The organism is Ligilactobacillus animalis (genome assembly GCF_009933595.1).
Classification (GTDB): Bacteria; Bacillota; Bacilli; order Lactobacillales; family Lactobacillaceae; genus Ligilactobacillus; species Ligilactobacillus animalis.
In genome coordinates, this window is record NZ_CP047141.1 from 1,633,015 (window position 1) to 1,690,685 (window position 57,671).

Here is a 57,671-nt window from a genome sequence, read left to right on the forward strand (position 1 = left end):
TTGTAGCCTCTTATAGGTCAAATTTATACTTGAAGCTGGTGGTATCTTACCTTTGTAATTCAAAAAGATAAGTCGATCAGGATTATGCAAACCACGCTTGAACATTTCTCTTCGTTGATATCTGACCCATGTAGTTATTTTATTCATTACATCACGTGACACAGGGACTTTACGAACACCATTCTTAGTCTTAGGTTGTTTAAGGAATTTGTGATAGCTATCCCATGATTCATCAATACGAAGTGTACAATTTATTTCGTCGATATCATCTTCTTTTAGTGCTAAACATTCACCTACACGCATAGCTGTTTGAGATATGACAAACAAAACAAAGCAATTTACATCTAACAAATTGTAGTCCCTATCTAAGAGATATTTTTGAAGTTTCCTAAAATCCTTAACCGCCATAAACTTACGCTCATTTCCCTTGGTCAAGCTAGGGTCGGCAATAATGTTTATACTCCCAGCACTTGGATTACGTGGGATTATACCATCATTGAATGCATCTCTTAGGCAAGATCTTATCCTAGTTAAGTCTTTACGGGCTGTTTCATGACTGCGATTTAGCTGATTAAAGTAAGTCTGAATATCATCACGAGTAAGGTTCCTAAGCTTTATCTGACCTAAATCTTTTCTTTTTATCCTATTATAAGATGATTGATAATTATCGACCGTATTAGCTGAAACAACTGGTGCCTTATACATTGTTATCCAATGCTTATAGTAATCAGCAAATGTCATATCTGTCTTAGGTGATACACTACCTTGAAGATAGTTATGCTCCATTTCGACCAACCAATCTTGAGCATCACTTTTCTTCTGGAATGTCTTTTGTTTACGATAGCGCTTCTTACCAGCTCCTTTGGTAAACTCTGCAAAATAGCCGTTGGTTCGTTTAACTATCCTACTCATCAGCTTCAACAACCTTCTTCTTGCGTCTTGATTTTGGTGGATTCTCCCAATCAAAAGTCCACGGTACCAATGTCCAATGATCACCTTGTAAGGCTAACGGATGTTTAGGTTTATGTTGTCCATCTGCTAATTCTACAATCTTATCCAATTGACCTTCATCACTACACATCCGACCATACATTGCCAATCGGTCACTAGCAATTTGATATCTATTCGTGAGTGAGCCAACAGAAACAATGACTTTTTCAACTTCCTTAGTCACTTTAAGTAATTCTGTCATTGAATCGATCTCATAAGCATCCGCTAAAGTCCGTTCATTAGCTGTGTTACGTGAAATAGGCTTTGTGAACAAATTGCCAATAATAACAGCCCCATAATCATCCATACGATACACTTCATTTTTAATGAGCATTGTTGTTAGATCTTCTTCAACAATCCCAAGTTTGCTAGGATAATTAGCTAATACTAAAACTGCTGGCTTATTTTTATCCCAAGTATATTTAGTCCAGTATGTGCTGTCATCCTTAACTCTCTTTTCAATCAAAATCTCTGTTGTAACAGTTGTTGTCTTTACTTTCTTTTCTGCCATATTAGGCACCTCCATATTTTAATTATCAAAAGAACCTTAGAAGCCGTAACTCCTAAGGTTCCTTCATTATTAAAATATATACTTGCAGTTTGTTTAGATACGGCGAACAATAAGTTGAAATATCCCCCCTAAGTCCCCTAATCACCCAAAATACTTCACAGAAGTTCCAGTACTTTTCGTCTTTCAGCTACCTTATCTTCAGAGACCAAGCCCAAATAGTAACTTTCTGTGATTCGAACGCTAGAGTGCCCTAATAATCGAGAAACTGTGACGATATTTACACCTTTGTTCAACAAATGTGATGCAATCGTATGTCGTAAATTATGCAGTGAATACTGTGGTGAAAATCCTAATTTCTTTTGCAACTTTTTAAAAGCAGATGTCAATGAGACTACACTTCCTACCGAGCCATCTTTCCTTGTCATCACTTGCATGTTTGAATCTAGCGACAGGTTGTTCAAGTCGGCCCAGTATTTTATTTTATCAACTAGCCAGTCAGGGATAGGAACTACCCTGTGACTTGCTTTAGTCTTAGGTGCTACTAGCTCACCATCCCATGAATGATTTACTGTCAGAATACACTCAGAAAAATCAATATCCTTATAGCGCAAAGCCAGTATTTCGCCACCACGTAGACCAGTACTGATCGCTATACTTAAGCCTAGCATATTGCGAGTATGCCAATCATTCTTCTTAATAGCAAATCTTATTAAATATTCTTTGATAACGTTAAACTCAGACAACGGTAATACCTTATCATCAACATTCTTGTAATAACTGTCATCGTTCCCTGTAATCACCACATCATCTGCAGGATTTACTTTTGCGGTCACAACTGAGATACGCATAGCATAGCGCAACATTGAGCGAATATGACTCAAGTCTTTACGCAAAGTTTCATGACTGTATCTTTTTGATAACATATTGAATACACCTTGCAACTGTTGGTGTGTTAGAGTGCTGACTTTAATTCGGGAAAGATATGGACTTAAACGATTTTTAGTAGCTGAATATGATTTTAAAGTGTTTTTGGCTAACCCTTTCTTTTTATTAGCGACCCATAAATCATAAAAGCTCATAACTGTCATTTTTCTTTGGTAAAGCAAGGCTTTTGAACCTCCTAAAATGGCTGACTGTTGTGTTAACCATTCATTTGCTTCACGTCTAGTCACGAAAGTTTTATTTTGTCGTATCCGATTTTTACCACTACCAATGGATAGTTGTACGGTATAACCAGCGCTTGTTTTCTTAACTACTGACATAATGAAACCTCCCATTTTATATGGAAAAGAGCCCCGCAAGGCTCTTTTCCGTCATATTCTCAAACTACGTATTCAAACCAGTTTTCAGCACGTTTTTTGACATACTCAAGTAACTGACTTTGAAGTAATCTGACCTGTTGTGATTCACCCACGAACAACCTAGGTAGCTGTGGATCATTCAACAGTTCTTCCACTATCGAACGTCTAACACCTAATAATTTAGATGCTTCATTGATAGTTAAGATCTTGTCATTTATCAAATTTTCTTCACTCCCTTACTCAAAATTAAATCATTGACATACTCAATGCTTGATTTTGAAAATGAGCAATCCCGACCATAAAGATTTCTGAATTGTTTCTTGAATTCTGGCCAAAAGCTTTTAGGCTTATTGAATCCCTTGGAATCTTCATCAGTTTCATCCAAAAAATCGAGAAACGCATTTAAAATTTCTGTCTTAGGCGTCCTAGAGCCATTCTTACGTTGACATTTTTGTCGTAGAAACATGTAAACGGGGCCCCTAGCTTTATCAAAGTACTCATCAGTCTCCCTTTGAAGTGAGCCAGTTATAACTTGTGAAAGATCATAGTTATATTTAGATTTAAGCTCTCTCAAATACTCAATAGCTCTAAAGGCGATCTGATCCTTTTCAGATTCCAACTTCCCATTCAAATCTTTATCGGCACCCTTACCGACAAATGTATTTGGAAAGTTAAGTAGGACCACCCGTCGACTAAAGCCGATCGTATTTTCTGGTATCGGTAATTTGTTAAAGGATAGGGTCACTTTTAAAGTAAATATCGTTTGAACCATTATCTTGTTCTTACGATTTACGGACATCTCATTACCCTCAACAATATTTTTGATACCTGCAAAATCACTGATGTTATCCCCGCTTTCTTCTAAAATCCAAGCAAAACGTCCTATCATATTCTCTTTGCCAAATTCACCATTGAAATGGTTTAATGAATTATGAGATACATTGCTCGAACCTAGAAGTCTCGTGATGACATGGATCAATGTAGACTTACCACTTGCTCCAGAGCTGTACATAAAAACAAGCTTATTGACTGCTCTATCTACCTGAAGCTGTACCGCCAACCAATACCAAACAAATTTGATTTTATCTTGATCGTCATTAAAGGTCGTCTTTAAAAATCTATCAAAGTTAGGTGTGCTACCTTGTTTAGGTGAAACATCTGACTTTCTAGTTGATAGGTACTTAGGATCAAATGGTACCAGCTTCAAACTTTTTAAGTCTAAGGCTTGATCCCTAAAAACAACAACTTGCTTATTTACATCAGTATCTTTGTACTGTGCAACTTTTCTTTTCAATAAGCGCACTGTTTCTTGTTCGAAGTTATGAGACCATGGAGTGTCAAACACCCCTAACACCCGAACAATGATTTTACGTAACCTATAGCCAACCTCAGCATCAACGAAAACACCTTCAGACCACTCATAAATATGCAGATTATCATTGATGTTACATAACGTTAATGCTGTCACCAAAAAATCCACCATTGTTTCGTGAGTCGGTTTCTTCCCAACGACTTTTTGAATGTAGTTCACAACGTGTCCTTCATCAGGCAACTGTGCAGAATCTATCGATTCCCCAAGATGTTGTTGAATATGAGCAATAATGCAAGCATTAAACCCATCCACTCCGCTGTCTACATAAGGAGACATAACCTTTTTTAATTCATCAAATTCAGTCATTGGTTCCACCCACCTCATCTGCTTTACTGCCTTGCGTGCGCATCTCTTCAAACAAATTGCTTTGAATTTTTGATGCATTAGCAAATGGATTATTGGAAGTATCGGGCGTCTCACTTACGTTCTTCTTTGGAACGGGTGTGCTAGCCAAAGCTTCCAACTCCTTTTCTATGTCATCTTCAAGTAATTCATCAGTAGGATCTTGCTGAAGTGAACTGGAAGCACTGTCTCCGACTTGCGCTTCTCCATTATCTGTACTAGCACTAGTCGTTTGTTTTTGGATTGAATTCCCAGCATTTACCAAGGATGGTCCTGTTGATTGGCCAGTGTTTACACCAACTTGTTGAGTAAATTGATTCATTGCATTAGTGATGATATTCGTCGTTTTTGCCGAAATCACACTCGGATCATCAAGAACAATATCTTTTAACGAAGCAAATCCAGATTCATTCACCGAGACTCTTGCCCAAAATACCAGACCAATTATATCGGACCCATCGATATTTGGATCAGCTTGCCCAGCATACTTTTCAGCACTGATCTTGACAACAATATTCTCCAAGTCTTTTTGCGAGAATATGCACACTGGCTTGTCAAAAGTCTTTCCACTTGAGCATAATTCCAGTTCTACTGATAAGAAGACATTGCCATTCTTAGATTCCTTCCAAGAAGCACTCTTAACTTTAACGTCAATATACTTGCCGTTATAATCTTCAAACGATACTTTGTTGCCGGTTAACTGACTTAATTTCATGATTCTTCACCGCTCCTTTTAATTTTTAAAAAATTTTTGGTCACATAGGTAGGTAGTTCTTGCTCAACCACTTGTGAAGCAGTCTCTGTTAGTACCCTATTGACACTTTCATCATCCAAAGTTCGTGGTAGCTCTAAGATCACTTCATCATGTCTTGGTATCAACACCCTAACACCTGAGGAACACAACTTGATCAACAATCTTTTCAAAATAACAGCACCTAATCCTTGAATTGGAAGATTACGCAACTGTGCCGTTGAAAATTCACGAAACACAGGTGCATTACCGTAAGGTGTTACACGAATGAATGGATTACTTGCATATGAATCTAAGCCCTCACTAAGCTCTGGATAAGCAGTACGTATCTTCTGTTGGATATTGACATCGGCAAATTCATCAGTAAATTTACGCAAATTTTCTTTAAGGGTAAACTCACTAGCTCCATACAGATACGGTGTCAGTAAGGATTTCCCCAGCTTATGGCATTTGTCTATGGATTCACTGCTTAAAAACTGTTGTCCTAAGACTGCATAAACATCTTTTCCAGCAGTCAATTCTTGTTGCATCACCCTACACCCTGTAAGTGCACTAGTAATTCGCATCTCTTGTTGACAAAAGTCCAAACGCCAAATGTTATACCCCTCACTAGGTTGTAAGAAGTCATACATCACCTTTGGCAATGACATAAGCGGAAGATCACGACAGCTCATTCGGCCCGAAACAGCAGAAAAACTCCGGTATTTTCCTGTAATTGGAGCAACAGAATCCAACACATTGCGCCCAAGTACCGCTTTTCCAAGTATCTTACATTGCATTCCCCAAAAATTCTGCTTATTGAACAGTTCACGTGCTAAAAGTTGATTCTCACTGATCAACGCCCCCTTACCAGATAATTCCTTGTGAGAAATTCCCGTTTTGATGCACAATTGTTCTACAAGCGAAGGCGTTTCATTGTCAAGAGCTGTATCAATGTTAAAATACAGCTCTAGATCTTTGATACGCTCCCGAAGCTCTTGTTGTGATTCGTACCATCCCTTGATATCAAACAAAATTTCGACATCATTTAATTGGTCGATCACTGGAAGCATTTCTAACTCAAGTTCAGCTAACTGCTGAAGCGCTGACACCTGACTAATGACTCGCTGAGTTTGACTATAGACATCAGCTTCCCTCAAATTTTTCTGGGGAAAAGCGCATAGGTTGCACAAATCCACATCTGGAATTCTTTTTAAAGCATTCAACATTTTTACCCCCATCCTGTAATACGAGCACTTTACTTAGTATCCTTGTTCTTATCAGAATTCAATGTAACTCTATCTGACACCTAAAGCATAACCCAATAACCAAATTCAGAAAATGGAATTAATTAAAGCCTAAAAATAAAGCTTTCTTTATTTTTTTCATCATATATGATATAAATACACTGATGAAAATTGTTTTCAAGAATTTATAGCTAAAATAGGAGTAAAAAAAATGCAGAAAAAATCGACTACTTTTTCTAAATCCGACATCCTGCTTAATGCAAAGAAGATCTTTTTAACCAATTATCGTAACCATTTTCCAAAATCTCGCTTTAAAAATTGGACTCTGGACTTTGATGGCTTTCTTTCCGATGATCCAGCCTATAAGACTTTGAACAACACCTACAATCTTGTATCAAAAAACCATCATTCCTTAAAATTCAATGCTCTTGAATTTTCTCTATCTTCTGAAAAATACCGTATAACTGGAGAAACATCCACTCTCAATCAATACCAGTTCGCACTGTTTGAATACGTTGTTATTCCTGAAATAATCGTCTTCCATCTACTTAAGCCAAAATACAATTCGCAAAAACAAACTTTTACTGTCATTAACAAAGATATAATCGACTACTTCAAGGATGATGTAATGCCACGTGTAAAAGATACTTTTTACGCTTCTGATTTGATGACTTATATACTATTACGTGAAACAGCAAAAAAGCTTTCGATAGATCAAATCAACCAAATAAATGAAGATATAGTGGAATATTTTGAATTAAAACACACCAAAAAATATAATCGCCTCATGAAGAATTTAATTAATAATTCCTACCAATACTTCATTATTACTGCTACTTCTGAGTCCCATCTAAAATTAAGATTTCCTTTTAGGGAAATCGCAGAGCGCACAAGTGGTTTTTCGCAATTTTCCAAATTAATCGACGTTCATAGCTCATATTATGATCCTATATGGTCTTTTTTTCTCTACAAATCTATTTCTAACACTAACTGGTCACTCACCGAGTTATTTGAAAAATTTTCAACTTTGTATGTTAAGACTGCTCAATTTCTCAAAGAAACAAAGTATATGACTTCTACAATAGATAGCTTTACCTACTATAAAAATAACAAGAGACTATCTTATGACGCTCTAAAATATGTGGATGAAAGATTTAGGGAATCACCAATAATAGTACCACCAACTTATAAAAATAAACTTGCGTCTCTTAATAGTACAGTAGATCATCTTGATTTTACTAACTTTTATATAAACCACAACACTACCAATAACACCTTTCCGCTGGAATGGTTTTTGGCATCAGAGACAGTTAGGCTGTACAACTCTATAACAATACTCTAAAAAAATGACCCATAACCATTGAAATAACCCTGAGTTAGCCTCACAGCCAACTCAGGGTTTTGTTTGGGTCATTTTTTCCATTACTTATTAGTCATCTCCTAATTCTCGGATAATTTCCATACCAATCTGAACTCCTGCTTCGATCAAAATTCTGATCCATGTATCCATATGTTACACTCTCCATTCTTTTATTGTTCCGTCAGAGCCAATAAATCCAATGCCCCAGACATCTTTATTTTGATTGTTTGCAATAATAAAGCCTGTTACATCTTTAACAGCAAAACTCGTTACACTGACACAATGCTCGTTGTTTGGTACTAGATTCTGAACTGCTTCATCTAGTTCACAACGCTCTAACAACACTGTCTCGTACACTGTTCTATTTTCATCAATCGTTATGCGCATGATCGTTTCAAGCTCTAAGATCAATTCTCTTTTCGCCAATTCATATCCTACCAAGACTCACTCCACCCCAATCATTTGCTAGCAAGCTTCTAATGTCATCACCGTAAATAATGCTATCCAACAATACTATCTCCATCATCTCCCCTGCTTTCTTCAATTTTTGTGTGATCTTTAAATCATTTTCTGATGGTGTTGTGTCACCTGATGGATGATTATGGACCACGATAAATCGGATTGAATTAGCTAATAATAGCGTCTTAAAAATTTCCCTAACTAAAACTGTAGATTGGTTGAGTGTTCCAATTGATATTATGCTAATAACAGTCGGTTTATTCTTTGTATCCAATCCAATAACTAACATCATCTCTCGGTCTGCTTCTTTTAAAAATGGTTCTACTAAATTTGCTGTGTCATACGGTGTTGAAATAGCACTTGCGCTTAGTTGTTCCCAACCTTCTATCTTAATACGTTCCTGCTTCAATCTTATGAACTTGACAACTTCTTTCTCCAAATTTGGCCCTCTCCTTTATTTAGAAATCAATGCAAAATAAAAAGAGCAAGCCACATTATAGTAGCTTGCTCATAATTAAAATATATATTTGAAAATTACTTTGATTACGTCTTAGAACTAAATACTTTTATTTCTCAACTCATTCTTAGTTTTGCGATAATACCGTTTACTACGTCATTAATTGTTTCAAGATCAGCAGTAAACCATTCGCGAGGATGGATGATCTTACCATTTGGTGCCTTGATATCGATATCAAGCTGATAATTAGATAGTGCATGATGAATAGCCGTTTCAAGGGCTTCTGAACTTATATTAATGACCTGGATCTCTTCACATATTTTTACTGGACCATATAGATATGTGGACTCATTCTCAGCGTTGGCGATTCTTTTTTTCACTGAACCGTTTGTAACCCCTACCTTATAAAGAGGATAATCCTCTTGAATCCTCTTGATCTCAGGATTATTACTCTCAGATTTAAGAACATAGATATAACCGGTTACTTGGTCGTCACTAGTTAGTTCTAGATTAGAATCTTCTGGTTCCGTAACTATCTTCCCGTATCCATGACGTTTTTTACTTCCATATAATGACGCGATCAAGCCATTTCTTAATGGTGTATTCTCAGTTCCATTTTCATAAATAACGTGGACCCGAGCATCAATAGTATTACTGCCCCGGGTATTGCTTTCGAACTCTGAACCAATAGATTCAATGTACAATAACTGCCCATTTAACACATAAAATCCATGTAATTCGATCTGATTACTCTTAAAGTCCACCAAACTTCTTACACCTGATGCTAATTCGGCTTGTACCTTTTTAAAGAGAGGTTCATATTGGGCAAAGTTCTCCATCCGTTTACGCTTAGACTTATTTTCTGGTCTATTTTCCTGTTCACGCTTAAACTCATTTAGTTTCTGAGTATCAAATAGTTTACTGTTGATTGTATTATCTGTGTTACCAAATAGTGCTGAGTCATCACTTAAGATATCCTCTAGTGAAGCAAAGTCTTGTTTTTCAGTTTTAACTTGATTTTTTAATGATATGTTGTCATCGCCAGCTTTTAGCAGGCCTAATTCATCATATGGTTCAAGTAGTTCTCTCATATCTTCACGACTACGGTATCCCTTCAAACGACTAGCAAATCGTCTTTCTCTCAAACGTGCCATATCATGAGTTTTCTCGGGTTCTTTACCATCATGTTTTTTAATCCATTCAGTAATTTCTTTAAAATTTTCAACATCAGGATCATAACTAGTTTTCGGCTTAATAATAGGCTTTTTTACTAATAATTCCTGAGAATCAGGGTCATTAAAGATATCCTCTAAAGAATGAATAGATCGATTTTTATCCATTAGCCTGTGACCTCCTTACTCTAAGCTCTTCAATCTTAGCTAATGCATACGCCATTCTAACTTCTTCTTCATTATTGGACTCTTTACTTGGATGTCTACCGTTTTCGATAACAAACACCTTAGCATTCTTATATAGTTGAACTAGTTCATCATCTGTAAAATCGTACTTATGCGCGTCAATTGATCGTTCGATAATTCGCAGAGTATTACTATCGATGTCTTGTGACATTACGTCATAAGCTCTTTGGAACGGATTGATAGACTCGATCAAGTTGATATCTAACTGGTCAACATTGATGAACTTATCAGCCATTCGCAAGAATTGATTAGAGTTTCCTTTATCATCTTGTGTAGTTTCTACCTTAGCATGGCGCAAAATAGTATCAGCAATTGCATATTGACTGACTTGTTCAATTTCATCGTTACTTAGATCAGGGTAACGAGTCATAACTACCTTGGGTACCAATTCTTTGTTCATTACTTCTGCATTTACATTGGCCATAATACCCTTCTTAACTGATTCATCTTGTAAAATAGCTGCTTTTAAGTCGGGTAGATCATTCTCAATGATGCTTTGGACCCGTTTTGTTGACGGTTCCTTTAGACCTTTGATCAAGATATCAGTTTCACCGGTTGGCTTTTGATCCTTATGCTTTCGTCGTTTGAGATGGATCTCTGGTGCTAATACTTGTTCCATCAGTAAAGAAACTGTGATAGCTTTTAAGATCTGATTAACTGCATATTGAACTTCTCCATCATTAGCATCAGGTTGTTCAATCATATTAGTAAACTGAGCATGATTTTTATTAGAGCTGTCTCGGGTAACACGCCCAATAATCTGAACTATCTCAGTTAAAGAACGACGATAGCCAATTGTTAATGCTTGTTCAGCCCAAGGCCAATCAAATCCTTCCTTAGCCATATTTAAGGCCACAATAATATCCAAGTCTTCAGAACCATTTAGTGTCCGTAAATATTCTGCGATCTTTTCTCGGCCATCTTCATTAACTAGGTCAGCAACCTTTAACATTTTCCCATCTTTATTTTTAATGTAGTAAACACCAGTTTTTGTATCCTGATGGTCAACATCCCCGATTGCATCAAATATACGATCAACCTCATCATATTTATCCTTAGTTGACTCACTAGAGTTAACACTTGGAATATGAATAATTGTCTTTTTAGACGTATCTAAGGCTTCATCCAAGGCATCTGTATAACGCCCCTGGTAGAACTTATAGTCTATTCCAAAGGATTTTAGATACTGATAACCATCCAACTGTTCGTAGTAAGTATAGGCGACCTTATCGAACTGCTGCTCATCCATTGGAGATAAGATCGGAGCAGAATCTCCACGGAAGTATGAACCGGTCATTGCTAAAACATGAGCTTCCGAATTATGCATAATATTTCGTAAAGCATCACCTAATACTGAACTATCATCCGACGATACGTGATGAAATTCATCGATTGCGATCATTACATTATCAAACTCACTATCATCTTCTATTTCCTGATAGGCAAAACGCAACGTGGCGTGAGTACATATTAAGATACGACCATCGTCAGCACGTAAAAATTCTTTAAGTCGTTTAACTTTGCTTTCCGATCCACCGTTTGTTGTTAAGTCATACTTAGAATTGATTTTCCAGTCTTCATAAAAGCCATATTTAACTAAATCAGTATCTTTGAATGAACTACCGATTGATCTTTCGGGAACCGCAACAATAACTTTTTTTATTCCTTGATTAGCCAATTTATCTAAAGCTACAAACATCAATGCTCTCGACTTACCAGATGCTGGTGGAGCCTTAACTAAAATATACTTAGATTTACGGTGTTGATAAACCCTTGCTTGCATTTCTCGCATTCCAAGTTCGTTAGTATTAGTACTTTTACCTGTTTGGTGGTAGTTTACTTCGACGATATTTTTATTTTTCATTATTTTCCTCACTAACTTTTTTACTGTACATATCTAGTAACAGAGACAACCGTTCATTATCATCCCTAAACGGGCGATCACGATAGGCACGATCAACTACCTCATCTAATTCTCGGTGAGTGGCTAACAATCGGGGATTCATTGGTTTGGGATTCTTCTCAGCAAGTGGCGAACCATATAAGTCTGCTAGGGTCCCCCCCTCCTCATCACGAATATCAAGAATTTTCCAAACAAGTTCCTCTATTTCATTCTTTCGACGTGTAGATAAATTAGGAACTGGAAAAGTATTATATATAAAATCTGATGAATATCTATAGTCATTCTTTAAGCGCCCGCCAATATTTCTCATCCAAGTCATATGCATTACCGATTCTAGTAAGCCAAACAAGTATAATGGAGCATTATAAATAGCTGTAGCAGTATCGGAAACGATCACATTAGCATCTAAAATACTTAATGGCATGTATGGTCTATTTTTAGAACTAACTCTTGGAATCAAAATAGTATTACCACTATAATCATCAGGCCGAGAAATAAATTCAAACCTCCAGGGATGGGAGGCAAGTTTGTTTGTAGACTTCTTCTTACTATTAAGTCTCATTTTCTTGACGATAGATATCCTCTCTTTAACAAAGTCAGTATCTTTAATCTTTTCATATTCTGATTTTGTTAGCCATAAAACGAACCTTTCATCACCATTTAATGAATCTTTGGATCCAACAAATTTATGGATAAAGGGCCTTACTTCCTCAGGAACCTTACTCAAATCATCTCTATTTATTATTAGCCCTCCACCATCTGTAGGCATATTTCCTCTATACATTGTTGGTAAATCAAATAAACTCTTTTTACTTTTACTGACAATTACGGTACTCTTCGAATCTGTTAAATAAGGACTAATATTTTTAACTTTCCTATAAGAACTTCCACTAAAAAGATATTTTTTATCATGAACAAGTGACTTACTAGATAAACCAATAATTACTACTATTACTGCTGCAGTTCCTTTTGCATTATTATTCCAAGTAAACGATTGGTAAGCAAAATCAATCGTCACTTTATTTAAAATCATGGGCCACAAAATAGGGACTTGTTCCCCTTGACAAATTGAATTTGTGGATACAAAAGCATATTTTACTAAAGAATTAGAACAAAATTCTGCTCCCTTAATAAACCACCCACTAACATAATCTAATTTTTTATATCCATTAACAGAATACAATTCAGCAATTGCTTTTAAATCTTGCTTTTGCTCTTGATTTTGTAGGCTGGAGCCCAAATAGGGTGGATTACCAAACAAATACACTTCATCGTCTTTTTCATGTGGTAATACGTCATTCCAATTAATTCGCAAAGCATTTTCACATACGATTGCCCCTGCATGTTGTAAAGGTAACGTTGGACGAACTGCATTATCAATTTCTTTTTCTAGAAGTTTGTTCATTTGGTGTTCTGCAATCCATAAAGAGAGCCTTGTCACATCACAGGCAAAATCATCAATTTCAATTCCATAAAACTGATCAAGTGTAACTGATGGTACATACATAGTTGCAATTCCCATCCCATTTAATTCTCCTAAAATGTCGATTTCCAACTGTCGTAACTCTTTATAAGTAATTATCAAGAAATTACCAGATCCACACGCTGGATCCATAAACTTAATTTTCCCAATCCGATCATATAGAGTATTAAGTTTCTTTTGATTACCTTTAGCGCTTTTAAATTCTCGTCGTAAGTTATCCAGGAATAGTGGTTTAATAACTTTCATAATGTTTGGTACCGACGTATAGTGCATTCCTAAATGGCTACGGCTGTCTTCACTAGCCACCGCCTGAATCATCGATCCCAAAATATCAGGGTTAATCTGATCCCATTCTAATTTTTCGCCAGCATCAATAATTAATTTCCGAGAAAGAGTAGTAAACTTAAGTGACTCATGTTGTTCCTTAAAAAGGTCACCGTTAACATATGGAAAATCATCCAACCAGCTTGGCGTATCACTAGGACGGTTATCTTTGTTTACATCTAAGATACCAAACAGATCCTGAAAAAATTTATCCAAATTCGATCCATCTTCTTTAGTTAATGCTTTGATCCGATTAGTGAAGACATTTTTCTGAAAGATATCAGTATCTTCAGCAAATAAGCAGAATAATATCCGAATTAGAAATAAGTTTAATCCATGACGACTTACATCTGGGTTATCTTTGATCACCACATCATAGAGTTTAGCAAACCGTTCGGCAGCCCGAATATCAGCTGGATTTTCTTTATCAAAATCAGTCTTTTCAATTCCGTTCCAAGCTAAAAAGAATTCAAACTTTTGTGGTAACCGCTCAAATTCGACATCAAGGGTGTCACCTGTCTTAGTATCTTCAGCAAGGACACTTTCAAAATCTGTCACCATAATATAACGAGGTTTTGCATTTAACTCATTAACTTTTTGTTTAAGCTCTACAAACCTTTGCATTAATTGACCATCATTTACAACCTGATGATAGTATAGACGGTTTTTGAGATAAACCGCTCCTGATTCTTTAGCAAGATTATTTGTTCCTTTACGTAATTTTGTTATCGTTGCTTTAGGGAAGTCGTAGATAGACAGGAAATCATAAATGAATTCATCGTGGTTATCGTGATGAATAATATCCGTAATTCTATCTTCAATTTCAGTGATTATCATTTTAGCACTCCAGTCAACATTATTATTTTTCTATAATTCTATTATATAGGAAACAAATATCTAGTAAAATTTTGAATTTTTAATTCATATTATGTGACTAATCTACTTTAAGGTATATAAAGAGTGAAGCGGCTAGGTAGTTTGGGTAGTTAGGGTGGTTTGGGTACTTCCTTCAATTTATTTCCCGAGACATACCTATCTCTAATATTTGACACAAGTCGTCATTTATTCGTCATGAATCGTCACGATATGTAAAAAAAGCGTGGTCTCACTTAGGAGATCACGCTTTTATTGAAAGGCTTTATCTTAAAGCTTTTCTTTGGAGACAATGTTCAAGTTGTCATCCAATTCATAAACAACTGGTTGACCTGTTGCCATTTCAACGTCCATGATGTCTTCATCAGAGATGTTTTCAATGTATTTTGTCAAGGCACGTAATGAGTTACCGTGTGCGGCAACGATAACGTTCTTGCCATCTAACAAGTCTGGAGCGATGTTGTCTTCCCAGAATGGGATAACACGTTCCAAAGTAACCTTCAAGTTTTCACCGCCAGGGATGATACGTGGGTCTAATTCTGCGTAACGACGATCGTTTGCTGCAGAACCTTCATCGTTTGCATCCAATAATGGAGGCAATACGTCGTAAGAACGACGCCAGATGTGAACTTGTTCGTCACCGTATTTTTCAGCTGCATCAGCTTTATTCTTGCCTTGTAATGCACCGTAGTGACGTTCGTTTAAGCGCCATGATTTTGTTTCAGGGATCCATAATTGGCCTGATTCTTCAAGTGCGAAGTGCAAAGTCTTGATGGCACGTGTTAAAACAGATGTGTAAGCTTGATCAAATTCGATACCAGCTTCTTTTAACTTGCGGCCAGCTTCCTTAGCTTCACGTTCGCCTTGTTCACTCAAGTTGACGTCAACCCAACCTGTGAAAAGGTTCTCTAAGTTCCATTCACTTTGTCCGTGACGGATAAATACTAATTTTGCCATTTAGTAAAAACCTCTTTCTTATGTTTATGATACAAAGATATTTTACACTGAAATGCAAAAAATTGATAGTGCTTTAGTGAATTTAGCTTTGATTTTCATCTAAAGCTTTCAGCAAAGCAGTCACGGCACGTTCGATATTTTCAGGTGTCGTGGCTAAATTGATCCGAATATGTCCCGCACCCGAAGCGCCGAACCAATCGCCAAAATCGACTGCTAAACCAGCCTTATTTTTTACAAAGAACTCTAATTTAGCTGGATCCACGACTGCACTAAGATCGATCCACATTAGATATGTTCCTTCTAACGGTGAAATGACGATCTGTGGATAAGCTTTAGTTAGATTTTCCTTTACATAGTCATAGTTAGCTTGGATCGTTTCCAATAGACCTTCGAGCCACGAAGTACCATGTTCATAGGCAGCAGCTGCAGCCACCTTGCCTAAAATACTACCGGCTGGGGCAGCTAAACGCTCAACTAACTTGTCATAGCGCTGACGCATCTGCGGATTAGGGATGATCACATGACTATTTTGCAGAGCTGCCATGTTAAAGGTCTTCGATGGCGCATCGACAACGACTAAATTATCGCGATACTTGCCTTCGCTGACTTCTAAAGCTGAGATAAATGGTTTATCTGTCAACAAAAGGTCATGGTGGATCTCATCTGCGATCACGAGCACTTGCTTTTGACGACATAATTCGAGTAGCTCGGCTAGTTCTGTTTCAGACCAGACACGGCCGACTGGATTATGCGGTGAACATAAGATCAATAACTTCACTTGCTCTTCCGTGATCTTTTCTTCGATATCGGCTAGATCCATCGAGTAGATCCCAGCTTCATTCTTGAGATCGGAAACGACTAATTTACGCTCATTATTTTCAATGACCTTCATAAATGGATAATACACTGGTTGCAAGACCAAAACAGCATCATCTTTTTGCGTCAACAAGTTGACTAACGTGCTCAAAGATTGCACGACCCCTGTGCCAAAACGCATCCATTCGCGATGTAATTCGATCCCATAGCGTTCTTTTTGCCATTTAAAATAAGCTTCAAAATACGCATCCGGTGTTAGTGAATAGCCAAACGCACCGTGCGCGATCCGTTTTGTCATCGCTTCAAGTGCTTCTTTTGGTGCTTTAAATTCAGTATCAGCGACCCAAAGTGGCAATAGATCTTCTGCATCGAAAGTTTCTTTTAAATTATCCCACTTGACCGAATCAGTATTTTTGCGGGCAACAGCATATTCTGCCAAAAATTCCTGCTTATTCATTTTTACGCTCCAACTTTCTAACTTTCTTCAAACGTTCACCCTTGGCATGGACCGGCTTTACGCCTAAAACGTCTAACATAAAGGTAAAGATCGGAATACCCACGATCAAGCCCCAAACACCAAAGAGATGTTCTGCAACAAATAAGACGACAAAGGTGTAAAACATCGGTAATTCCGTGCGGCTAGCCATGAATTTTGGATTTAAGATATAGGCTTCCAAAGCATGAACAACGACTAGCATAATAACAATATAAAAGACATAGCGCAACCCACCGACCGAATAGCCGATAAACATCATCGGGATCGCGGAAATGATCACCCCAGCTACAGGGACTAAACTCAACACAAAGACCATGATCCCTAAACTGAGCAATTGAGGCATGTTCATGATCGCCAAACAGATCGTGGTGATCACCGTATTGACGACGGCGATCACAAATTGAGCTTCAAGTACGACCCCAAAAGTATTCACAAAGATCTTGGCAAAATGATAAATATCTTCGAATAACCACGCAAATGGGCCACTCAAAAAGCCTTTAGAAAAACGATAGAGATCGTCTTTTTCAATCGTAAAAAAGAAACTCAACAGTAACGACATCACAAACGTAAAGCCGATCGAGCCCAAACTCTTAAGATAGCCTAGCGCGATCCCAAAGCCACCCTTGAACTGTTGCATGATATCTATCTTACCAAAGTAGCGGTCGATATAGTGTATCAGATCCTGCGCTCCATGCGGTGGATGCTGATAAAAACTCAATAATGAATTGATCATCGCTTCGGTTTGGACAGCGAGTTTAGGTACATAGATCGTCACTGCCAGATAGATAAAACCGATGAACAATAGATAGGTCACGATCACGATCAATTGCGATGGGATCTTCACATACCGCCGAATATAATTGGTCAGCTGTACCACTAAAAATGTGAAGATAAACGTCAGCAAAATGATGCTGATCAAGCTACGTAAAGCATACAAAACACCAATGATGCCTAGTAAGACGACGAATCGTCTCAAGGAGACATTATTGATAAACTTTTTCCAAAGATCCATAAACTTTCCCCTTACTTAAAGATAATAATTTAAGTATACCATTAATAATTGATAAGTGTAGTAAGTCGAATATCACAAAAAAGACCGTGCTTCTATAAAACACGGCCCTAAAACAGTTACTTGATCTTATCGTATGCAAATTGGATGTGATATGAACGCTTACCGTTCTTCGGTAAGATGATATCACCAAAGTTTTCTTGATTGATCGCATCTGGTAAGGTCTGAGCTTCAAGCGCTAAACCTTCGCCTGGGATCGCTGGTTTACCTTGATCACGTGTGAACTTGATCTCAGTATCTAAGGCTGGCATATTGTACATTACCAAGCCGTTGCGATCGGAATCGATCGTGATCTGGCGGCCGCTATCTTCATCACGTAAAACAGCGATCGGTTCTGTCCCTTTACCCGGCTGGTTGACCACAAAAGCATCATCAAAGCCGTCAGCTTCGTCAGCGGCTACTTTAACATTGCGGAACTCTCTAAAATCAAGTGGTGTATCTTCGACATCTTTGACCCGGCCAGTCGGAATATTATTTTCGTCCGTCTCTAACGTTGCACTGCTATTGATCTTAAGTGAGTGGCTGGAAAGGTCTTGGTGGTCACTCAAATTGAAGTATACATGGTTGGTCGGGTTGAACAAACTATCTTTTGAGCCACCCAATGCACTAAAGGCGATCGTCACTTTGTTATTGTTATTTAAAGTATAGATGATCGTTGCCAAAATATTTCCTGGGAAACCATCCATCTTCTCGGTGATCTTCTTTTGGAAGATAACACTCACACTATTTTTATTGCGTGAAGTGGTATAGTTCCAGTTATAAGTGCTAAATCCATTTGCGCCCCCATGTAACGTATTACCGTTCTCATTTTGTGGCAATTGAATCTGCTCACCGTTTAATTCACACTTACCATGCGCGATCCGGCCAGCTACTCGACCGATCACCTTACAGATATTTTGAGCGTTGGCATAGTAATCCTTTGTATGATCAAAACTCAATAATAAGTTCTTCTTCCCCGCACCACTTGGAACGTTAAAAGCTTGCCAGATTGCTCCCATCGTCAAGCATGAGATCTCGACTCCGTTATCGTTGACCAAAGTGATCTGAGTCACTGTATGTCCATCAAAGGTATCAAGCTCTTTTCTAAAGATATCCATCAAAAATCTCCTCCAAATCTCACTTATAAATGCGTTATTTAACTACTCTTATTTTACCGCATTTACACTTTTATTTAAAGCGCTTGCACAGATGCTTAGCGACTTTTTAAAACTTCAAAAATTGGTATAGTTTGCAGATTTTTCCTTAAAATAATCTTAAGTATTAAAGATAAGTCCTTAGACCCCCACTATTTAAGGCACTCAAATAATGATTTCTGCTGATTTACTTATCAACAAATGTAAAACGCTTGCAAAAAATTTTGATCCATAGTATGGTATAGACGTTAATACAACCAAAGATTTTTCTAGGAGGGGCTTTTTATGGCTGAAACAGTAGTTGAAAAAATTGAATCACGACAGAACCACAGTAAAGCATGGCGTTTATCCGATAAGGAAAGTGGTTGCTTTTTAGATGTGACCTTTAATATTGATCTTGAAAAAACGATGAAAGAGCAACGCAACTTCTCCTTCTCTCGCTTTGTCTCGGAACAATTGAACGAGCTTTCAAAAATGGTCCCTTCACTCACAAGCAATTATAGTTTAGCGATCGATCGCGCAGCTGTTGGTCCGGCTTACTTGCCATTGGATAACGCCAAGGCAAAACCACTCTTGACCCAACTCGCCTAGATCGTATCAGGAAATGGCAGCTGGCATTTCCTTTTTTTGTGGATAAATGCAACGCAATGCAAAATGCGCACTTGAGCTATGTAGCCGTAACGTGCAATTCAGAGCAGAGACTAGTAAATAAGAGCCACCGACATCGTAATGCAAAATACACATTACAATGTCGGCGGCTCTTATTTATACGTTTCTAAGCACTCTGAATTGCACTTCTTATTTGTCATCATAACCGTTTGGATGACTTGAATGCCATGCCCAAGCTGTTTCGATGATGCGTTCGATGTTATCGAATTGTGGCTTCCAACCCAAGATCTCACGGGCTTTGTCGGAACTTGCAATCAAGGAATCCGGATCACCGCCACGTCTTGGAGCGATCTCAGCTGGGATCTCTTTGCCCGTTACCTTGCGAGCTGCTTCAACGATCTCAAGGTTGGAGAAACCTGTCGAAGAACCTAGGTTGAAGGCATTGGACTCATTGCCCTTGCGTAAGTAATCTACCGCTAAAATATGAGCATCCGCCAAGTCGAATGGGTGCACATAATCACGCACGTTGGTCCCATCTGGTGTGTTATAATCATCACCAAAGATCTGTAACTTATCCCGCTTGCCTTGAGCTACTTGTAAAACGATCGGTATCAAGTGCGTTTCTGGACCGTGATCTTCACCGATCGAACCATCTGGCTTAGCCCCCGCCACGTTGAAGTAACGCAATGCGACAAATTTTGTCCCGTAGGCTTCATCTGCCCAACGCATGATCTTTTCCATCATCAACTTACTTTCACCGTAAGGATTGATCGGATCTTGTGGATCACTTTCCATGATCGGCATTTTTTCAGGAATACCATAAGTTGCTGCGGTGGATGAGAAGACGATATTTTTGATATCAAATTCATTCATAACTTCCAACAACTTGATCATCCCAGCCGTGTTGTTATCAAAATACTTCAATGGCTTTTTCATCGATTCTGCGACCAATGAGTAAGCTGCAAAGTGGATCACTGCATCGATCTCAGGATTTTCTGTAAATACTTTACGCATGAAATCTTGATCTGCAAGATCGCCTTGATAAAACTTAGCCTTATCATTGATCGCAGCCCGGTGACCCGTCACTAAGCTGTCAACTACTACAACATCTTGGCCTTGGTCTACTAAGCGGTCAACTGTGTGTGAACCGATATAGCCAGCGCCACCTAAAACTAAAACTGACATTTTATTTCCTCCCAGCAGATGAGTTTCAATTCTCTCAAAAATATTCTACCATTTATTTGCCAAAATAGTTAGTAAAATTTTAGTAAAACTCATAATATTTTTTATTTCTTGTTGTTTTAGTCTTCTTGTGGTTAACTAGAATTTAATAAGAACTAGTGAAAGGGTGAGAACTACGGCCGAACTTATTTATAAACAGATCATCTCTGATCTCAAACAAAAGATCTTTGATCATGAATTCCCCGATATGAAACTACCCGATGAACGTACGCTTGCCAGTCAATATGATGTTAGTCGTAGCTCGATCAAGCGCGCGTTGAATCGCATGGCAAATGATGGGATCATCTTCAAAAAAAGAGGCTCGGGAACTTTTATCAATCCCCTATACCTCAAAAATGAATCGGTCTTCAACTACGAAGAAGGTTCTAACTTAGGGGTCACCGATAACTTCCAAATGGACGGAAAAAAACCTAAGATCAAAGTCTTGAGCTTTGACGTCGAACGTCCCAGTGAAGAATTGCAACGCGATCTCTTCTTAGATCCAGAAGATTTTGTCTACAAGATCGTGCGCTTGCGTCTCTTTGATGACCAACCATTTATGATCGAAACAGGCTATATTCCGATCAAGATCGTGCCTAAACTAGATCAACAAACGATCAAAGGCTCGATCTTTAACTACATGCAAGATAAGCACAATCAGTCAGTCACTAAATCATTTCTCTCAGTCTTTGCCGAGCCATCAACGCCTAACGATCGTGAATTATTAGGCTTAAATGAACACGAACCGACTGGGATCATGGAAGGTGTCTTTTTCTTAGATAACGGGACACCGTTTGAATATTCACACATGCGTTTCCACTACAAATATTTGAAATTCAATACCTTTGTCAGTGTTGCGCAATAAGCATAATATTTTACAGCTCACATAAACATTGCTATACTGTGAGCGATATAAGCTGGGGTGCCGTTTGGCTGAGAAATACCCATATCACCTGATCTGGTTAATACCAGCGGAGGGAGCTTAGCATTTTTTCGTGCGCCCAGACCACCACACCCCTGCTTATATAATCTAAGCAGGGGGTTTTTGTATGCAAACATACGATCCAAATTCAACAAAACAACATTGGCAAACCAAAGATATCATCTTTCTTGCCCTTTTAGCTGCCTTTTTTGGTTTGATCTATCAAGGTGCAAGCTATCTATACTACGCTTTAGCGGCAACTTTCCTTAAACCTTACGCCAATGATCTGATGCTTGGGATCTGGCTGATGGCTGGTCCACTGGCAGCGATCTTATTGAAACGTCGAGGGGCGGCTTTTTTAGGCGAATTTCTCGCTGCGACCGCTGAGATGTTGCTCTTTTCCAGCTGGGGTGCGGCTAACTTGATCACGGGTGCTTTACAAGGGGCTGCCAGTGAACTAGGCTTTTTGACTTATGGTTATAAAAATTTTGGCAAAAAAGCACTGACGTTATCTGTGATCTTTTCAGCCATTGTGACCTTTGCTTGGGATTATTTCCAAAGTGGTTACCAGGCCTACCCACTTTCGATGTTATTGACTTTATTTGGTATCCGGCTATTATCTTTAGCCTTTTTTGATGGTGTACTCATCTACCAGATCGCAAAACTCGTCTCGAAAGTTAAGGTGCACATCTGATGGTCAAATTAGAACTTAGAGAACTGACTTTTAGCTATGCCCCCGGGCGACCACCGCTCTTTGAAAAGCTGGATTTTTACGTTGAGCCCCAAACTTGTAGCTTATTAGCTACTCCTTCGGGCAGTGGTAAATCGACCTTTTTTAAATTGCTTTGTGGACTGTATCCTCAATTTGGCGGACAGATCACCCATGGCGGTATCTTTTTAGAAGATCAGCCCCTCGAACAGATCGTGCCCTTTGAGCGTGCTAAACGGATCGGGATGCTATTTCAAGATCCTGACAAACGCTTTTGTATGGCGACTTTAGACCAACAATTGACCTTTGTCCTTGAAAATTTACAGCTCCCAGCTAAACAGATCACTGCCCAAAAGCAACGTATCTTGCAAGAACTAGAACTGACTTCGCTCAAAGATCGCCAACTCTCTACGCTGTCAGGTGGACAAAAGCAACAAGCGGCCCTCGCCTGTGTACTGGCGACCGAAAGTGAGATCATCTTACTCGATGAACCCTTTGCTAACGTTGATCCGACTAGTAAAGCCAAACTGTTAAAGCTATTATTGAAATTAAAAAATCAAGGCAAGACTTTTATCATCGCTGATCATGATCCCAGTGGCTACCAAGACTTGCTCGACTTTGCCTATCGCTTCAATGCCGAGCACAGTCGTCTCATCAAGTTCGACTTGTCCAAATTGACGTCAGCCACTCCGGCTCCCCTAGATCGGCACCCATTAAAACCCGGGAAATTAACTTGGAAACAGCTCAGTTTAACTCGCGGGGAAAATTTATTGTTGAAACCACATGATCTTACCCTTCCCCAAGGGCAACTCGGGCTGTTGGGCGGAGCAAATGGTGTGGGGAAATCGACTTTATTGCAAGCGCTTTGTACCCTTATCCCCTATCAAGGAAAATTGAGCTATGCTGGGCAACGTCCACCGCATTTTTTCAAACAGCGTTGGGCCAAAACAGTCGGCCTCATGCTCCAAGAAGCGACGGCGCAATTTAGTTGTGCGACCGTCCAAGAAGAACTCGCACTTGTCAGCCGCAATACTTTAGCGCCCCACTATTGGACTAAAGAACGGCTTGCACATGCCAAACAGGTCCTGGGGCTGGATGAACTTGAGCCCCGCTCTGTTTACCAACTCTCCGGCGGGCAGCAACAAAAACTCCAATTTTTAAGTGTTTTAGCAATGGGACAACCGGTCTTACTTTTAGACGAGCCCTTCGCCAATCTCGACCAAGCTAGTATCCAGACTTGCTTGACTTTGCTCAAAGACAGTTGCCAAGCTGAACAGACCGCTGTCTTATTGACCTCGCATCAACGCGTAGGGATCACTGAACATTTGGATTACGAACTTATTTTTGAAGATCAAACGTTAAAGCTAGGGGGAAACGAAAATTGACAAAATTTCGCTTAAATCCTACGATCCAAGTCATCCTCATGCTTGGTCTAGGGCTATTGCTCGCTTTTGCCCATGTTTTATGGCTAAATATCGCTCTTTGTGCTCTGTGCTTGCTTTACCTGGCTAGTCAACGCGTGTCTTACAAAAAGCTCGGGCTCATCTTATTGGTCAGCTTGCCCCTTGCCTTTGGAACATGGTGGTCCTTTATCGCCTTTAGTCAAACAAATGCTTGGGCCAATGCAGCCCTGTACACCAGCCGGCTCTTTTGTTATTTATTGCTAGGCTGTTGTCTGCTTTTGACCACGAGTTTAGAGAAGATCTTATTTAGCTTAGTCTTACATCTCAAGCTCTCTCAGACCTTTGTTTATGGCTTTTTAGCCGCTGCTAATATGGTCAGCGCTTTACAAAAGCAACTCCGCTTGATGCGTTATGCTGCTTTGAACAAGCAACACCCGTATCACTTCTATACCCCCGCACTCTATCTAAAGTTGATCGTGACCTCTCTTCAATGGTCCGATGCTTTAGCACAAGCAATACGAGTCCAAGGTTTTTTAGAGGGCTATCCGCGAACTTTTAGCTTTCAAGACCACCTGCCTAAGTGGCAATGGGGTCTAGCGGTGATACTTATCACTTTATACGGTGTTTTAGCCTTTTTAAATTAAATCCAAGTGAGTTTGTGAGGTAATTACTTTAAACAATGGGAGCACTTTGATGCAACAAACGCATCAGGGTGCTCCCATTGTTATTTACTAGACGTTATTGCCCTATGATAGCTCACCACTTCACAAACTAAAACGTTTACATTGGGTGCTAGTTAGCTTATGATAGTAATGGATTTAACTATATGAAAGGGGTTTACCTCACCATGGAAAAAACATTGATCATCAACTCTGGTAGTTCTAGTTTAAAATTCAAATTATTTGCGATCCCCACCGAAGATGTCTTAGCCAGTGGGCTGATCGACCGGATCGGGATCGAAGGCTCGAGCGTGACCGTCAAATACAACGGTCAAAAATATCACCAAGAACTGCCGATCCCAGATCATGCTTTTGCCGTTGATCTCTTGTTGAAACTTTTAGTCGAACTCCATTTGCTCAAAGACCTAAACGAGATCACCGCCGTTGGTCATCGGGTCGTAGCTGGGGGCGAATACTTCGACCATTCCGTCGTTATCGACGATGATGTGATCAAAAAGATCGATGAGATCAGTGACCTAGCTAGTTTACACAATCCGGCTAATCTTTTGGGTATCAAAGTCTTCAAAAAATTTTTGCCAAATGCTTTAGCTGTTGCTTCCTTTGATACCGCCTATCACCATTCGATCCCAGAAAAAAATTATCTCTACAGCGTGCCGTACGAATGGTACGAAAAATACGGTGTCCGGCGCTACGGAGCCCACGGGATCAGTCACCGTTATGTCGCTCGCCAAGCCGCAGCTTTGATGCACAAATCGCTTAAAGACCTCAAGTTGATCACTTGTCATTTGGGAGCTGGTTCTTCTCTATGTGCTGTCAAAGATGGCAAGTCTTTTGATACAACGATGGGCTTTACCCCACTGACTGGGGTCACAATGGCGACTCGTTCGGGTGACGTCGATGTCGAACTAGTGACTTACATGATGAAAAAGTTAAACATCACCGACCCAGAAGAAATGATCTCGATCTTGACCAGACAGTCTGGACTTTTAGGGATCTCGGGCGTCTCATCTGATATGCGTGACGTCATCGCTGCCAAAGATGCAGGCAACAAACGCGCACAGATCGCCGTTACGCTCTTTGTCAAAAATATCGTCCGCTATATCGGGCAATACTACGCCGAAATGAAAGGCCTAGATGGGATCGTCTTTACCGCTGGGATCGGAGAAAATTCCGATGTGATCAGAAAATTAGTCTGTGACGAACTCGAATTCATGGGCGTCAAACTAGATGACACGCTCAATTCTAAGGGTGAAGAAGGCTTTATCACTAAACCTGATTCTAAGATCGCTGCTTTGTTAGTTCCGACTGATGAAGAATTGATGATCTCACGTGATATCGAAGTGATCAAGCTCCAAGAACAAAAAGAAATTCCGAGCGAAAAGCCTTTATTATAGGCGTTTGTTCCGTAAAATTTATTTTTGGTACGTTCCAATATTCAAAATGGTTGACATCTCCCAAGAAAACGTTATTATAGAAGTGTAGAAAGAAATTAACAAAGGAGATTTCGCCATGACTGTAGATTACTCATCTAAAGAATATTTAAACAAACTTGATGCTTACTGGCGTGCCGCCAACTATGTTTCCGTGGGACAACTTTACTTAAAGGACAACCCATTATTACGTCGCCCACTTGAAGCATCTGACGTGAAAGTCAAACCGATCGGCCACTGGGGTACGATCGCTGGGCAAAACTTTATCTATGCTCACTTGAACCGTGTTATCAACAAATACGACCTTGATATGTTCTATGTCGAAGGTCCAGGTCACGGTGGTCAAGTTATGGTCTCCAACTCATATCTTGATGGTAGTTATACTGAACTTTTCCCAGAGATCACGCAAGATGTTGAAGGGATGAAGAAACTCTTCAAACGCTTCTCATTCCCAGGTGGGATCGCTTCTCACGCTGCCCCTGAAACACCAGGCTCGATCCATGAAGGTGGCGAATTGGGTTACTCGATCTCCCACGCAACTGGGGCTGTCTTAGATAACCCTGATCTGATCGTGGCTGCTGTTGTTGGTGACGGTGAAGCTGAAACTGGTCCATTAGCTGCATCTTGGATGTCAAACAAGTTCATCAACCCTATAAATGACGGGGCTGTGTTACCGATCTTAGACTTAAACGGCTTTAAGATCTCTAACCCAACGATCTTGTCACGTGAATCAAACGAAAACTTACGTAAATACTTCGAAGGTCTTGGCTGGGATCCGATCTTTGTTGAAGGGACTGACCCTGAAAAGATGCACCCAGAAATGGCTGCTGGCTTAGATAAAGCTATCGAAAAGATCAAAGCTATCCAAGAAAATGCACGTAAGAACAATGACAATTCATTACCTGTATGGCCAATGATCGTCTTCCGTGCACCTAAGGGCTGGACTGGTCCAAAGGAATGGGATGGAAAACCGATCGAAAGCTCATTTAGAGCTCACCAAATTCCGATCCCAGTTGACCAAAATGACATGCAACATGCTGATGCTTTGGTCGAATGGTTGGAAAGCTACCGCCCAGAAGAATTATTTGACGAAAAAGGTGCTTTGATCCCTGAATTGGCTGAATTGACACCTAAGGGCAACAAACGTATGGCAATGAACCCACATACAAATCCTGGTTCATTGATCCGTGACTTAGCTTTACCTGATTTCCGCAACTATGCTGTGGATACAACAACACCAGGTAAGAACAAAGAACAAGATATGACTGTTTTAGGTCGTTACCTTGAAGATGTTGTTAAATTAAACGATGCTAACAAGAACTTCCGCATCTTCGGACCTGACGAAACAATGTCTAACCGTTTAGCACCACTCTTCAAAGAAACAAACCGTCAATGGATGTTGGATATCAAAGAACCTAACGATGAATTCATGGCACCACAAGGCCGGATCATCGACTCACAATTATCTGAACACCAAGATGAAGGCTTCTTAGAAGGTTACGTCTTGACTGGTCGCCACGGTTTCTTCGCCTCATACGAAGCTTTCTTACGTGTCGTTGACTCCATGTTGACTCAACACTTCAAGTGGTTACGTAAAGCTAAGGAAATTCCTTGGAGAACAGAAGTACCTTCCTTAAACGTGGTGGCTACTTCAACGGTATTCCAACAAGACCACAATGGTTATACTCACCAAGATCCAGGTCTTTTAGGTCACTTAGCTGATAAGAAACCTGAATTTATCCGTGAATACTTGCCAGCTGATGCAAACTCCTTGTTGGCTGTCTTTGACAAAGTCTTAAATGACCGCGACAAGATCAACTTGATCGTTTCATCTAAGCACCCACGTGAACAATTCTACTCAGCTGCTGAAGCTAAAGAATTAGTCGACAAGGGTCTTAAGATCATCGATTGGGCTTCAACAGATCAAAACGCTGAACCAGATATCGTCTTTGCAGCTGCAGGTACAGAACCTAACTTGGAAACTTTAGCTGCGATCTCGATCTTGCATGAAAAATTGCCTGACTTAAAGATCCGCTTCATCAATGTGGTCGACTTGTTGAAACTCAGAAGTCCTAAAGTTGACCCTCGTGGTTTGAGCGATGATGAATTTGACATGTACTTCACTAAAGACAAACCAGTTGTCTTTGCCTTCCACGGTTTTGAAGGCTTGATCCGTGACATCTTCTTTGATCGCCACAACCACAACATCAAGATCCACGGTTACCGTGAAAATGGTGATATCACAACCCCATTTGACATGCGTGTCCTAAACCAAATGGATCGTTTCGACTTAGTGAAATCAGCTGTCTTGAGCTTGCCTAACCCAGACAAGTACGGCGAATTAGTTGCTGAAATGGATAGCATCATCGCAAAACATCACCAATACATTCGTGATGAAGGTACTGACCTACCTGAAGTCGAAGCTTGGGAATGGAAACCATTGAACAAGTAATTTTGATACTAAACGAAAAAGTCCTGTTTTTCAGGGCTTTTTTGTTTACTTTCAAATCGATCTTGCACTAGAATTTAAGCAGAAATGGGGGAATTTATCATGACAACTATCTATTGTGTGCGGCACGGGCAAAGTGAGGCTAATTTAGCGCAGATCATGCAGGGTAGCAAGATCGACACGCCACTGACTAAACTCGGTCAACAACAAGCTTTAGCCGCTAAAGCCAAGCTAGCTAATGTAAGTTTTGATGCCGTCTATGCCAGTCCGCTTAAACGGGCCGTCCAAACCGCTAACCTCATCAGCTCAACTACACCAACTTTAGATGAACGACTAGTCGAGTTTGACTATGGGACTTGGGACGGCCAGCTTTTGACCGATCTCTATGCCCAATATCCAATGTATTTTGATGAGCATCATAACTTGTTACCTAATTCATGGGAAGTTTCAGGGGGACCGACATATGCGCAAGTCACTGCCAAACTGGAAAGTTTTTTAGCTGAAGTTACTAAAAAGCATCCCGACCAAACACTTTTAGTCGTCAGTCACGGGTTTACGCTCAAATTACTGGCAGCGTTACTTTTAGATATCGGGAATTTACAAAATCTAAGCGAACCCGCCAATGCTTCGCTCACTAAATTATTGGTAACACCTGATACCCAGACCCTCGTCTATTACGGAAAGTAGGTGCAAGACTATGCAACGCTTTAAAGCTTTAGTTCAAGCACAAACTACCTTACTGACGGTCTTGCCTCTGCTCTTAGGAACGATCATGGCTGCTTATTACTACCATCATGTAAATCTCGGTGAGACTTTTTTGTTGATTTTTTCGGCGATCTGCTTTCATTTAGCGGTCAATGGGCATAATCAATTAAGTGACTATCGCCGTTACCAAAACTCGACCGCCGCGCAAAATAGCACTAATAATATCATCAAATGTTTCGATATTTCTATCCCGTGGGCTTACAGCGTATTAGCTATTCTACTGTTGCTCTTTGCCGGTAGTGGCCTTTATCTCGCTTATCTGAGTGGCTGGCCTCTATTGCTCTTAGGAAGTTTAAGTTTTTTAGTCGGCTATTGTTATTCCGGTGGTCCTTATCCCATGTCACAGATTCCCTTAGGCGAGTTGGCTTCAGGGCTAGCAATGGGTTTAAACATTACTTTGATCGGAGTCTACATCAATATCTATAACGCTCCGACCTACAATAATTGGTTTTGGCTAACCGGTAGTATCGTCACCTTACCGGCTGTCTTTACGATCGCTAACATCATGCTGGCCAATAACATCTGCGATAAAGATGAAGACGTTGTGATCGGGCGTAAGACACTTGCCTATTATCTAGGCACCAAGCACAGTTTGACTTTACTACAAGCTAATTATGTTTTGAGCTATCTGGGACTGATCTTAAGTGCCGTGCTCGGCTATCTACCATGGCTTGTACTCTTGTCCTTACTCACCGTCAAAAGCGACTATCAGCTCGTCCAAGGCTTCGTCAAAGCCCCCGATAAAGTCACAACGTTCCCACGTAATGTCTTACTGTTTCATAAGATCGTCGGCCTCGAAGTTATCTTAGGCTTACTTGGTTTGTTACTGTGATCAACATAATGATATCAATACGGCTCTGAGCTAAATCGAAACGTGTTCGACAAGTAAATAGGCAAGTGGTCTACCACGCTGAAACATAGTAGACCACTTGCCTATTTATATGATTTTTAGAGCATTATCTCATATTCCTATATCTTAACTTTATTCAATAACAATGAACTACCAACAACTGAGATCGAGCTAAAGGCCATCGCTAAGCCGGCTAATTCTGGGCTGAGCGTCAAGCCCCAAGCCACGAAAACACCAGCTGCGATCGGGATCCCGACCACATTGTAGATCAAGGCCCAAAACAAATTCAATTTGATCCGTTGGAAAGTTTTTTGACTCAATTTCAGAGCTTTAACGACACCCATGAGGTCATTTTGGACTAAAACGATCCCGCCGGCTTCGATCGCAATATCAGAACCAGCTCCCATTGCGATCCCAACATCGGCCGTCGTCAAAGCGGGTGCATCATTGATCCCATCCCCGACAAAGGCGGTTTTTCCTTGCTTTTGTTCTTGTTCGATGTAGTTTGCCTTTTCTTGCGGTAAGACCCCAGCAATAACCTCATCGATCCCAACTTCTTTAGCGATCGCTTGGGCTGCTCGTTCATTATCACCTGTCAGCATTACTGTCTTTAAGCCTTGAGCTTGTAATAAGGCTAAAGCTTGCTTAGAAGTCGGTTTCGGGGCATCTTGAATAGCGATCATCCCAATAACTTTACCCGCTAGACCGACCAGTGAAACGGTCTTACCTTGAGCTTGTAAGTCATGGAGCGTTTGCTGTTGCTCGGTGGTCAATTCATCATCACCCAAAAGCCGTTCATTTCCGATAAAGGCTACTTGATCTTCAAATTTGGCAGTTACGCCCATCCCTTTTTGGGCTTTAAAGTCAGTCACCGGACTTAGCTTTAGCTGTTCTTGTTCCGCTTGTTTTAAGATCGCTTGGGCTAATGGATGTTCCGAATCCGCTTCCAGGCTAGCTGCCACCGTTAAAACTAAGCCACCGTCTTCGCCGACGACATCAGTTACGACTGGCTTACCTTCAGTGATCGTCCCCGTTTTATCTAGGACGATCGTTTTTAATTGGTCAACTAACTCTAAAACTTCACCATTTTTGATCAAAACACCCATTTTAGCACTCCGACCCGTTCCGACCATCAAAGCTGTCGGTGTCGCTAATCCCAGCGCACACGGGCAAGCGATCACGATCACAGCGATCGCATAGAGCAAAGCCGTGATCGCACTTGCGCCTAAGAAGACGTACCACACAACATAAGTCACGATCGCTAAGATCATTACTAACGGGACAAAATAATTTGAGATCTTATCCGTTAACTTTTGGATCGGTGCATGACTGGTCTGGGCTTTTTTGACCAATTCGACGATTTGGGATAGTAAAGTTTCCGCACTGACTTTTTTAGCTTCAAACACCAAAGTTCCATCGGTATTCAACGTTGAACCAATAACTGGCTCACCCTTTGTCTTTTCGACGGGCATACTTTCCCCAGTCACCATCGATTCATCGACCAAAGAATCGCCCCGGACAACAATACCATCAACTGCGATCTTTTCCCCTGGCTTGACCTGGACCAGATCACCAACTTTAACTTGATCTAAAGGTATTTTGACCGGTTTACCAGCGCGTAAGACCGTCGCCTCTTTAGCTTGCAGATCGAGAAGCTTTTCAACAGCGCTCGAAGCATTATTGCGCATTCTTTCTTCAAAGACTTGTCCTAATAAAACAAAGACCGTGATGAAAGCAGCACTTTCAAAGTACACGGGGCGTCCTGTGGCCATCGCAAAGATACTGTAAAAATAAGCGACCGCCGTCCCTAAGGCCACCAAGGTATCCATATTGGCATTATGATGCTTAAAAGCTGCATAGGCACTACGCCAAAATGGATAAGCAGCAAAGGCCATGATCAATGTCGTCGTGACCAATGCGATCCAATTATACCCAGGCATCATTACACCAAAGGGCATCAAGAACATGTCCACCAACATCGGTAACGATAAAACTAATGCAAGCCAAAAACGTTTTTGATATGACATCATTTAACGATCACCTTCCCATGAAACATGTTCATCCCACAAGCATAATTGAACTCACCCGCCTTATGCGTATCGATCTTGATCGCATGGCCTTGATCTTTGGGCAAGGTCTCATTGATCCCAAAATCTTCAAAGACGACTTTTTCCAAACATGCTGATGGATCTTTACGTTCAAAAACGATCTCAGCCGGAACATCCTTTTTCAAAACAACAGTATTTGGCGTATAACCCCCATCGACTACAACTTTTACTTTTTGCAAATTTTTATCTTCCATCGTTGCACTTACCTCTTTTTGTTCATGTTTGCCAAAGAACCACCAACTGATAAAGCCGATCAAAACTACTGCTACAACTAGTGTCAATGCTTGTGCCATTTATTTCTCCCTCTTCCGTTTACATTTGTAATCACAACTATATAATACACCTATGTTTACAAATGTCAACAAAAAAGTTCAGCCTACTTACGACTGAACTTTCACATATTATTTATTTTGCCAGCGTAAACAGTAACGCTCTAAACCGCTGATCGTTAAAAATAAAAGAAACGAGACCACACTGATCACAATGATCCCACCAAACATCGCTAAGTAATCCAAGCGATTCCACTGGTCCATGATATAGTAACCCATACCATACTGTGTCCCATACATCTCTGTGAAAAATAGCGTGGCAATGGCGGTCCCTAAAGCGATCTTCAACGCAGAGAAAAAGCCCGCCAAACTCGCTGGCCCCGTAACATTGACAAAAGTCTGCCACCGATCAGCAGCCAACACATCTAGCACTTGATACATCGTGGCTGGGATCTGTTTGACCGCATCCCGGACTCCAATGATGATTTGAAAGACGATGATCAAAGTGATCGTAATGATCTTTGAAGCATTGCCCAAGCCCGCTAACAGCATGATCACAGGCAGTAAAGCGATCTTGGGGATCGGATACGTAAAATACACCAGTGGTTCAAATAATGCTCCAAATTTAGGCAAACGAACGCTCATGATCCCCAATGGAACACCGATGAGTGTCGCAAACACTAAACTCATTGCCAGGCGATACAAACTAAAGTAGATATTCCACCACAGATCCATATTCAGCAAGTGGGGAAAATACATATATACCGCCCAAGGAGTCGGCAAAAGTGGCCGATCCACAAACCATGCCCCAAGCGCCCACAAAACATGCAAGATGAGCACAGCATACAGCAACTGCAAGCCACGTTTTACCATAATGTTGCCACCAACCCTTCTAATTTCGTCAAAGCCGGCGTCAAGATCTCTGGACGGTCGCGGTTAGTAAATGAAACTTCTTGAAGTGGATTTTCGATCAAGCGTGGCTGGTCTTTAGTCAAGATCAAGATCTGGTCACTGAGTTGTAAAGCTTCTTTTAGATCATGCGTGACCATCAATGTCGTTACCGGGCTTTGTTGCCACTGCGCTAAGAACAACTGTTGAGCCCGGCGCTTGATCACCGTATCTAAAGCGGAGAAAGCTTCATCCAACAATAACAGATCAAGGGTCAAAGCAAAGGCCCGCGCTAAGGCTACTCGTTGCTTTTGGCCTCCAGAAAGTTGACTGGGATAACGAGTTAAAATGTCGGTCAACTCCAAGGTCGCACACAGTTGCTGTACTTTTTTAGTATCCAGCTTTTGCCCCTTGAGCTTAGCCCCTAGTTCGATGTTTTGTCTAACACGCTTCCACGGTAGTAAGCCATAATCTTGGGGCACCAATGCGAGGGTGGCTTGCTTAGGTGTGACCGGTTTACCATTTAAAGAGATCCCACCACTGTGCGGCAATAAGCCCGCGATCGCATTTAAAAGCGTCGTCTTCCCACTCCCAGATGGACCCAAAATAGCTAAGATCGTCTGTTCAGGGATCGTCAAACTAAGATCGGTGATGACTTGACGCTTCGCATATCCGATCGTCAAGTGCTCAAGTTCAAACATTACTTAGCCACCGGTAATTGGTAATGACTAGCATCGATATCACTTTTCAAGATGCCCTCTTCTTTAGCATAGTTGAAGGCTGCTTGAAGCATCTTAGCTGGGACACGCCCTGCTTTTTCATAATGAGGCAAAGTGTAGTTTTTAGCGACCGCTTCTGGGAAGCCAAGATCTTTGGTCAAGATCGCTTGATAATCACTGGCCTTATGCTTATTGATCTGAGCAACTGCTTTATTATAGGCGGTTGTCAATTTTGCCAAAGTGGCCTTGTCATCGCCCAATTTCTTGTCTACACCAAGGATCGTTGTTTGGTAAGTCTTAGGATCACTTTTAGCGATCTCTTTTAAGCCACTTGCTTTAGCCATACTCAAAAATGGATCAGGTAAGATCGTGGCGTCGGCTTGCTTTTGTTCAACTAATTGCAAACGAGCAGGAATAGCTGGGACTTCCTTGATCGTTACGTCACTAGCGGAAAGACCGTTTTGCTTTAATTGTTGATAGAGGTAAAATGTTGGGGTTTGACGTGGCAAAGTTGCAACTGATTTACCTTTAAGATCAGCCACATTTTTTACGCTATCATCACTTGTGACGATCCCAAAATAACCGGTCAAGCCAGTCGCACTCTTCCAACCTAAGTCACCATTGACATAACTAGCCAAAGCGACCACATCAGTCACAGCAGCATCCAATTGTCCCCCGGAGATCGCTGCATCACGTTCTTTAGGTGATTTAAAGTTAGTCAATTTGACATCCAGACCTTGATCTTTAAAATATCCTTCTTTTTGCGCAACATATAATGGCAAAGAATCCGGTGCTGGCATCGTTCCAATATTTAAAGTAACTTTCTTATCAGATTTTGCTGAAGAGGAGCTATTTTTAACGGCATCTTCACTCGGAGCGCACGCACTCAAAGTCAAGACGACCAATAAAAAGGCGCCTAATGCAGTAAGTAATTTAGTGTGTTTCACCAATAACATCTCCATCCATAAATTTTTAGTCACTGAAAGTTTAAGAAAAAAATTATCAACTGTCAACTAAAATAGCTCAGTTTGCAAGCGGGCGAATAACTCCGTAGAAATAGAAATAACGAGAGCTCTATCACGATCACATCTTGATAGAACCCTCGTTATTTATACGGCGCAACTCACGCACCCGACTAATGTTTGCCCTTGACAGCTAATTTAACTTTAAAGCCAAAGACTTCTTTGAAAATGCCACTCTTGTTCAACAAGGCGATATACAACAGAACAAAAGCTCCGCCAAAGACCGCTGCATACAAGAAGGCCGTCAATTTATTTTGTGGTAGATAGACTAGACTGATCAATTCGTTTGTCAGATAAGCCGCTAAAGCTACCAATAAATTGATCACAATGATCAACTTCACATTTCTCATCTGACCTCTTACCAGATAATGCTTCTTGATCTGGCCATACACCCCTAAGGAGATCAGTAAAAACGATACTGTCGTCGCACTTAAAGCACCGTACGCTCCCCAAAGATAGGTGAACGGAACTTGTAAGGCTAATTTTAAAATGATCCCTAAGGTCAAATAACGCACAGCTAGACGATGTTTACCAAGTGATTGAACGATCGTAAAGAAGTCCGTAAACAGTGCCAGTGCGATACTTGTAACTAGGGCATATGCTAATAAGTTAGCTCCCAAACGACTAAATGGGAAAAAGACCCCGTTTACTTCCCAAGACAACACCGCTAATAATAGCGAACTTGGCAAAAGTGTCAGTAGCATCAATTCGATGTTTTGTGCGATCGTTTTACCGATCTGATGCTTTTCATTACGCTTGGCCAATGTTGCTAACAACGGCAAGGAAGATTCAGAGATCGCGATCGTTAACGAGATAACGACCGTCGTGATCTTACTTGGGTTGGCTGAAAAATACGTGTACAGATCTTGGGCTTGTAATGCATCCAATCCCGTCAGATCGACCATGATATCTTTAAAGGTCAGCTGATCGATAAATTGATAGATCGTGATCGCGGAACCAACAAAGATAAATGGTAAAGCTTCTTTGAAAATATTTTTAAAGATCGTAAAGACATGCATATCATGAGCAGGAACACTTTCATGGTAAAGCTCGCGGTAATGCCCCATGCGCTTTCTCGAGTAGGCGATCAGATATATGTAACTTGCTAAAGCCCCGATAAAGGTCGCAAACGTACTGTAATTGACCGCTTTGATGTAACTTCCATGTTGGACGAGCATGATCCAATAAGTCGCCCCCAAAATAAAGAGCACCCGGATCAATTGTTCCCATAATTGAGAAACGCCCATCGGTTGCATATCGGAATTACCTTGATAAAAGCCCCGGATCATACTCATCGGTGGCAAGATGATCAAAGTCGGCACCATCACCCGGATCGCTGTTGTCGCCACCTCAGTCGAAACGACCGCACTTCTTTGCGCGATCATTGGAGCAAAAATATAGAGCAATAGCCCACACAACGAACCCGTAAAGAGCATAAACAACATCCCGTATTTAAAAACATGGACACTATCTTTAAAGCGATTTTGCCCATTATACTCAGCAACTTGGCGGGCGATTGCAGTCGGAAAGCCAGCTACTCCGAGCGATAGAAAAAGAGCATACGGTGTATAAGCTGCATTAAAAATAGCTTGGGCAGCATTTTGATCACTAGGTGAACCGATCATCATCAGCCACGGGATAAGATAAATGATCCCTAAGACCCGTGAAAGGATACTCCCAAGCATCATCCAGAAAGTTCCGGATAATAGTTTGTTTTTCATTTCGATTCTCGCTTTTCAATTTAAACTCAATATTTAGCCAAAATTATGGCCACACAATAGACATTATATACTATAATTAAAAAATTTTCTTTTAAATCATAAAAAAAGCCGATCATGACTCCTACATCATGATCAGCTTAGATAGCGGTAAAAATAAACCATATCCTTCAAAGAGATCCCCTCAGCATAGATCGGCTGCGGGTAGCTCAAAAAGAAATCAGGTTCGATGCGCAAAAAGCGGAAACCGTTGCGCAGATAAAACCGCATGTTATTCAAATCAGCATCACCAGTCCCAACGATCAACCGTTTGACCTGCGTGCTTTGGGCTAAGATCGCATATTCGATAAGTTTTGTGGCGATCTTTTGGCGTTGAAATTCAGGCAAGACCGCTAGATTTTTCAATTCAAAGACGGTCGGTTCTTCCGTCGGCACGATCAAAGCCACACCCACTGTTTGGCCAAATTTCTTGGCTAAATATAGCTCACCCGTCTGCAAATACGCTTGCACTTTAGTCTCATCTTCATCGCCCAATAGCAGCAGCTCTAAAAACTGTTCTCTGTTAGTACCGTGATACTGCTCTAGTCTAAATTTAACAATGAAGCAGCATCTTCATCTACGATCACCGTCACATTTGGATGCTTTTGCAAAATACTTGCAGGAACAGCGGTCGTTACTTCACCTTCGACCATCGCTTTGATCGCTTCGGCTTTGTTTTTGCCAAATGCTTCCAGCAAGATCTTCTTTGAGCGCATGATCTCGCCGATACCCATTGAGTAAGCATATTTAGGCACATCTTCGTAGTTGTCGAAGTAACGTGAATTAGCTTTGATCGTTGAATCGGTCAAATGGATCTTAGAAGTCGTTGAATCAAAGGCACTTCCTGGTTCATTGAAACCAATATGTCCATTTTCACCGATCCCGAGAAGTTGGAGATCGATCGGATTGTCTGCGATCACTTGGCTGTAACGCTTAGTCTCGGCATTGGCATCGAGGTTCATGCCATCTGGCAAGTAGGACTTCTTGAATGGCTTTTTGTCAAAGAGATGATGTTGCATGTAGTAGTGATAGCTTCGTTCATCATCAGGAGCTAAGCCTACATACTCATCCAAGTTGACTGAAACATCATCGCTAAAGTCAAGGTCGCTTGCAACTATTTGTTCATAAGTTGTTTCTGGGGTCCCACCAGTCGCTAAGCCAAAAACTTTGGCACCGCTATCATGTTCTTGTTTAAAAATTTCTGCTGCTTTTTTGCCACCTTCAAATTTGTCTTTAACTACAATAATTTCCATGGTCCATTCTTCCTTTCGTATTGGTATAGTCCAATTATAGTTCTAAGCGTTACCAAATGCAAGCAATATGTTTTGATACTTTTAATCAAGTTTTATCGTAGCGCAAACTTGGCCATGTTGCTCACACTCTTGTTCAAGCAATGTCACTGTTTCACCCGAAGTTACCAATACTAAAACTGCAGTAGCTTTACCTGCCGTGATGATCTGTTGGCGATCCATTTTGCATAATCGTGTCTGTGGATCGACATTTTGGCCTTCTGTAACTAAGAGCTCAAACGGTGTCCCGTTCAGTTCGACCGTATCTAAGCCTAAGTGCAATAACAGTTCTGGACCTTGTTTAGTTTTTATCCCGATCGCATGCTTAGTTGGAAAAATATTGGTGATCTTACCAGCAACCGGTGCATAGATCATATCAGCTGTTGGTTCGATTGCAAAACCTTGACCCATTAACCCCTGTGAAAAAACTTCATCAGGCACCTGGGCTAATTTGATCAGTTTACCGTCAACTGGTGAGCTTAGATCCAATTTCTTCTTTTTTAGTCCAAACATATTTAATCACCTTTTCCTAAAATTTGATTGATCTCTTGGCTAAAGAGATTTGCTTTCCCGCCAAAAACAGCTTGGATACCGCCACCTACTTCAAGCACAGCTACGGCACCTAAACTCTTGAGCGTTTTCTTATCAACTTTACTCTTATCAACAACAGCTACCCGCAAGCGCGTCGCACAAGCTTCGACCGTTTCGATATTTTCAGCCCCACCTAAGGCCTTGATCACAGTTTTAGCTTCAGCATTCAAAGAGCTATCTGTAGCCTCAGTTTGCACTGGCACATCTTCTTCGATTTCCATCCCTGGGATCGCAACTTTGAATTTCTTGATACAGAAAGTAAAGACAAGATAATAAACGACTGCCCAAACGGCGCCAAAGAGAATAACGCGCATCCAATTAGTCTTATCTTCACCTTGTAAGATCCCAAACAATAGGAAGTCAATGAACCCACCGGAGAAGGAATTTCCGATCCGAATGTTCAATAGATCAGCGAACAAGAATGATAACCCATCTAAAAATGCATGGATCACATATAACCAAGGTGCGACAAATAAGAAAGTATATTCGATCGGTTCCGTGATCCCAGTCAAAAATGAAGTCAAGCCACCGCTGAGATACAAACCACCATCTTTTTGGCGATTTCTCTTTGGCAAGCAGCGATACATCGCATAAGCTGCGGCTGGCAGACCAAACATCATCGTTGCAAACCGACCGGCAAAGAAACGAGTACCGTAAGTGAATAACCCGGTATGGTTAGGATCAGCTAGCTGTGCAAAAAAGATATTTTGTGCCCCTGAGATCGTATGCCCGGCGACAACTTCGGTCCCACCTAATGAGGTGTACCAGAAAAGCGGATAGATCGTGTGGTGTAGCCCAACTGCTCCGGTCAAGCGCAATAAGAAACCATATAAGAAAGTCCCAAAAGCTCCCATATGAGCAATACTTTCACCAGCTGATCTTAGCCAATCTTGGATCGGAGGCCAGATCAGATAGAAAAAGGCACCGATCACGATCGCAGCTAAAGCTGAAATTATCGGAATAAAACGCGAGCCCCCAAAGAAGCCTAAAAATTGCGGTAACTGTATTTTACGATAATGATTATGCAAATAAGCGACAGTACAACCGATCACGATCGCACCGACAACGCCTGTATCGATCGTTGTGCCTTTGGGTGAAAATAATTCCAGTAAGCCACTGATCGTTGCCGTATAAACTAGAAATGAGACCCCACCTGCTAAACCAGCGGTCCCTTTATCAGCGGTCGCCAAACCAACTGCGATCCCGATCGTAAAGATCAACGCCAAGTTAGCAAAGACGGCATTGCCAGCAAAACTCATAACTTTTAAGATCGTTTGGAGCCAAGCTTGGTCTAAAAATGGATAAGTTTTGACCGCACTTTCATTACTCAAGGCTCCACCTAGGCCTAGCAAAAGACCTGCGACTGGCAAAATAGAGATCGGTAACATAAACGCCTGTCCTAGGCGGGAAAATTTCTTAAACATATTTATTACCCCCTTAATTCATCGATAAAACGGGTCGCTATTTCTTTTGGTCGAGTGATTGCACCTCCGACAACGATGCCTGCGACCCCTAATTCTTGAACTTTTTTTGCTTGCGCTGGTGTATGGATCTTACCTTCTGCGATCACATCTAGACCGGCTTCGACCAATCCTTTGATCAACTGATAATTAGGGCCATCAACACTGACACTTTCTGCTGTGTAACCAGCTAAAGTCGTCCCGATAAAATCAACTCCCGCCTTAGCTGCATTTATTCCTTCTTCCAAAGTAGAAATATCGGCCATCAATAATTGCTGTGGATACTTTTGCTTAACTTGCTGAATAAACTCATTGATCGTCAAGCCATCAAACCGCTCGCGTAAAGTACAATCTAATGCAATGACTTCAACACCTGTCTCGACCAATTCGTCAACCTCTTTCATCGTTGCCGTAATATATGGTTCATTCGGCGGATAGTCTCGTTTAATAATTCCAATTATGGGTAGATCAACAACTTCCTTGATCTCCAAAATATCTCGAACTGAATTAGCTCTGATCCCGACTGCTCCAGCCTGCTCAGCTGCCAGCGCCAACAGTGGCATTACTCCACCCTTTGGCGTATACAGTGGTTCTCCCGGCAAAGCTTGACATGACACGATCAAGCCACCTTTGATCTCACGTAGAAATTCATCTTTTTCCATACCCCTCACTCCATTTTTATATTTTTAGGAGAGTATCTCCAACAACAATATAACACCTCTGTTGGTTTTTGTAAACGCTTTTATCCGTTTTTGGAGAAATATGGAGAATCACTCCGAAAAAGTGTATAGTTATAGATATAGAAAGAGGTCATTCACATGAGATTAAGCGAAAAGATCCACCAAAATTATTTTTCTCTAACACCAGCCGAAAAAAAAGTTGCCGATCATTTTTTATGGGCTGGGACTGATATCATCTATGAAACAATGAATGATATCAAACAAAAAGCCAATGTTGGCGATGCAACGATCGTTCGACTCTGTCATAAATTAGGCTACGATGGTTTCTCTGATCTAAAAGTCGAAGTCGCCAAAGAAGATTATTCAAGTAACGTGCACCAGACAGCACATTCTCCATACGCAAGCATCGAAACGGCTTTGACTAAAACGATCAGCACTACTTTAAATAAGCTAAACAAAGATGTGCTGACAGAAGCTATCTCCTTGTTAGATCAAGCGCAACGGATCTACATTTTTGGTGTTGGAGGCAGTGCACTCTCCGGTAATGCCTTAGAAAGTATGCTTTTACGGGTCGGAGTCCGCGCCCAAGCCATACCAGATCCTCACTACCAAGCTCAATTAGCTGCAGTCACAAACGCGTCTGATCTGATCATTGCATTTTCTCTGACTGGACGAACTAAAGATACCCTGGAGCCACTTAAACTCGCTAAAAATAATCAGGCTAAGGTCATCGCGATCACGACTTATCCCGCTTCCCCGATCGCAACACAGGCTGATTTAGTTTTACAGACAGCAGTTGATGATTTTTTGAATGGCGGTTCCTTAGTCGGGCGCCTATCACAACTTTTGATCGGTGATGTTTTAGTCTATGAATACGAGAAACTCCACGCAAAAGAAACTATAACTGCACGCGAAAAAGTGGTCAGAGCTATCTTAAACAAACGTAAACAAGAATAAACTAGAAAACGATCGAATCAAAAACTGATCCGATCGTTTTTACTTACATTATTAAACTCAGTATCACACCGACAACGACCAAAGTTCCCACCAGAACTAATGCTTGCCGAGCTTTGATGCGTTGGTCAAAGTTATCTTTCATAGTGTTCACCTAAAATATCTGTTTTGCATAATGCTCAAACAGCGTGACCGTTACTTCTAACGTATGATGTGCTCCCGGTAACTCATAGTATTTAAGGTCTGTATCATTAAAACCGCGATACTTTTTCATTTCCTTGATCTGCTTTTGCAAAAGCTCAGCTGCGGGATCACGACTGCCCGCTCCGGCTAAGATCTTAAAATCCAGATCAGGGTATTTCTTAGGTGTTTGGGCCAATTTTTTGGCGGTCTGCTTGGTTGCTGTACCACCACCATCTTCTTGGATGACCCAACTATCCCCACCTAGGGTAACAAATGTCTTAAAGTATGGCAGTTGTTCTTCAAAAACATACCAACTCGTGATCGCACCCATCGAAAAGCCACCGATCGCCCGGTGTGCCCGTGTTTGCTGGAGTTCTTTTTTGGTAGTACTTTTAGCATATGTGCTATATTTAGCTTCAACTTTAGGTACTAAGGCCCCCATCAGTTCAGTTCGCGCAAAAAAGCGACTCAATTTATCATCTTTTTGATAATCGCCCGTGACAAAAGCTTGGCTCGGATAAAATGTCGGAAAGACGACCAAAGTATTCTGCAACTTACCTTGCTTAGCTAATTTATCTAACACCTGCTTGTAGTGACTGTTTTCATAAAAACCAGTTGCTGAATCCCCCGAACCATGCAAGAAATACAACACATCGTACTGCTTTTGTTTATCATAATTAGCTGGTACATAGACTAAAGCCTTTTTAGAATAAGTTTTACCTTGATAGCGGATCTTATAGGTCACCGTCTCAGTCTTAGAGCCACTTGCATGGACTGGCTCACTAAAACTGAGCAAGCCCCAGATACAAATGCTAACAACGATGATCTGTCTAAATAGTTTCATTATGCTTCGCCCTTTTCGAGTTTTTGTCATGGATCATGATATACACCAATAATAACACAGCTAGGCCAGCGGCAACATATAAGACCGTGTTGCTAGCGATCCAACCGTATTTTGCGACCAAGATCCCGATCAAAGCAGTGGCAAGCGTTTCGCCAAAAATATATTAGAAAAAGCCCATAAAACCCGTCGAAGAGCCTACAGCAAACTTCGGTACGACTTCATTGACCATCAACCCGACCAGCGTTAAAGGTGCATAGATCAAAGTCCCCATGAGCAAAAGATCGATCACGATCACCGTTTTATCGCTGCTGAAAAAATACGTGGTCAAACAAATAACCTTACTGTTATAACGTTTTAACAGCTTTAATTTAGCACAACATTCACCTTCGTGTTAGCGCTTACGCTTGTGATTTTTATCACTATATTTATAAAAATGCATCCAGCTAACTCTCAACTGAATGCTAAATACTTATACATAACAATAAAATACAGTTATTTCAGGAATGACCCCAAACCTAGCCGAGATCCGTGTCATTCCGATCCCAGTGTTGACATAAAGCTTAGTTGCTGGCGCGCAGAGCTATCGTGTGACAACTTTAAAGGCAAACGTTACAATTAGTTTAGATATTCAAAATGAAAGGGCTTATCATGTCATATATCACTCAAAAAAAGATTTCGCAAATATTTAGACAAGATGTCATGCAAAAGGGCTTCAAACATGTCAGTGTGGCACAGATCATGCACCAAGCCCAGATCCGGCGCCAGTCATTTTACGATAACTTTGACGATAAATACGACCTATTATCTTGGACTATCCAAGCAACAATGGAAGATATCATCGATAGTAATCTCGATTATCTCCCGTGGCAAGAGATCATTTCGCTAGTCTTTTTTGAGCTACAAGAAAATGCCAAATTTTACAAAAGCGTCCTTAAAAATCAGGTCGAAGTCGATGTCGTCCGGGAGATCGCGTGGCATATCCAGATCCTCTTATTACACATCCTACGCAAAAAAGGCCTGATCAAAAATCGTCAAGCCTATGATTTTGTGGAGACTTATTGTCTAGGTCTGACCTACACGATGACCAATAATCTCTTTTTGCCTGAACCAAAAGAATACGATGAACTCGCCCAAAAAGTTTGTAATGCGATCGAATTTGCTTTTGGTAACTATTGATGCCACGCGTATGTCTTGACGGGGGCTTCAAGCGCTTCTAGCCAAGGCTCGTGTAATTTCAACAATGTGACTGAAACTCCCGCGAGCCCGTTGGCAGTGAAGAGATCGCCCACCTTGATAAAGGGTAAGTCTATTCCTTCTACTTGCAACAATTCGACCACATCAGCGGTAAAGATCAATTTTTCAAGCTCGGTCAGCTTTCCTAGTCCATTGATCAAAACAGCATAGCGCTCTTGCGGATACCAGCGCTGATTCAACCGCAACTTATTGACCAATTCACGCGCGATCAATTCTGAAGCGCGCAGTCGTTCCTTGCGATACCCGGGTTCTCCATGGATCCCGACACCATAATAAATCTCATCTTTTTTTAGGGAAAATTCCTTTTTCAAAGTCACCCGAAATTCGGACCCATAAAAAGCGACCCCCAGTGTCGTCAAATTAGCCACGAGCTGCTCTGAGGTTTGCTTTAACTGGGATAAATTCGCCCCTTGTTGCGCCAAATAGCCCAAGATCTTAGCAACTAAAACAGCCCCGGCTAACCCACGGCGTTCTTTTTCTAATAACTCACTATCAACTGAAATATCATCATTAACAACACAACTGGCCACTTGCCAGCCTTCTTTTTGCAAACACACACTAGCTTGAGTGAAATTTTCTACATCAGCTGGAAAATTTTTGACAATAAAGAAGGCTTGTTTTTGCTTAGTCACTTGTTTAGTTACACGAATGATCTCCGCTACACTTGGCGGGCTAAACAGCATCCCTGTGACTGAAGCACACAGCATCCCCTCACCTACATAGCCCCAATCAGCCGGCTCATGCCCAGCCCCACCTAAAGCGATCACGGGAACTGTCTTATCGGCAAAGCTCTTAGCGATAAAACCTGTCGTCTGGGAAACAAGTTTTAGATCAGGCGCAACGAGCTGTACCCCACGTCTAAGGTCATCTATGATCTGCCCCTTTGAATTCAGTAATTCCATCTCATCACCTCGCCCCTTAATTCTAGCGCATCCCCAAAACCTTTGTCGGACACAACGTAAAATCTGTCCGTTACGATGTTTACGCTTACATTATATAATAGAGCTGTCAATAAAAGAAAGGATAGATGATAACATGAAAAAGATCATGAATGATCCAAGCAATGTCGTATCTGAGATGGTCGCCGGCCTAGTCTCAGCTTATCCGACCTACCTAACGCAACTGCCAGAAACGACAGCTGTTGTACGGGCCGATCGTGCTTCCATGCAGGGAAAAGTTGGGCTCGTCAGTGGAGGCGGTAGTGGCCATGAGCCGGCTCATGCTGGTTTTGTTGGTGACGGTATGTTGAGTGCCGCTGTCTGTGGCCAAGTCTTCACCTCACCGACACCTGATCAGATCTATGAAGCGATCAAAGCAAGTGATACTGGTGCTGGTGTCTTTTTGATCATCAAAAACTACTCGGGTGATGTGATGAATTTTGAGATGGCAAAAGACATGGCCGAATTAGACGACATCAAAGTCAGCTCGATCGTTGTCGATGATGATATCGCAGTCGAAAATAGTCTTTACACCCAAGGCAAACGCGGTGTCGCAGGGACAGTTTTGATGCATAAGATCTTAGGAGCGGCTGCTGATCAAGGAGCGAACCTAGCTGAGATCGAAGCCCTCGCTAAAGAAGTCATGCCACATCTCAAGACTTTAGGGGTGGCTTTGAGTGCCGCAACTGTTCCTGAAGTTGGCAAACCAGGCTTTGAATTAGCCGATGACGAGATCGAATATGGAGTCGGTATCCACAGTGAACCTGGTTATCGCCGTGAAAAACTCCACCCTTCTAAAGAGCTAGTCGCAGAAATGCTCACAAAACTCGACGAAGCTCTACAGTTTGACGCTACTAAAAAATACGCTGTGCTCATCAACGGTATGGGCGCAACACCTTTGATGGAACAATACATTTTCAGCAATGATGTCTTTAACTGGCTCAAAGCAAAAGATATCACCCCTGTTTTCAGCAAAGTTGGCAACTATATGACTTCGCTCGAAATGGCAGGGATCTCATTGACCGTCCTCGAATTGGCCGATGAAAAATGGCTCGAATATTTAAACTATCAAGTCGATACGATCGCTTGGTAAGGAGGAATTTGATATGGAACTAACAGTTGAAACTTTGACTACCTGGATGAATGATTTTGAAGCTAAGATCGCCGCTAAGAAAGCTTATCTCAGCGACTTAGATACCCCGATCGGCGATGGCGACCACGGCAATAATATGGCTCGAGGCATGCGTGCGGTGACTGAAGCACTTGCGACCAAAAATCCAGCCGATCTGACCACTGGACTCAAATTAGTCGCAATGTCTTTGATCAGTAAAGTTGGTGGGGCTGCTGGACCTTTGTATGGAACTGCCTTTTTAGAAATGGCCAAAAAGAGCAATACAACGGCTGAACTCAGTGAACTCTTGGAAGCTGTGGTCTTAGGCATCAAGCAACGTGGTGGGGCTGAGCTTGGTGACAAAACAATGGTCGATGTTTGGGAAGTCGTTGTGCCCGAATACGCAGCTGGGCAACTAACATCTGAAAAGATTGCTCAAGCAGTCGAAGCAACTAAAGAACTCGTTGCTAAACGCGGTCGGGCTTCTTATTTAGGAGAACGCTCAGTGGGCCACCTCGATCCCGGAGCAGTTTCAAGTGGTTACCTTTTTGAAGCACTATTAGAAACGGAGGGCGAGCTTAAATGAGTTATGGGATCTTGATCGTCTCACACGTTGAACAGATCGCCCAAGGTGTACCTAAGTTGCTCCAACAAGTTGCACCCGATATTGCGATCACTTTTGCTGGCGGTACCGATGACCATGAGATCGGTACTAGTCTTGATAAGATCACCGCAGCTTTAGAAGACAATTCAGCTAGTGAGATCTTAGCCTTTTATGATCTTGGTAGTGCTAAGATGAATCTCGAAATGGCAGGCGAATTTAGCACAAAGCCAGTCCACTTGTACGATACAGCTTTGATCGAAGGGGCTTATGTTGCAGCTTCCCTACTCCAAGCTGGGGTTGACTTGCCCGAGATCGAAAAACAACTAGAACTATTACAAATAAAAGGAGATGGATAATATGTCAGGCTTTTTAGGTGAATTTTTCGGAACCATGATCTTGATCCTCTTAGGGGTCGGCTGTGGTGCCGGTGTTAATTTAAAAGATAATTATGCTCGGGGCCAAAACTGGATGTTTATCACGCTTGCTTGGGGCATGGCGGTGACCTTTGGCGTCTATGCCGCTGGTCAAATGGGCTCGCAAGGACACTTAAATCCCGCTGTAACACTAGGTTTTGCTAGTGCTGGTCTCTTTTCTTGGAATGAGGTCTTACCTTATCTTTTAGGTCAAGGTCTCGGGGCCTTTGCCGGCGCAGCACTCGTTATTTTATACTATTATCCTCAATTCCAAGCTACCCCAAACAAAGATGGTAACTCAGTCGGCATCTTTGCCACCGGTCCTGCGATCGATCGCCCATTCTTTAACGTCTTGAACGAATGCATCGCAACTTTCTTCTTTATCTTGATCTTGCTTAACCTGGGAAATTTCACCACTGGACTTAAACCGCTGATCGTTGGTCTTTTGATCATGGTCGTTGGTCAAAGTCTAGGTGGAACGACTGGCTTTGCCTTGAATCCAGCCCGTGACCTGATGCCACGTCTGGCTTACAGCATCCTACCCGTTCCCCATAAAGCTAATGCTAACTGGGGCTATGCTTGGGTACCGATCGTTGGACCACTTTGCGGTGGGATCTTGGCAAGCTTTGTCCACGTTTGGATCAACGGTTAAGCTAAGTAATTGACTTTTATTAATTGTGCACGATACACTCATCAAAGAAAGTGTTTACAAATAAGGAGGATGACCACATGGAAAAATATATTATGGCGATCGATCAAGGAACTACCAGCTCACGGGCGATCATCTTCGATAAAGCAGGTAACCACATTGGAACCAGTCAAAAAGAATTCACCCAGTATTTCCCTGAAGCTGGTTGGGTCGAACACGATGCACACGAGATCTGGAATTCCGTCCAATCGGTGATCGCAGGTGCCTTTATCGAATCAGGGGTCAAACCAGAACAGATCGCTGGGATCGGAATCACCAACCAACGTGAGACTACGGTCGTTTGGAATAAAGAAACCGGTCTACCGATCTACCATGCGATCGTTTGGCAATCGCGCCAATCAGCTCAGATCGCCGATGAGCTGAAAGAACAAGGCTACTCAGATCTCTTTCATGAAAAGACCGGCTTGATCATCGACTCTTACTTCTCAGCGACCAAGATACGCTGGATCCTCGATCATGTTCCCGGAGCTCAAGAGCGCGCTGAAAAAGGCGAATTGCTCTTTGGGACGATCGATAGCTGGTTAGTCTATAAATTAACTGACGGTAAAGTTCATGTGACCGACTACTCCAATGCCAGTCGGACGATGCTCTTTAATATCAACACCTTAGAATGGGACCAAGAAATCTTGGATATTTTGAATATTCCCCGGGAAATGTTACCTAAAGTCGTTTCTAACTCAGAGATCTACGGCTTGACTAAAACTTATCATTTCTTCGGTTCTAAAGTTCCGATCGCCGGAATGGCTGGTGACCAACAAGCCGCCCTCTTTGGCCAAATGGCATTTGAACCTGGCATGGTCAAAAACACCTATGGCACTGGCTCATTTATCGTGATGAACACCGGCAACAAGCCACAATTATCTAAAAATAACCTGTTGACCACGATCGGTTATGGGATCAACGGTGAGATCAACTATGCGCTTGAAGGCTCGGTCTTTGTTGCCGGTTCATCGATCCAATGGTTGCGCGATGGTCTAAAACTCATCGAAAAAGCCAGTCAATCAGAAGCTGCCGCACTTGCTTCCAAAAATGAAGATGAAGTTTACGTAGTGCCTGCTTTCGTTGGACTAGGTGCACCTTACTGGGACCAAGATGCCCGGGGCGCGGTCTTTGGTTTAACCCGGGGGACGACCGAAAAAGATTTCATCAAAGCAACTTTACAAGGCATCGCCTACCAAGTCCGCGATATCCTCGGTGCAATGGAAGAAGATACGGGGATCGATATTCCAGTGCTCAAAGTCGATGGGGGCGCCGCTAACAACGACTACTTGATGCAATTCCAAGCAGATATCTTAAATACCCCAGTCCAACGTGCAGGTGACTTGGAAACGACCGCTCTTGGTGCAGCTTTCCTTGCTGGTTTAGCCGTGGGGTACTGGCAAGACTTTGATGAGATCAAAGCAGTTATCAAAGATGGCAAACGGTTTGAAGTCCAAATGGATGACAAACGACGCAATAAATTGTACGGCGGTTGGCAAAAAGCAGTCGCTGCAACACGTTACTTTGAATAATCCAATTAGATTGGAGTGATTTGATGCCTATTTCACGACAAAAAAATATTGAATATCTAAAAAACAATCCTGATGGCTGGGACGTGATCGTTATCGGTGGGGGTGCAACTGGCTTAGGTGTCGCTGTCGACGCAGCCTCACGTGGTTACAAGACCGTCTTATTAGAACAAAGCGACTTTGCTAAATCGACCTCAAGCCGTTCGACCAAACTCGTCCACGGTGGGGTACGCTATTTAGCCCAAGGTGATGTCCGCTTAGTGCGGGAAGCCTTACATGAACGGGGACGCTTAGCACGAAATGCACCTCATTTGGTCAAGAACCAAAAATTCATCATCGCCAACTACAAGTTGTGGGAACAGCCATTTTACAGTGTTGGAATGAAAGTCTACGATGCCCTAGCCGGTAAATTAAATATCGGTCGCTCTAAGATATATTCCAAGGCAAAGGTCATCGATGCGATCCCACAGATCAAGCATAATAAATTGGTCGGTGGTGTGATGTACTATGATGGTCAATTCGACGATTCACGACTAGCTGTCAATCTCATGCAGACTGCGACTGAATACGGGGCAACTTTGGTCAATTACGTCAAAGTGACTTCGGTCCAAAAGAAATTCGCTAAAGTAGCTGGTGTCACCGTAAAAGATGAATTTACCGGCGAAGAGTTCAGTCTACGTGGTAAAGCTGTCATCAATGCAACCGGGATCTTTGTTGACCAGATCCTTGAGATGGATACCAAAGATCATCAAGCTACCGTACGACCTTCGCAAGGTGTTCACTTGATCGTCGATGGATCATTTTTAGGGGGCAATGATGCGATCATGGTCCCGAAAACTTCTGATGGACGGGTCTTGTTCTGTGTGCCATGGCATAATAAAGTCATCTTAGGCACAACGGACACGCCACTAAAAGAATTCACCTTAGAGCCACGGCCACTGGATGAAGAGATCGATTTTATCCTTGAAACAGCCGGTGAATATCTCGAACGCAAACCAACTCGGGCTGATGTCTTGGCTGCTTATGCTGGCTTACGTCCATTAGCTGCACCAAAAGATGGTGACGGCGATAAGACTAAAGAGATCTCACGAAGCCACAAACTCTTTTCAAATGAGTCGGGGCTGATCACGATCACTGGTGGTAAATGGACGACTTACCGTCAAATGGCCGAAGAAACAGTTGATCTAGCCATCAAGGTAGCCGAACTCCCACCAAAAGATTGTGTGACTCGTGAGTTAAAGATCCACGGTGCTAAACAGACGACCGAAGCCGAACGCAAAGATTGGCGCTATGTTTACGGAAGTGACCAAGCAGCCATCTTACGCCTACAAGAAGAGCCTGAACTTGCCTTACCACTTCATCCTAAATACGAATTTACCGGAGCCCAAGTAGTCTGGGCAGTGCGCGAAGAGATGGCACAAACGCTAGACGATGTGTTAGCGCGTCGGATCCGCGCCCTGTATCTTGATGCTCGGGTCGCAAAGGAAATGGCGCCTAAAGTAGCTCACATCATGGCAACTGAGCTCGGTAAAGATCAAGCTTGGGAAGAAAAACAAGTCAACGAGTTCTGCCAACTCGCTGACGGCTATATTTTACAATAACCTCCTTTTGACGTAACTTCGCTGAGCTAGCGTGAAGTTACGTTTTTTGATTATTTTCAAATGTCTCGGTACTTTTTAGCAAGCCTAGTACATCGACCGTTGGCATCAAAAGCGCATCTTTACCATCCAAAACTGAGACCATGGAGATAATACTTCGAGCATACGGCAATAACAGCGCTACCCCATTTAAGCCTAAATAATCGGTGATCTCATTACGTTCGAGCTTGGTCGTAAGCGTAAAATACCCCCATAATTCTAAATAAAGTTCTTCACGTTTTCCGTGATACACGGTCGTCAATTCAACCCGAGCATTTTTATTATCAGGCGTTGTTTTAATCATACTGCTAACTTCGAGATTTTTCCCCTTATCTGCAACTAATATCTCGGCCTTTTCTTGGCGCTGAAATACCAATTTATGGATCTGATACTTTTGAAACTCTACATTTTTAGCTTCCATTGTTGCCACCCCCGTACTACTCCTTGACCACATTCACCACTTTCAAGATAGTCAGTTCTCTCAGGTCCTTGATTAGTATGGATCTCACTGACAACTAATGGTCCCATACCATAAACATGACGAACATGACGTTGATTAGCATATTGAACAAATCCTGTACTAAATTCTTTTTGAAACTCAGGATCTTCTTCTAATCGGCGTGCTAGCTCATCTAAACGCTCACGTACTGACTTGACCATAGATCTTCCTCCCTTGCTATTCTTGCACTTTGTAATAGCTCATTATACCCTGGTTTACTACAATAAATGACTTTGATCCGATTACTCAAATTTCCATATTTGTCATGGAAAGCGGTTGTTTGGGGTGTCTTGTCATATCTACCAAATCCCCGAACAACTTTTAACTTGGCTTTTTGACAAAGATAATCGATTTTTATTCCTACGGGTGTCGTTTCGGAAAAGCCTGCTAAATAACTACTAAATGCCAATACGCGTTCTTGCTCAAGGTCTGTCAGATCTAGTAGATCTTTTTCGTAATCAAATTTCACACTACATTCGACGATCTGAGTTGGGCCAGCTTTTTGCATTTGCCAGTAACGAGTATTACCAAAATTATCCCAAAAATACATCCCATCACCTTCCCAATAGATGTCCATTGGATGGTTACTTACAACCGATCTTAGCGCTAAAAGTTCGGCTACGATCGGCGTAAGATTGCAGTGAAATAGCGGTATTTTCATATTAGGCATCCGTTTGATTCCCCTTATAATATGCATAAGTTTTTAGCTTGTCAATGATTTGAACGCTCTATTTATAAAATACGCAAAAAGCACCAAAACTTTTTTTAGAATTGGTGCGTTGCGCAAATTTTATTTTTGCCGTTTTATCCAGTCTTGGTACCAATAAAGTGATTCTTTGCGTAGGCGCTCCCCAGATTTCTACTCCATCCTCAGATCGACCCTTTGGCAAAGCATCGATCAGCCAGCCCCACTCACTTGCTTTTAGATATGGATTTTTCGGCGAAAAAAAGACTCTTCCTGCTGTATTCTTTTTTGTTGTCCACTTAAGACACGACTGTTGTAGTACAACAAATAGACAAGATCTACGCCCACTGCTTGCAAGTGGTTGCGTATTGCGTACGATTTAATATAAAATTAAGCTTTATTATTTTTCATATAAATGAGTTTTGATAGTGAGTAGTTTATTTGCATTTATCTTTTTATGCGCTCTCATCAGTAGTATTTATTTTTGGAAATTCAAGCCAAAAAAAAACGCCACGCTAAAGCTAGCATCATCGTTGCGGTGTTAGCCTTTATCTTATGTGGAGCCTTTGCGCCAACCACTAAAACAGAAGCTGATAGTTCAGAAGCACAGGCTAGTTTGAGTTCCAAAAAGAAAGCAGATGAAGCTAAAAAGCGTTCCGAAAGTATCGCCTCGTCTGCTAAAGCTGAATCTAAACGCAAAGCGAGAGAGAAAAAAGCTGCTAGTGAAAAGAAAACCAGTGAAGAAGCTGAAAGTAACAAAGCAGCATCCGAAAGCATTGCTCAAGCACAAGCTTCATCAGAAAGTTTAGCCCGAGCAGAAAGTGAACGCGTAGCAAAAGAAGAAGCCAGTCGAGCTAGCGAAAGTGCTAAAGTACAGGCACAAGCTGAGTCAGAAAGCGTCGCTGCTGCACAAACTGCAGCTGATCAAAGCTCTACTGTAGAGCCTGCTGCCTCAAATGGAGGCGGTCACCCAGTCAATAACGGTGACATGAATACCGCAGATGCCAATGCACAAGGTGTGATCGTGGGCAATGCCAATAGCATAATCTATCACGTTCCGGGCCAACGAGGCTACCGTATGAATTCATCCAATGCGGTCTATTTCAACACCGAAGCTGAAGCCCAAGCAGCTGGTTACCGTAAAGCCTACAGATAGCCGATAAGAGCACGTTTTTCTAGCGTGCTCTTTTTTAGTACGATCACACTAAATTAGCGGTTTTATACAGCGATCTCCTTTTGTGAAACCCCTACCATTTTAGTGAAATTAAATTATATTTAAAAATAAATCTAAGGGGTATGTCATTATGGAGAAAACGTCTAAAAAGCACTCTTTATTGAGTGTTATCGCAATTATTTTTCTATCATTTTCATTTTTGACAGCTTGCTCTAGTGGTAGCGAAGATAGTTCAGAAGCTGAAGCACGTTCAGAAAGCATTGCTAAAGAAGAAAGCGAAAAGGCTGCTAGCGAAGAAGCTGAAAGTGAACGTGAAGAGTCAGAAAATATTGCCGAATCCGAGAGTGAGGAAGCCGAAAGTGAACGTATCGCGCAAGAAGAAGCAAGTCGAGCTAGTGAAAGTGCCGCTGCTCAGGCTCAAGCTGAACAAGCACAAGCTAACAATAACGACAACAATAGCCAAGCTGGGAATGCACCGGTCAACAATGGCGATATGAACACCGCTGATGCTAATGCACAAGGAACGATCGTCGGTAATTCTCGAAGCATGATCTATCATGTTCCCGGGCAACGGGGCTACCGTATGAACTCAGAAAATGCGGTCTATTTCAACACTGATGCCGAGGCGCAAGCAGCTGGTTATCGTCGTTCATTGAGATAAAATTATAAGGTCTACAGAAAACGAGATTTTCTGTAGACCTTATTTAATATCATACATATGTTGTATGGGTAACACAGGTTTGTCCAATTGCCTCTCAAAAATGGGACAACCTTAATCGCTACTACTTTGCCGATAAGATTCTTGCAGTGAAGAAATATATGCTTCTTTTTCTGGGGAGATATAGAATAAATTCTCAAAATCTTGATAAAAATGGTCTGTATGACAGATAAATGAACCACAATAGACTGGTCTTTCATCCGTTGATTTGTCTGATTGAATACGCTCAATATACTGCGTCCGATGGTTTTTGGCATCACACTCATAGTACCACGCTGGCGCTTGGGGACCTGGCGCATCGGTATAGTCGATCGGATCACCAACAATCTCATATTCACCTGTATTCTCTACGGCAGGCGCTACTTCTTCGGTCGTATCATAAGTCGTCTCAGCTTCTGGCACTTCTACTGTGGTGCTTGATGCCTTTGATCTAGACTCACTGCTTCGTTCCGATTGGGCTTGCGTCACTTTTTCTTGGCGGATCTCTTGTTGGCTCTTGTCGATCTTTTTAGTTGAATTGATCAAAAGTAGCATCCCAATGAGCAATCCAACACTAATCGTCACTGCAAAAATACTTAATACTTCTTTCCATCCATTCATGAAGGCACCTCCTAGAGCAAATATAATACCTAAAAAATTATTGTTTTATATCTATATTTTATCATCCAATAGTTATCGTTGTATAATTTTAACACTACAAAAATACGCCATCCATGAAAGACAGCCTTAACACATAAACTATTTTAGCAAACATGCACTTAAATAAGTCGCACCCAAAACTGGAAGTATGAGTAACCATATCGGAAAATTAAAATACGTGGCAATAACAGCACGAATGCCGCTACTAGCTGCAGCATAAGTAGCTTTTCGTTCTTTTCTGAAATCCATCAACTAATTTACTTTCTATCTCTTTAGTAACGTGATCATGTCATACGACCTAAATTTCGCATTAACTTAAACACATTATTGTATCTAAAGTCTAGAAATTATAACAAATTACTAATTATCCCCCTTTTACTTACTAAAAGTGCTACAGTGAAGTCCCAAGTAAATCTATTTACTTAAATATAAAATAAAAGGGGGAAATATATATGGCACTAAAACCTAAGGTCGTGCTCCATTTTCCAGCTTTTGCAGTCGCTAATGACAAGGAAGGCTATGATTTTTTTGTTTTAGACATTCAAAAACTAGTCATCCGAACTGAAAAAATGGATCTAGCAGAATCACTTTCCTATGCTTCAGCCATCCTTGAATATCACGTAGATAAGAAGTGGCGAGAGCTTCGAAGACCAGTTCCACCCACGCTAGATAGTATTGCTAAAAAACAGAAGACGGTCCCAAATTCATTTTTTGTTTCACTTCGCGTCAATGTCATGCAACACATCAAAGCCTGTGAATTTGAACCAGTCACCATAATGATGCCAAGATGGTGGCTTCTCACCAAAGATCTCAATGCAAATGCGTTGCGTGGCATCATTTACGGGAATCATCCTTTTATATAGAGCACAAATAGGACGGATAGCTACCACTATATGGATATATTCGCCCTTAATTGTATTTACTATCATAAAAACTATCTTCGCAAAATTTTGTTTCGCTGTGTTGGTGGTATCATTGAAGGATCAGCTACGATCTCATCAATAAATGCTAGTGTTTCCTGATATACCTCTTCTTGAGTCATCATATCTAAGATCTTGACACCACCAACAGCATTAAAATGTCCATTTATAAAACCATAACTCCAGCTCTGATTTTTGATAACATCTTGTCTATCTCTGATACCCTTTACTATTCCAAGCATGACCTCTTTGTTTGAAGTTAGCTTACTGGAAAAGAACCCTACAGCTTTTCCTAATGCATTCTCTGCACAGAAAAATTCCATTAATTCATACGGGTCATCGCTTTTTTCATCATACAGTAGATAGCCTAACCACCAATATTTGGAAATACATTGGATCAATTGTTCACGCTTAGTCTTCAAAAGTAACGCATTTTTTACCTTTGTGCGATCATTACTTGATAATAGCTTTAGTGTATAATCTAGGTAAACTGTGTTGGCTAAAGTAAACCATAAATTTTCTTTAGAAGCTTGAGCAGGAGTCAGTTCACGTAATGATCCATATATGAGCTTTGTATTATTGATATAGTCATTCGGTGTTGTTAATTCATGGAAATCAAATGGGATGTCAGCTTCGTATGTCGGCGCTTTTTCAAATATCTCAAGTAATGCCTGTTTGTCGCCTGTCCGATATAATTTTTCATATTCATCATCTATATCTCTGCCGAAAGCTTCAATAAATTCTTCCGTAAATAACTTAATCCTCATTTTTAAATAATTCCCCCACTTCTTCAAATGAACGCTCAAGTAGATCATCTAAGATCAACTGTGCTAATACGATCGCTGAAATACGTTGATCTTTTAACTCATCGATACTATGTCCTAAAAGTTCAACTTTTCGGTCTAACACTTGATACCACTTGTAATCCTCTAGCTCAGACAAACCAGAACTAGCTACCCTATTCAACAGTTCGATCACAGCAGGAAAAATAACCATACTTAAAGCTATTTCAGGATAATTAGTCGATTGCACATAAGCTTTATACTGCTTTTCTGGTAAATAGACATATACAACATGGCTATCCATATTCAGTTCTAACTGCTTGCTATCCTTAGACTTAGCTACCTTTATGATAGATGAGAGTTTTTTAAAACTTTCCACTTCAGACAATATGATATCAACTGTAAAGCTAACTGCTAAAGGATCTCCTTTTTCTAAATCAGGAAAGACAGCTTAAGCTATTCTCACAGAGCTTCTCTAAAAATTTTACTCTTTACACAGTGGTTGACAAAGAGCCACAAAAAATGAGCAGAGGCTGTTAACCTCTGCTCATTTATGCCAAGTCCTAGGCTCGTCATCTCTACTTACTAAATGCCTACTGAATCAATTTTTTTAATGATACTTGGTTCTCTTCTATATATTTTCTTACAGATTCATACACTGCTTTTCTCTTCATTAAAGTAGCAGGTGGGGTCTGTTTATAGCCATCATTACTTTTTATTACATCTCGAATTATTAAAATCCCAACCTTAATCAACGTATTTATTTCCGCCTCTTCATCTAATTCAGATAACTTATGAACCGTATTTAGTAATAGAATATCCGTTGTATTAACGAATAAATACTCATTAAATATAAATTCTTCTTTTTTTACACCTAGATAATGTAAAAAATCATTTTTTTCACTATTTCTTCGCATACGCCTGTACGACGTAATTACACCTGAAATCGTTTCATATGTTTCAAGCGACTTGATTACCTTTGCAGCATTAATCTCCCCTAATATTTCTTCAATATTATCATTTTCAAATAATGCTCC

General features: G+C 41.1%; 58 protein-coding genes, 2 pseudogenes and 1 riboswitch (2 of these 61 only partly in view). Of the genes and pseudogenes, 21 read left to right on the forward strand and 39 right to left on the reverse strand.

All coding sequences use genetic code 11. The features are described 5' to 3' along the window. From GSR62_RS08055 to GSR62_RS08085, 7 genes are all read right to left on the reverse strand, one after another. Positions 1 to 912 carry the 5' portion of a tyrosine-type recombinase/integrase gene (locus GSR62_RS08055; RefSeq protein ID WP_066023560.1) on the reverse strand. The gene continues 216 nt to the left of window position 1, outside the view, so the window shows 912 of its 1,128 coding nt (coding positions 1-912); the start codon lies at positions 910 to 912; the stop codon falls past the left edge of the window. Next, positions 905 to 1,501 (reverse strand): DUF1643 domain-containing protein, encoded by a 597-nt coding sequence (locus tag GSR62_RS08060; protein WP_010688243.1) that lies wholly within the window; start codon positions 1,499 to 1,501, stop codon positions 905 to 907. The genes GSR62_RS08055 and GSR62_RS08060 overlap by 8 nt, the downstream gene beginning before the upstream one ends. A 155-nt stretch (positions 1,502 to 1,656) precedes the next feature. Then, entirely contained in the window at positions 1,657 to 2,763 is a 1,107-nt protein-coding gene (locus GSR62_RS08065; RefSeq protein ID WP_066023561.1) for a tyrosine-type recombinase/integrase, read from the reverse strand. 59 nt (positions 2,764 to 2,822) lie between these two features. Continuing rightward, positions 2,823 to 3,023 carry an excisionase family DNA-binding protein gene (locus tag GSR62_RS08070; RefSeq protein ID WP_010688245.1) on the reverse strand — a complete coding sequence of 67 codons (201 nt, stop codon included), beginning with the start codon at positions 3,021 to 3,023 and terminating at the stop codon, positions 2,823 to 2,825. Next, positions 3,020 to 4,480: a DNA primase family protein gene (locus GSR62_RS08075; RefSeq protein ID WP_010688246.1), complete on the reverse strand. Its 1,461-nt coding sequence runs from the start codon at positions 4,478 to 4,480 to the stop codon at positions 3,020 to 3,022. Before GSR62_RS08075 ends, GSR62_RS08070 begins: the two co-directional genes overlap by 4 nt. Next, a complete protein-coding gene (locus GSR62_RS08080) occupies positions 4,473 to 5,231 on the reverse strand; it encodes a hypothetical protein (RefSeq protein WP_010688247.1) in 759 nt (252 codons plus the stop codon). The genes GSR62_RS08075 and GSR62_RS08080 overlap by 8 nt, the downstream gene beginning before the upstream one ends. Beyond that, on the reverse strand, positions 5,228 to 6,475 hold the full coding sequence (locus GSR62_RS08085; protein WP_066023562.1) for a DNA polymerase: 1,248 nt from the start codon (positions 6,473 to 6,475) through the stop codon (positions 5,228 to 5,230). The genes GSR62_RS08080 and GSR62_RS08085 overlap by 4 nt, the downstream gene beginning before the upstream one ends. Positions 6,476 to 6,704: 229 nt before the next feature. Between GSR62_RS08085 and GSR62_RS08090 the strand changes: the two genes are divergently transcribed. After that, positions 6,705 to 7,835: a hypothetical protein gene (locus GSR62_RS08090; RefSeq protein ID WP_066023563.1), complete on the forward strand. Its 1,131-nt coding sequence runs from the start codon at positions 6,705 to 6,707 to the stop codon at positions 7,833 to 7,835. Positions 7,836 to 8,006: 171 nt separating this feature from the next. Here the strand turns inward: GSR62_RS08090 and GSR62_RS08095 are convergent, their stop codons facing one another. From GSR62_RS08095 to GSR62_RS08135, 9 genes are all read right to left on the reverse strand, one after another. Beyond that, positions 8,007 to 8,294, reverse strand: a complete 288-nt coding sequence (locus GSR62_RS08095; RefSeq protein WP_066023564.1) for a hypothetical protein — start codon at positions 8,292 to 8,294, stop codon at positions 8,007 to 8,009. Next, complete coding sequence (locus GSR62_RS08100) at positions 8,281 to 8,751, reverse strand: JAB domain-containing protein (RefSeq protein ID WP_083213878.1); 471 nt, start codon at positions 8,749 to 8,751, stop codon at positions 8,281 to 8,283. The genes GSR62_RS08095 and GSR62_RS08100 overlap by 14 nt, the downstream gene beginning before the upstream one ends. Positions 8,752 to 8,885: 134 nt before the next feature. Next, positions 8,886 to 10,109, reverse strand: coding sequence for a GIY-YIG nuclease family protein (locus tag GSR62_RS08105; RefSeq protein WP_066023565.1), 1,224 nt, complete (start codon positions 10,107 to 10,109; stop codon positions 8,886 to 8,888). Continuing rightward, positions 10,102 to 12,051: a DEAD/DEAH box helicase gene (locus GSR62_RS08110; RefSeq protein ID WP_066023566.1), complete on the reverse strand. Its 1,950-nt coding sequence runs from the start codon at positions 12,049 to 12,051 to the stop codon at positions 10,102 to 10,104. The genes GSR62_RS08105 and GSR62_RS08110 overlap by 8 nt, the downstream gene beginning before the upstream one ends. Next, positions 12,041 to 14,734 carry a class I SAM-dependent DNA methyltransferase gene (locus GSR62_RS08115; protein ID WP_066023567.1) on the reverse strand — a complete coding sequence of 898 codons (2,694 nt, stop codon included), beginning with the start codon at positions 14,732 to 14,734 and terminating at the stop codon, positions 12,041 to 12,043. The genes GSR62_RS08110 and GSR62_RS08115 overlap by 11 nt, the downstream gene beginning before the upstream one ends. 306 nt (positions 14,735 to 15,040) lie before the next feature. Then, positions 15,041 to 15,727 carry a 2,3-diphosphoglycerate-dependent phosphoglycerate mutase gene (locus tag GSR62_RS08120; RefSeq protein ID WP_035448552.1) on the reverse strand — a complete coding sequence of 229 codons (687 nt, stop codon included), beginning with the start codon at positions 15,725 to 15,727 and terminating at the stop codon, positions 15,041 to 15,043. Positions 15,728 to 15,809: 82 nt separating this feature from the next. Beyond that, entirely contained in the window at positions 15,810 to 17,000 is a 1,191-nt protein-coding gene (locus GSR62_RS08125; RefSeq protein ID WP_035448554.1) for a MalY/PatB family protein, read from the reverse strand. After that, the gene (locus GSR62_RS08130; RefSeq protein WP_035448556.1) at positions 16,993 to 18,051 is read right to left on the reverse strand and encodes an AI-2E family transporter; all 1,059 of its coding nucleotides are present in this window, start codon (positions 18,049 to 18,051) and stop codon (positions 16,993 to 16,995) included. The genes GSR62_RS08125 and GSR62_RS08130 overlap by 8 nt, the downstream gene beginning before the upstream one ends. Positions 18,052 to 18,167: 116 nt before the next feature. Beyond that, positions 18,168 to 19,205 carry an aldose epimerase family protein gene (locus GSR62_RS08135; protein WP_066023568.1) on the reverse strand — a complete coding sequence of 346 codons (1,038 nt, stop codon included), beginning with the start codon at positions 19,203 to 19,205 and terminating at the stop codon, positions 18,168 to 18,170. A 321-nt stretch (positions 19,206 to 19,526) separates the two neighbouring features. Here GSR62_RS08135 and GSR62_RS08140 point away from each other — a divergent pair, with 321 nt between their 5' ends. Further along, complete coding sequence (locus tag GSR62_RS08140; protein ID WP_066023569.1) at positions 19,527 to 19,832, forward strand: hypothetical protein; 306 nt, start codon at positions 19,527 to 19,529, stop codon at positions 19,830 to 19,832. A 207-nt stretch (positions 19,833 to 20,039) separates the two neighbouring features. On the opposite strand, the gene galE is transcribed toward GSR62_RS08140, so the two are convergent. After that, a complete protein-coding gene (gene galE / locus GSR62_RS08145; protein ID WP_035448561.1) occupies positions 20,040 to 21,035 on the reverse strand; it encodes a UDP-glucose 4-epimerase GalE in 996 nt (331 codons plus the stop codon). Positions 21,036 to 21,198: 163 nt separating this feature from the next. Between galE and GSR62_RS08150 the strand changes: the two genes are divergently transcribed. The 8 genes from GSR62_RS08150 to GSR62_RS08185 all read left to right on the forward strand — a co-directional run bounded on the left by GSR62_RS08150 (position 21,199) and on the right by GSR62_RS08185 (position 30,261). Continuing rightward, the gene (locus GSR62_RS08150) at positions 21,199 to 21,936 is read left to right on the forward strand and encodes a GntR family transcriptional regulator (protein WP_035448564.1); all 738 of its coding nucleotides are present in this window, start codon (positions 21,199 to 21,201) and stop codon (positions 21,934 to 21,936) included. Positions 21,937 to 21,979: 43 nt separating this feature from the next. Continuing rightward, positions 21,980 to 22,068, forward strand: a riboswitch (TPP riboswitch). Between the two features lie 52 nt (positions 22,069 to 22,120). Further along, positions 22,121 to 22,687 carry an ECF transporter S component gene (locus GSR62_RS08155; protein ID WP_066023570.1) on the forward strand — a complete coding sequence of 189 codons (567 nt, stop codon included), beginning with the start codon at positions 22,121 to 22,123 and terminating at the stop codon, positions 22,685 to 22,687. Further along, positions 22,687 to 24,087 (forward strand): ATP-binding cassette domain-containing protein, encoded by a 1,401-nt coding sequence (locus tag GSR62_RS08160; protein WP_066023571.1) that lies wholly within the window; start codon positions 22,687 to 22,689, stop codon positions 24,085 to 24,087. Before GSR62_RS08155 ends, GSR62_RS08160 begins: the two co-directional genes overlap by 1 nt. Then, positions 24,084 to 24,749 (forward strand): energy-coupling factor transporter transmembrane component T family protein, encoded by a 666-nt coding sequence (locus GSR62_RS08165; RefSeq protein ID WP_010688280.1) that lies wholly within the window; start codon positions 24,084 to 24,086, stop codon positions 24,747 to 24,749. The genes GSR62_RS08160 and GSR62_RS08165 overlap by 4 nt, the downstream gene beginning before the upstream one ends. A 203-nt stretch (positions 24,750 to 24,952) precedes the next feature. Then, positions 24,953 to 26,179 (forward strand): acetate/propionate family kinase, encoded by a 1,227-nt coding sequence (locus tag GSR62_RS08170; RefSeq protein ID WP_066023572.1) that lies wholly within the window; start codon positions 24,953 to 24,955, stop codon positions 26,177 to 26,179. Positions 26,180 to 26,294: 115 nt separating this feature from the next. Beyond that, a complete protein-coding gene (locus GSR62_RS08175; RefSeq protein WP_066023573.1) occupies positions 26,295 to 28,667 on the forward strand; it encodes a phosphoketolase family protein in 2,373 nt (790 codons plus the stop codon). A gap of 99 nt (positions 28,668 to 28,766) precedes the next feature. After that, positions 28,767 to 29,351 (forward strand): histidine phosphatase family protein, encoded by a 585-nt coding sequence (locus tag GSR62_RS08180; RefSeq protein WP_066023574.1) that lies wholly within the window; start codon positions 28,767 to 28,769, stop codon positions 29,349 to 29,351. Between the two features lie 10 nt (positions 29,352 to 29,361). Beyond that, the gene (locus GSR62_RS08185) at positions 29,362 to 30,261 is read left to right on the forward strand and encodes a UbiA family prenyltransferase (protein WP_066023575.1); all 900 of its coding nucleotides are present in this window, start codon (positions 29,362 to 29,364) and stop codon (positions 30,259 to 30,261) included. A 137-nt stretch (positions 30,262 to 30,398) separates the two neighbouring features. Here the strand turns inward: GSR62_RS08185 and GSR62_RS08190 are convergent, their stop codons facing one another. The 11 genes from GSR62_RS08190 to GSR62_RS08240 all read right to left on the reverse strand — a co-directional run bounded on the left by GSR62_RS08190 (position 30,399) and on the right by GSR62_RS08240 (position 41,044). Continuing rightward, on the reverse strand, positions 30,399 to 32,309 hold the full coding sequence (locus tag GSR62_RS08190; protein WP_066023576.1) for a copper-translocating P-type ATPase: 1,911 nt from the start codon (positions 32,307 to 32,309) through the stop codon (positions 30,399 to 30,401). Continuing rightward, entirely contained in the window at positions 32,306 to 32,680 is a 375-nt protein-coding gene (locus GSR62_RS08195) for a cupredoxin domain-containing protein (protein WP_066023577.1), read from the reverse strand. Before GSR62_RS08195 ends, GSR62_RS08190 begins: the two co-directional genes overlap by 4 nt. Positions 32,681 to 32,788: 108 nt before the next feature. Next, on the reverse strand, positions 32,789 to 33,529 hold the full coding sequence (locus tag GSR62_RS08200; RefSeq protein ID WP_066023578.1) for an ABC transporter permease: 741 nt from the start codon (positions 33,527 to 33,529) through the stop codon (positions 32,789 to 32,791). Continuing rightward, the gene (locus GSR62_RS08205; protein ID WP_066023579.1) at positions 33,523 to 34,245 is read right to left on the reverse strand and encodes an ABC transporter ATP-binding protein; all 723 of its coding nucleotides are present in this window, start codon (positions 34,243 to 34,245) and stop codon (positions 33,523 to 33,525) included. Before GSR62_RS08205 ends, GSR62_RS08200 begins: the two co-directional genes overlap by 7 nt. Further along, complete coding sequence (locus tag GSR62_RS08210; RefSeq protein WP_225362219.1) at positions 34,245 to 35,219, reverse strand: ABC transporter substrate-binding protein; 975 nt, start codon at positions 35,217 to 35,219, stop codon at positions 34,245 to 34,247. Before GSR62_RS08210 ends, GSR62_RS08205 begins: the two co-directional genes overlap by 1 nt. Positions 35,220 to 35,398: 179 nt before the next feature. Then, positions 35,399 to 37,006, reverse strand: coding sequence for a putative polysaccharide biosynthesis protein (locus tag GSR62_RS08215; protein WP_066023581.1), 1,608 nt, complete (start codon positions 37,004 to 37,006; stop codon positions 35,399 to 35,401). A 132-nt stretch (positions 37,007 to 37,138) separates the two neighbouring features. Continuing rightward, a complete protein-coding gene (locus GSR62_RS08220; RefSeq protein ID WP_161517663.1) occupies positions 37,139 to 37,537 on the reverse strand; it encodes a GNAT family N-acetyltransferase in 399 nt (132 codons plus the stop codon). A gap of 47 nt (positions 37,538 to 37,584) precedes the next feature. After that, on the reverse strand, positions 37,585 to 38,295 hold the full coding sequence (locus tag GSR62_RS08225) for a glucosamine-6-phosphate deaminase (RefSeq protein WP_066023583.1): 711 nt from the start codon (positions 38,293 to 38,295) through the stop codon (positions 37,585 to 37,587). A gap of 81 nt (positions 38,296 to 38,376) precedes the next feature. Continuing rightward, positions 38,377 to 38,844: a PTS sugar transporter subunit IIA gene (locus GSR62_RS08230; protein ID WP_066023584.1), complete on the reverse strand. Its 468-nt coding sequence runs from the start codon at positions 38,842 to 38,844 to the stop codon at positions 38,377 to 38,379. 2 nt (positions 38,845 to 38,846) lie between these two features. Further along, on the reverse strand, positions 38,847 to 40,346 hold the full coding sequence (locus GSR62_RS08235; RefSeq protein ID WP_066023585.1) for a PTS transporter subunit EIIC: 1,500 nt from the start codon (positions 40,344 to 40,346) through the stop codon (positions 38,847 to 38,849). A gap of 5 nt (positions 40,347 to 40,351) precedes the next feature. Then, complete coding sequence (locus GSR62_RS08240) at positions 40,352 to 41,044, reverse strand: N-acetylmannosamine-6-phosphate 2-epimerase (protein ID WP_029507279.1); 693 nt, start codon at positions 41,042 to 41,044, stop codon at positions 40,352 to 40,354. A 156-nt stretch (positions 41,045 to 41,200) separates the two neighbouring features. Between GSR62_RS08240 and GSR62_RS08245 the strand changes: the two genes are divergently transcribed. Then, the gene (locus GSR62_RS08245; protein WP_066023586.1) at positions 41,201 to 42,019 is read left to right on the forward strand and encodes a MurR/RpiR family transcriptional regulator; all 819 of its coding nucleotides are present in this window, start codon (positions 41,201 to 41,203) and stop codon (positions 42,017 to 42,019) included. Positions 42,020 to 42,170: 151 nt separating this feature from the next. Here the strand turns inward: GSR62_RS08245 and GSR62_RS08250 are convergent, their stop codons facing one another. The 3 genes and pseudogenes from GSR62_RS08250 to GSR62_RS09480 all read right to left on the reverse strand — a co-directional run. Continuing rightward, positions 42,171 to 43,043 (reverse strand): alpha/beta hydrolase, encoded by an 873-nt coding sequence (locus GSR62_RS08250; RefSeq protein ID WP_066023587.1) that lies wholly within the window; start codon positions 43,041 to 43,043, stop codon positions 42,171 to 42,173. Further along, positions 43,030 to 43,377, reverse strand: a pseudogene (locus tag GSR62_RS08255) (MFS transporter); the annotation flags it as partial. The pseudogene GSR62_RS08255 and the gene GSR62_RS08250, both read right to left, overlap by 14 nt. 135 nt (positions 43,378 to 43,512) lie before the next feature. Further along, a pseudogene (locus GSR62_RS09480) lies at positions 43,513 to 43,608 on the reverse strand (metallophosphoesterase); the annotation flags it as partial. 83 nt (positions 43,609 to 43,691) lie between these two features. Between GSR62_RS09480 and dhaS the strand changes: the two are divergent. Beyond that, positions 43,692 to 44,219: a dihydroxyacetone kinase transcriptional activator DhaS gene (dhaS, locus tag GSR62_RS08265; RefSeq protein WP_005917826.1), complete on the forward strand. Its 528-nt coding sequence runs from the start codon at positions 43,692 to 43,694 to the stop codon at positions 44,217 to 44,219. On the opposite strand, the gene GSR62_RS08270 is transcribed toward dhaS, so the two are convergent. Next, the gene (locus GSR62_RS08270; RefSeq protein ID WP_066023588.1) at positions 44,213 to 45,199 is read right to left on the reverse strand and encodes a dihydroxyacetone kinase subunit DhaK; all 987 of its coding nucleotides are present in this window, start codon (positions 45,197 to 45,199) and stop codon (positions 44,213 to 44,215) included. The two genes, dhaS and GSR62_RS08270, sit on opposite strands and share 7 nt — an antisense overlap. A gap of 133 nt (positions 45,200 to 45,332) precedes the next feature. On the opposite strand from GSR62_RS08270, the gene dhaK reads away from it, so the two are divergent. The 6 genes from dhaK to GSR62_RS08300 all read left to right on the forward strand — a co-directional run bounded on the left by dhaK (position 45,333) and on the right by GSR62_RS08300 (position 51,181). After that, complete coding sequence (gene dhaK / locus GSR62_RS08275) at positions 45,333 to 46,328, forward strand: dihydroxyacetone kinase subunit DhaK (protein ID WP_066023589.1); 996 nt, start codon at positions 45,333 to 45,335, stop codon at positions 46,326 to 46,328. A 13-nt stretch (positions 46,329 to 46,341) separates the two neighbouring features. Then, positions 46,342 to 46,932 (forward strand): dihydroxyacetone kinase subunit DhaL, encoded by a 591-nt coding sequence (gene dhaL, locus GSR62_RS08280; protein ID WP_066023590.1) that lies wholly within the window; start codon positions 46,342 to 46,344, stop codon positions 46,930 to 46,932. Beyond that, complete coding sequence (gene dhaM / locus GSR62_RS08285; RefSeq protein WP_010688303.1) at positions 46,929 to 47,306, forward strand: dihydroxyacetone kinase phosphoryl donor subunit DhaM; 378 nt, start codon at positions 46,929 to 46,931, stop codon at positions 47,304 to 47,306. The genes dhaL and dhaM overlap by 4 nt, the downstream gene beginning before the upstream one ends. Position 47,307: 1 nt before the next feature. Continuing rightward, complete coding sequence (locus GSR62_RS08290) at positions 47,308 to 48,015, forward strand: MIP/aquaporin family protein (RefSeq protein ID WP_010688304.1); 708 nt, start codon at positions 47,308 to 47,310, stop codon at positions 48,013 to 48,015. Positions 48,016 to 48,092: 77 nt separating this feature from the next. After that, positions 48,093 to 49,583 (forward strand): glycerol kinase GlpK, encoded by a 1,491-nt coding sequence (gene glpK, locus GSR62_RS08295; RefSeq protein ID WP_066023591.1) that lies wholly within the window; start codon positions 48,093 to 48,095, stop codon positions 49,581 to 49,583. Positions 49,584 to 49,606: 23 nt separating this feature from the next. After that, positions 49,607 to 51,181 (forward strand): glycerol-3-phosphate dehydrogenase/oxidase, encoded by a 1,575-nt coding sequence (locus tag GSR62_RS08300; RefSeq protein WP_066023592.1) that lies wholly within the window; start codon positions 49,607 to 49,609, stop codon positions 51,179 to 51,181. A gap of 37 nt (positions 51,182 to 51,218) precedes the next feature. Here GSR62_RS08300 and GSR62_RS08305 read toward each other — a convergent pair whose 3' ends face one another. From GSR62_RS08305 to GSR62_RS08315, 3 genes are read right to left on the reverse strand one after another with little or no spacing between them, the layout of a single operon-like run. After that, positions 51,219 to 51,638: a protein-export chaperone SecB gene (locus GSR62_RS08305; protein WP_161517664.1), complete on the reverse strand. Its 420-nt coding sequence runs from the start codon at positions 51,636 to 51,638 to the stop codon at positions 51,219 to 51,221. After that, positions 51,620 to 51,877: a hypothetical protein gene (locus GSR62_RS08310; RefSeq protein WP_010688308.1), complete on the reverse strand. Its 258-nt coding sequence runs from the start codon at positions 51,875 to 51,877 to the stop codon at positions 51,620 to 51,622. The genes GSR62_RS08305 and GSR62_RS08310 overlap by 19 nt, the downstream gene beginning before the upstream one ends. Continuing rightward, positions 51,850 to 52,386 carry a hypothetical protein gene (locus GSR62_RS08315; protein WP_066023593.1) on the reverse strand — a complete coding sequence of 179 codons (537 nt, stop codon included), beginning with the start codon at positions 52,384 to 52,386 and terminating at the stop codon, positions 51,850 to 51,852. Before GSR62_RS08315 ends, GSR62_RS08310 begins: the two co-directional genes overlap by 28 nt. 499 nt (positions 52,387 to 52,885) lie before the next feature. Here GSR62_RS08315 and GSR62_RS08320 point away from each other — a divergent pair, with 499 nt between their 5' ends. Together GSR62_RS08320 and GSR62_RS08325 are read left to right on the forward strand one after the other, a co-directional pair. Next, entirely contained in the window at positions 52,886 to 53,557 is a 672-nt protein-coding gene (locus tag GSR62_RS08320; RefSeq protein ID WP_083213881.1) for a sunset domain-containing protein, read from the forward strand. A 148-nt stretch (positions 53,558 to 53,705) separates the two neighbouring features. After that, positions 53,706 to 54,236: a sunset domain-containing protein gene (locus GSR62_RS08325; protein WP_066023594.1), complete on the forward strand. Its 531-nt coding sequence runs from the start codon at positions 53,706 to 53,708 to the stop codon at positions 54,234 to 54,236. Positions 54,237 to 54,347: 111 nt separating this feature from the next. Here GSR62_RS08325 and GSR62_RS08330 read toward each other — a convergent pair whose 3' ends face one another. Next, complete coding sequence (locus tag GSR62_RS08330; RefSeq protein ID WP_010688313.1) at positions 54,348 to 54,893, reverse strand: hypothetical protein; 546 nt, start codon at positions 54,891 to 54,893, stop codon at positions 54,348 to 54,350. Positions 54,894 to 55,384: 491 nt separating this feature from the next. Here GSR62_RS08330 and GSR62_RS08335 point away from each other — a divergent pair, with 491 nt between their 5' ends. Next, entirely contained in the window at positions 55,385 to 55,795 is a 411-nt protein-coding gene (locus tag GSR62_RS08335; RefSeq protein ID WP_066023595.1) for a hypothetical protein, read from the forward strand. A 71-nt stretch (positions 55,796 to 55,866) separates the two neighbouring features. Here the strand turns inward: GSR62_RS08335 and GSR62_RS08340 are convergent, their stop codons facing one another. The 3 genes from GSR62_RS08340 to GSR62_RS08350 form a co-directional block, all read right to left on the reverse strand. Then, on the reverse strand, positions 55,867 to 56,619 hold the full coding sequence (locus tag GSR62_RS08340) for a DUF6339 family protein (RefSeq protein WP_083213882.1): 753 nt from the start codon (positions 56,617 to 56,619) through the stop codon (positions 55,867 to 55,869). Then, positions 56,609 to 57,022 carry a hypothetical protein gene (locus tag GSR62_RS08345; RefSeq protein WP_136363785.1) on the reverse strand — a complete coding sequence of 138 codons (414 nt, stop codon included), beginning with the start codon at positions 57,020 to 57,022 and terminating at the stop codon, positions 56,609 to 56,611. Before GSR62_RS08345 ends, GSR62_RS08340 begins: the two co-directional genes overlap by 11 nt. Before the next feature lie 205 nt (positions 57,023 to 57,227). Continuing rightward, on the reverse strand, positions 57,228 to 57,671 hold the final stretch of the coding sequence (locus GSR62_RS08350; RefSeq protein ID WP_066023597.1) for an AIPR family protein. 1,257 nt of this gene lie beyond the right edge of the window; only the last 444 of its 1,701 coding nucleotides appear in the window; the start codon falls outside the window, past its right edge; its stop codon occupies positions 57,228 to 57,230.

Excerpts from the sequence above, each read along its gene's own strand:
- GSR62_RS08210 (WP_225362219.1), bottom strand. The coding sequence starts at position 35,219 with ATGTTATTGGTGAAACACACTAAATTACTTACTGCATTAGGCGCCTTT.
- GSR62_RS08140 (WP_066023569.1), top strand. The coding sequence starts at position 19,527 with ATGGCTGAAACAGTAGTTGAAAAAATTGAATCACGACAGAACCACAGT.
- GSR62_RS08080 (WP_010688247.1), bottom strand. The coding sequence starts at position 5,231 with ATGAAATTAAGTCAGTTAACCGGCAACAAAGTATCGTTTGAAGATTAT.
- GSR62_RS08175 (WP_066023573.1), top strand. The coding sequence starts at position 26,295 with ATGACTGTAGATTACTCATCTAAAGAATATTTAAACAAACTTGATGCT.
- GSR62_RS08225 (WP_066023583.1), bottom strand. The coding sequence starts at position 38,295 with ATGGAAATTATTGTAGTTAAAGACAAATTTGAAGGTGGCAAAAAAGCA.
- GSR62_RS08270 (WP_066023588.1), bottom strand. The coding sequence starts at position 45,199 with ATGGAATTACTGAATTCAAAGGGGCAGATCATAGATGACCTTAGACGT.
- GSR62_RS08335 (WP_066023595.1), top strand. The coding sequence starts at position 55,385 with ATGGCACTAAAACCTAAGGTCGTGCTCCATTTTCCAGCTTTTGCAGTC.
- GSR62_RS08215 (WP_066023581.1), bottom strand. The coding sequence starts at position 37,006 with ATGAAAAACAAACTATTATCCGGAACTTTCTGGATGATGCTTGGGAGT.
- dhaM (WP_010688303.1), top strand. The coding sequence starts at position 46,929 with ATGAGTTATGGGATCTTGATCGTCTCACACGTTGAACAGATCGCCCAA.
- GSR62_RS08110 (WP_066023566.1), bottom strand. The coding sequence starts at position 12,051 with ATGAAAAATAAAAATATCGTCGAAGTAAACTACCACCAAACAGGTAAA.
- glpK (WP_066023591.1), top strand. The coding sequence starts at position 48,093 with ATGGAAAAATATATTATGGCGATCGATCAAGGAACTACCAGCTCACGG.
- GSR62_RS08075 (WP_010688246.1), bottom strand. The coding sequence starts at position 4,480 with ATGACTGAATTTGATGAATTAAAAAAGGTTATGTCTCCTTATGTAGAC.
- GSR62_RS08065 (WP_066023561.1), bottom strand. The coding sequence starts at position 2,763 with ATGTCAGTAGTTAAGAAAACAAGCGCTGGTTATACCGTACAACTATCC.
- GSR62_RS08240 (WP_029507279.1), bottom strand. The coding sequence starts at position 41,044 with ATGGAAAAAGATGAATTTCTACGTGAGATCAAAGGTGGCTTGATCGTG.
- GSR62_RS08300 (WP_066023592.1), top strand. The coding sequence starts at position 49,607 with ATGCCTATTTCACGACAAAAAAATATTGAATATCTAAAAAACAATCCT.
- GSR62_RS08180 (WP_066023574.1), top strand. The coding sequence starts at position 28,767 with ATGACAACTATCTATTGTGTGCGGCACGGGCAAAGTGAGGCTAATTTA.
- GSR62_RS08115 (WP_066023567.1), bottom strand. The coding sequence starts at position 14,734 with ATGATAATCACTGAAATTGAAGATAGAATTACGGATATTATTCATCAC.
- GSR62_RS08235 (WP_066023585.1), bottom strand. The coding sequence starts at position 40,346 with ATGTTTAAGAAATTTTCCCGCCTAGGACAGGCGTTTATGTTACCGATC.
- dhaK (WP_066023589.1), top strand. The coding sequence starts at position 45,333 with ATGAAAAAGATCATGAATGATCCAAGCAATGTCGTATCTGAGATGGTC.
- GSR62_RS08230 (WP_066023584.1), bottom strand. The coding sequence starts at position 38,844 with ATGTTTGGACTAAAAAAGAAGAAATTGGATCTAAGCTCACCAGTTGAC.
- GSR62_RS08195 (WP_066023577.1), bottom strand. The coding sequence starts at position 32,680 with ATGGCACAAGCATTGACACTAGTTGTAGCAGTAGTTTTGATCGGCTTT.
- GSR62_RS08155 (WP_066023570.1), top strand. The coding sequence starts at position 22,121 with ATGCAAACATACGATCCAAATTCAACAAAACAACATTGGCAAACCAAA.
- GSR62_RS08200 (WP_066023578.1), bottom strand. The coding sequence starts at position 33,529 with ATGGTAAAACGTGGCTTGCAGTTGCTGTATGCTGTGCTCATCTTGCAT.
- GSR62_RS08135 (WP_066023568.1), bottom strand. The coding sequence starts at position 19,205 with ATGGATATCTTTAGAAAAGAGCTTGATACCTTTGATGGACATACAGTG.
- GSR62_RS08250 (WP_066023587.1), bottom strand. The coding sequence starts at position 43,043 with ATGAAACTATTTAGACAGATCATCGTTGTTAGCATTTGTATCTGGGGC.
- GSR62_RS08290 (WP_010688304.1), top strand. The coding sequence starts at position 47,308 with ATGTCAGGCTTTTTAGGTGAATTTTTCGGAACCATGATCTTGATCCTC.
- dhaL (WP_066023590.1), top strand. The coding sequence starts at position 46,342 with ATGGAACTAACAGTTGAAACTTTGACTACCTGGATGAATGATTTTGAA.
- GSR62_RS08340 (WP_083213882.1), bottom strand. The coding sequence starts at position 56,619 with ATGAGGATTAAGTTATTTACGGAAGAATTTATTGAAGCTTTCGGCAGA.
- GSR62_RS08160 (WP_066023571.1), top strand. The coding sequence starts at position 22,687 with ATGGTCAAATTAGAACTTAGAGAACTGACTTTTAGCTATGCCCCCGGG.
- GSR62_RS08105 (WP_066023565.1), bottom strand. The coding sequence starts at position 10,109 with ATGGATAAAAATCGATCTATTCATTCTTTAGAGGATATCTTTAATGAC.
- galE (WP_035448561.1), bottom strand. The coding sequence starts at position 21,035 with ATGTCAGTTTTAGTTTTAGGTGGCGCTGGCTATATCGGTTCACACACA.
- GSR62_RS08185 (WP_066023575.1), top strand. The coding sequence starts at position 29,362 with ATGCAACGCTTTAAAGCTTTAGTTCAAGCACAAACTACCTTACTGACG.
- GSR62_RS08060 (WP_010688243.1), bottom strand. The coding sequence starts at position 1,501 with ATGGCAGAAAAGAAAGTAAAGACAACAACTGTTACAACAGAGATTTTG.
- GSR62_RS08130 (WP_035448556.1), bottom strand. The coding sequence starts at position 18,051 with ATGGATCTTTGGAAAAAGTTTATCAATAATGTCTCCTTGAGACGATTC.
- GSR62_RS08325 (WP_066023594.1), top strand. The coding sequence starts at position 53,706 with ATGGAGAAAACGTCTAAAAAGCACTCTTTATTGAGTGTTATCGCAATT.
- GSR62_RS08125 (WP_035448554.1), bottom strand. The coding sequence starts at position 17,000 with ATGAATAAGCAGGAATTTTTGGCAGAATATGCTGTTGCCCGCAAAAAT.
- GSR62_RS08170 (WP_066023572.1), top strand. The coding sequence starts at position 24,953 with ATGGAAAAAACATTGATCATCAACTCTGGTAGTTCTAGTTTAAAATTC.
- dhaS (WP_005917826.1), top strand. The coding sequence starts at position 43,692 with ATGTCATATATCACTCAAAAAAAGATTTCGCAAATATTTAGACAAGAT.
- GSR62_RS08310 (WP_010688308.1), bottom strand. The coding sequence starts at position 51,877 with ATGGTCAAGTCAGTACGTGAGCGTTTAGATGAGCTAGCACGCCGATTA.
- GSR62_RS08305 (WP_161517664.1), bottom strand. The coding sequence starts at position 51,638 with ATGGAAGCTAAAAATGTAGAGTTTCAAAAGTATCAGATCCATAAATTG.
- GSR62_RS08090 (WP_066023563.1), top strand. The coding sequence starts at position 6,705 with ATGCAGAAAAAATCGACTACTTTTTCTAAATCCGACATCCTGCTTAAT.
- GSR62_RS08205 (WP_066023579.1), bottom strand. The coding sequence starts at position 34,245 with ATGTTTGAACTTGAGCACTTGACGATCGGATATGCGAAGCGTCAAGTC.
- GSR62_RS08245 (WP_066023586.1), top strand. The coding sequence starts at position 41,201 with ATGAGATTAAGCGAAAAGATCCACCAAAATTATTTTTCTCTAACACCA.
- GSR62_RS08120 (WP_035448552.1), bottom strand. The coding sequence starts at position 15,727 with ATGGCAAAATTAGTATTTATCCGTCACGGACAAAGTGAATGGAACTTA.
- GSR62_RS08085 (WP_066023562.1), bottom strand. The coding sequence starts at position 6,475 with ATGTTGAATGCTTTAAAAAGAATTCCAGATGTGGATTTGTGCAACCTA.
- GSR62_RS08315 (WP_066023593.1), bottom strand. The coding sequence starts at position 52,386 with ATGCCTAATATGAAAATACCGCTATTTCACTGCAATCTTACGCCGATC.
- GSR62_RS08330 (WP_010688313.1), bottom strand. The coding sequence starts at position 54,893 with ATGAATGGATGGAAAGAAGTATTAAGTATTTTTGCAGTGACGATTAGT.
- GSR62_RS08190 (WP_066023576.1), bottom strand. The coding sequence starts at position 32,309 with ATGATGTCATATCAAAAACGTTTTTGGCTTGCATTAGTTTTATCGTTA.